The sequence below is a fragment of the Salinivibrio siamensis genome, from assembly GCF_001996005.1.
GTDB lineage: Bacteria > Pseudomonadota > Gammaproteobacteria > Enterobacterales > Vibrionaceae > Salinivibrio > Salinivibrio siamensis.
Genome location: NZ_MUFB01000007.1, coordinates 1 through 57,671 on the forward strand (window position 1 = coordinate 1; position 57,671 = coordinate 57,671).

Consider the following 57,671-nt stretch of genomic DNA (forward strand, 5'->3'; position numbering starts at 1 on the left):
GGGGGTAAAGCGCTTGTTATGTAATTTAATTACGTAACTGATTACAAAGTGGTGACAAAATTATGATCCCCGTAGCAGTGTTATATCATTCTGATAATGGGCATAAAAAAGCGCATTCGAGCTTATACTCTAAACTGTTTAAGTGTTTGTTTTTAATTTATTTTAATGATTTAGTATTCCGTTTTTGTTTTGTTCTTGGTTGATTTTTGCGCGAATGTAAGCCAACGTAATAACACAAGTGCTGCACGAGAGCCCAAGCGCGTGTAGTAATAATAGTGTTGTGATTGGATTACAAATGATAAGCCAGGGAGGCGATATGACGGAAGCGTGCTCAACCTTACGCGAATCGTTGGTGATTAACGAGACAGTCACCGCAGAGCAGGCAGAAATCTTAACCGATGATGCATTGTGCTTTTTAGCCAGTCTCGCTGAGCGTTATGCGGCGCGCGTACCCACACTGTTAGCGGCGCGTGAGGCGCGTCAACAACGCATTGATGCGGGAGAGCTGCCCGACTTTCTTCCGGAGACGCAATCGATCCGCCAAGCGGATTGGTCCATCCGTGGCATTCCCGAGGATTTACAAGATCGGCGGCTAGAAATTACCGGACCGGTAGACCGGAAGATGGTGATCAACGCACTCAACGCCAACGTGAAAGTTTTCATGGCGGACTTTGAAGACTCCTTTGCGCCGGCGTGGCCACAAGTGGTTGAAGGACAGCGTAATTTGCGCGATGCCGTGAATGGTACCATCAGTTATCAGCACCCTGATACAGGCAAACGCTATCAGCTAAATGAGGACCCAGCACGCCTCATTTGCCGTGTGCGTGGCTTGCACCTGACCGAAAAGCACGTGACGTGGCAGGGTAAACCAATTCCAGGGGCCCTGTTCGACTTCGCTCTTTACTTTTTCCATAACTACCGTCGTTTACTCGAGACGGGATCGGGGCCTTATTTCTACCTGCCTAAACTTCAAGCATATCAAGAAGCCGCGTGGTGGAGTGAGGTGTTTTCCTTTGCCGAAGACGAGTTTGGGCTAAGCCGTGGCACCATCAAAGCGACCGTGCTGATTGAAACCTTGCCCGCCGTGTTCGAAATGGATGAGATTTTGTATCACCTTCGTGATCACATCGTCGCCCTTAACTGTGGTCGTTGGGATTATATCTTTAGCTATATCAAAACATTGCGTAATCATCCGGACCGCGTGTTGCCGGACCGCCAAGTGGTGACCATGGATAAGCCTTTCCTTAACGCTTACTCGCGTTTACTGGTCAAAACGTGCCATAAGCGTGGCGCGTTGGCGATGGGTGGCATGGCAGCCTTTATTCCCAGTAAAGACCCGGCTGAAAACCAGCAGGTGCTAGAGAAAATTGAAAAGGATAAAACCTTAGAAGCCAATAATGGCCACGATGGCACCTGGATTGCGCATCCAGGGCTGGCTGACACGGCTCGCGCGATTTTCGACCGTGCACTTGGCGATAAGCCGAATCAACTTACGGTGACCCGCGAGCAAGATGCTGAGATTACTGCTGCAGAGTTGCTGGCGCCTTGCGATGGCGAACGCACAGAGGCGGGAATGCGACATAACATTCGCGTGGCGGTGCAGTACATTGAAGCGTGGATTTCAGGTAACGGTTGTGTGCCTATTTATGGCTTGATGGAGGACGCGGCCACGGCTGAAATCTCACGTGCGTCGATTTGGCAATGGATTAAGCATCAAAAACCACTGAGCAACGGCAAGGTGGTGACCAAGGCGTTGTTCTCTCAGTATCTTGCCGAGGAAATGGCGGTGGTTGAAAAAGAGCTAGGCGCAGAGCGCTTTGCGCAAGGACGGTACCGGCAAGCGGCAACCTTGATGGAAACGCTCACTACCAGTGATGAGCTGGTTAATTTTTTAACCTTACCGGGTTATGAGTATTTGCCGTAATGGGCATGGAAGCACAATAACAAACATGGAATGACAGTAAGGGGCTGGTACAGCCCTGCTAACAAAGAGGAATGGAACATGACTTTGACTCGCCAACAACAAATCGCTGAACTGGAAAAGGATTGGGCGGAAAACCCGCGCTGGAAACAGGTTAAGCGCCCCTACACGGCTGAAGAAGTCGTCAATATGCGTGGCTCGTTTGTGCCGGAGAATACCGTCGCTAAGCGGGGAGCTGCCAAACTATGGGATTTGGTCAATGGCAGTGCCAAAAAAGGCTACGTCAACTGCTTGGGCGCATTGACAGGCGGTCAAGCGGTGCAGCAAGCCAAAGCGGGTATTGAAGCGATTTATCTGTCTGGTTGGCAGGTGGCGGCTGACAACAACACAGCCTCGAGTATGTATCCAGACCAGTCGTTGTATCCGGTTGATTCTGTTCCCGCTGTCGTTAAGCGCATTAATAATGCGTTTCGCCGAGCGGACCAAATTCAGTGGTCGAAAGGGGGCTCGCCGGAAGAGGGCACCGACTATTTCTTACCGATTGTAGCGGATGCCGAAGCAGGCTTTGGTGGTGTGCTTAACGCCTACGAGCTGATGCGTAACATGATTGAAGCTGGCGCTGCCGGTGTTCACTTTGAAGATCAGCTCGCCTCAGTGAAAAAATGTGGCCACATGGGCGGAAAAGTGTTGGTGCCAACCCAAGAGGCGGTACAAAAATTGGTCGCGGCGCGCTTAGCTGCCGATGTGGCGGGCACCGATACGCTGGTCATTGCGCGTACTGATGCCAACGCGGCCGATCTATTGACCTCAGATTGCGACCCATACGACAAGGACTTCATCGTTGGTGAGCGCACAGCCGAAGGGTTTTATCGCGTGCGTCCTGGGATTGAGCAAGCCATTTCTCGAGGCCTAGCTTATGCGCCGTATGCCGATTTGATTTGGTGCGAGACCGCGAAACCGGACTTGGAAGAAGCACGACAGTTTGCTGAAGCCATTCATGCTCAGTATCCAGACCAGCTTTTGGCTTATAACTGTTCACCGTCTTTCAACTGGGAGAAAAACCTGGACGCCGAAACGATAGCGCGTTTCCAACAAGAATTGTCTGATATGGGCTATAAGTACCAGTTCATCACGTTGGCGGGTATTCATAACATGTGGTACAACATGTTCGACTTGGCGCATGCTTATGCGCAAGGTGAGGGCATGCGTCACTACGTTGAAAAGGTTCAGCGTCCAGAGTTCGCTGCCGCTGAGCGTGGCTATACCTTTGTCGCGCACCAGCAAGAAGTGGGTACTGGGTATTTTGATCAGATGACCAATATTATCCAAGGTGGGCAATCATCGGTCACGGCATTAACGGGCTCGACGGAAGAAGATCAATTCTAATCGCACGATACCGGTTATCAACCTGATAAAAGGGAGTCTCACACTCCCTTTTTTATTTATTCTCCCTCTTCAACCGGCTCACTTTCTTCTTGGATTTCCAGCAATGTTGACGCGATGGCGACAAAATCACTGTCGGTGATGATCCCAACCAAACGTTGGTGCTTCACCACCGGTAAGCAGCCTATTTTACGCTCGAGCATGGTTAGCGCTGCAGCCCGTAGTGACGCCCCGGGGTCGACTGTGACCAGTTGCCGCTCGATAAAGTGTGATAGGGGAGTATGGATCTGGTGATCTCCATTGGTCGTTTTGCCTAGTGAAGAGGCTTGTGCTGACAGCACATCTCTTTGTGTGACCAGTCCTAACAAACGCTCATCATCGTCAACGATGGGGAGATGGCGAAAGCGCTCGGCGCGCATTAAACGGTGCGCGTCATCCAGGGTATGGTCAGGGCTAAGCGTGTGTGGATGCCGGGTCATCATATCATCAACAATAAACATGGCACCTCCTTGTCATCAGTACACAGGGATACTTTTACTGTAGTGCAGTTGTACCGGGTTAGGCGTGATATGCATCAAGATAACTACGCGCATCGAGGCAAATGTTGTGTTCATTGGCGCCTGTGTAAACGATGCCTGAATCAAGCATCCAGCTTGCTTGATCTTCACGGTGGGCTACCTATACTAGCGGCCTGCTTTTTATCTAGGCAAATGTCATGCAATTATCCGATTTTCACTTTGAACTCCCCGATGAGTTAATTGCGCGCTATCCGCAACCGGATCGCAGTGCAAGTCGCTTATTGTCACTCGATGGCACAAGCGGTGAGGTGGTACATCGTCAGTTTAAGGATATCCTCGATCTGGTTGAGCCTGGGGATTTGATGGTGTTCAACAACACGCGAGTGATCCCCGCGCGCGTGTATGGCCGCAAAGCGTCGGGGGGTAAAATAGAGGTGCTGGTGGAGCGTGTGCTCGACGAACGTCGTTTCCTCGCCCATGTGCGCGCCTCTAAAGCACCTAAACCCGGCGCCGAATTATTCCTCGGCGATGACGGACAGGTCCCAGCAAAGATGGTGGCACGCCATGATGCTCTGTTCGAAATTCAGCTACACGACGATAAAGGCGTGGTAGATACGCTTAACGACATCGGCCATATGCCGTTGCCGCCATACATCGACCGCCCAGATGAAGAGAGCGATAAAGAACGCTATCAAACCGTGTATAACCAAAAGCCTGGGGCCGTCGCTGCGCCAACGGCGGGGTTACACTTTGACGATGCCATTATGGCAGCTCTTAAAGAAAAAGGCGTCAATATTGCTTTTGTCACCTTGCACGTGGGAGCCGGAACGTTCCAACCGGTTCGGGTCGACAACATTGAAGAGCACACCATGCACGCTGAGTATGCTGAAGTGCCGCAAGAGGTGGTTGATGCGGTCAATCAAACGCGAGCACAAGGCAAGCGGGTGATTGCGGTGGGAACCACCTCGGTGCGTTCACTGGAAAGTGCGGCACAGGCGGCCAAGCAAAAAGGTGAGCCACTGTCCCCGTTTTTTAATGACACGCAGATTTTTATCTATCCGGGGTATGAATGGCAGCTAGTGGATGTATTGGTGACCAATTTTCACTTGCCGGAATCCACCTTGATCATGTTGGTAAGCGCGTTTGCCGGTTACCAGCATACCATGGCCGCTTATCGTGCGGCGGTTGAAGAACGCTATCGCTTTTTCAGCTATGGCGATGCCATGTTTATTACCCGTCAGCACCACTGACGACATGATGAGAACACGGGCTCTTATGTCCGTGTGCGCTATGCTTGCGGCAGGGTAAACCTGTTAGCATAAGACACACGCCAGACTGTTTCTCTGGCACTGAGGAGGATTCGTGGAATACGAACTGAAAAAAACCGACGGACGCGCTCGCCGTGGCCGCTTAATCTTTGAACGCGGCACTGTGGAAACGCCGGCTTTTATGCCGGTGGGTACCTATGGCACCGTCAAAGGGATGACGCCTGAAGAAGTGAAAGGGACTGGGGCGGAGATCCTATTAGGGAACACTTTTCATCTATGGCTACGCCCAGGTCAGGAAATTATGCGACTGCACGGGGATTTGCATGACTTTATGCAGTGGCATGGCCCTATTTTGACCGACTCTGGCGGTTTCCAAGTGTTCAGTTTGGGCGATATCCGTAAAATCACCGAAGAAGGGGTGCACTTTCGCAACCCAGTGAACGGCGATCGCATCTTTATGGACGCGGAAAAATCGATGGAGATCCAATATGACTTGGGATCAGACATCGTGATGATTTTTGATGAGTGTACGCCCTATCCTGCCACGCATGACGAAGCGAAAAAGTCGATGGAGATGTCACTACGCTGGGCAAAACGTAGCCGCAATCACTTTGACAAATTAGGTAACAAAAATGCCTTGTTTGGTATTGTACAAGGCGGCGTGTACGAGGACTTGCGAGATGTCTCTGTAGAAGGTCTTACCGAGATCGGTTTTGATGGGTATGCCGTTGGCGGTCTAGCGGTCGGGGAGCCGAAAGAAGACATGCACCGGATCTTGGAGCACACTTGTCCACAGCTGCCAGAGGATAAACCGCGCTATCTGATGGGCGTGGGGAAACCTGAAGATTTGGTCGAAGGGGGTCGCCGTGGTGTCGACATGTTTGATTGTGTGATGCCGACACGAAACGCACGTAATGGCCACTTGTTTATTACTGGCGGTGTGATCAAGATCCGCAATGCGAAACATAAAAGTGATACCTCGCCTCTGGATCCCGAGTGTGACTGTTACACTTGCCGCCACTACAGCCGTGCTTACCTCTACCATTTAGACCGCTGTAATGAGATCCTAGGCGCGCGACTCAACACCATCCACAACTTACGCTACTATCAGCGCGTGATGGAAGGTTTGCGTAACGCGATTGACGAAGGTAGATTAGATGCCTTTGTAGCGGATTTCTACGCGCGTCGTGGCAAGGAAGTGCCGCCGCTCGATTAATTTCGAATTCAACAACTAGAACGAGGACGTGATTGAATGTTTATCTCACAAGCTCACGCAGCCGCTGAAGCCGCACCACAAGGTGGCGGAATGCAGCTTTTTATCATGCTTGGTCTCTTTGCGGTGATTTTTTACTTTATGATCTACCGCCCGCAATCTAAGCGTGTCAAAGAGCACAAAAACCTTATGGCATCTATGAGCAAAGGGGACGAAGTGCTAACCGGAGGTGGTTTAGTGGGTAAGATCACTCAAATCGCTGAAGACAATGACTTTATTGTGATTGCACTCAACGATAATAACGAAGTGACCATCAAAAAAGACTTCGTGACGGCAGTACTGCCTAAAGGTACTATCCAGTCTCTCTAATTCTCGCAACCATAAAGGATGCATGCTGTGCTAAACCGTTATCCTTTGTGGAAGTACATCATGGTGCTAATAACACTGGTTATTGGCATCGTGTATGCGCTTCCCAATTTATACGGTGAAGATCCAGCAGTACAAATTTCCGGGGCGCGTGGCGCCTCGGTAGATATGACTGCGTTGGACTCCATCAAACAGACCCTCGAATCGAACGACCTTTCCTACCAATCCATTGCGCTCGAAGACGGTACCGTCTTAGCCCGCTTTAAAGACACGGAAGCACAAATCAGTGCCCGTGATGCCTTGATGTCGCGTTTCGACAGTGATGACTATGTGGTTGCCTTAAACTTGGCGCCTGCAACGCCATCGTGGCTGGATACGCTGGGTGCTACCCCGATGAAGCTTGGCCTAGACCTACGTGGTGGGGTGCACTTCCTGATGGAAGTGGACATGGATGCAGCATTAGAAAAGCTGATCACCCAGCAAGAAGACAGCTTCCGCACCGACTTACGTGAAGCGCGTATCCGTTATCGTGGTTTACGAATAGAAGATAACACCCGTGTTGTGGTGAATCTGCGTAATGCCGAAGACACCAATAAAGCGCTAGAACTGCTCTCGAACAACTACCTCGACATGAACTTTTCTGTCGATGAAGATGAAGGGCGATTAGCCGCGGTTTACAAAGAAGAGCGCCTCAAAGAAATTCGTAACTACGCGGTGGCGCAAAACATTACGATTCTGCGCAACCGTGTGAATGAACTGGGTGTGGCCGAGCCTTTGGTGCAACGTCAGGGCGCAAGCCGTATTGTGGTTGAACTCCCCGGTGTGCAAGACACGGCACGCGCGAAAGAAATTCTTGGTGCCACCGCGACCTTGGAATTCCGCGAAGTGGATCAGGACGCTGACCTATCTGCCGCCATGGCAGGCCGAGTGCCACCGGGCAGCGAGTTGATGCGTACTCGAGATGGTCGTCCCGCCGTGCTGAAAAAGCGGGTCATTTTGACGGGCTCGCACATTACTGACGCTAGCTCCTCCCGCGATGAATACAGCCGACCACAAGTTAACATCTCTCTCGACAGCGAGGGCGGTGACAAAATGGCGGACTTCAGTAAGCGTAACATTGGTGAGCTGATGGCCACCGTGTTTGCAGAATACAAAGACAGTGGCGAGCGTGACGAAGACGGCAAAGTGATCTTGGAAAAACACGAAGAAGTGATTAACCAAGCCACGATCCAGTCTGCTTTGGGACGTAATTTCCGCATTACCGGCATTGATTCTGCCGCCGAAGCACATAACTTGGCGCTGCTGCTGCGCGCAGGTGCCTTGATTGCGCCTATCTCGATTGTTGAAGAGCGCACCATTGGTCCATCAATGGGTCAGCAAAACATCAATATGGGTGTGCAAGCCTGTATCTGGGGCTTGGTGGCGGTGATGGTCTTCACCTTGATTTACTATCGTCGCTTTGGTCTGTTTGCTAACTGTGCCTTGCTCGCCAATATCGTCTTGATTATCGGTATTATGTCTTTGATCCCAGGGGCGACCATGACACTGCCTGGTATTGCCGGTATTGTCCTGACGGTGGGGATGGCGGTCGATGCCAACGTGCTGATTTTTGAGCGTATCCGCGAAGAAATCCACGAAGGCCGTAACCCTCAACATGCAATCGACCGTGGTTATTCTAACGCGTTTAGTACCATCGCCGATGCCAATATCACCACGCTGATCACCGCAATCATCTTGTTTGCTGTGGGAACAGGCGCGATAAAAGGCTTCGCGGTGACACTGTCGATCGGTATTTTGACCTCGATGTTTACCGCCATCATTGGTACGCGTGCACTGGTTAATCTGGTGTACGGCGGTAAGCGCGTCAAGAAGCTGTCGATTTAAGGGAGTCCAAGCATGTTTCAAATATTTAAACCGGACATGTCGATCAACTTTATGCGTTGGTCTAAATTGGCCTTCGTGTTGTCCATCGCCATGATTGCCGCGTCTGTCGTCACCCTATCCACTAAGTGGCTTAACTGGGGGCTCGACTTTACCGGTGGTACCTTGATAGAAGTGGGCTTTGAACAGCCCGCTGACTTACCGCAAATTCGTGAGTCACTGGCGGCTGACGGCTTTGGTGACGCCGTGGTACAAAACTTCGGTAGTGCCACTGATGTGATGGTGCGCCTGCGTCCGCGTGATGATATGGAAGGCGAGAACCTCGGTAATGAGGTGCTCAATGCCATCAAAACGGGTACGGGTGACCAGGTAGAAATGCGCCGCATCGAGTTTGTTGGCCCGAATGTGGGTGACGAGCTGACCGAAGCGGGTGGGTTGGCGATCATCATCGCGCTGGTCTGTATCCTGATCTACGTGTCGTTCCGTTTCGAGTGGCGCTTGGCCGCGGGGGCGGTGATGGCACTGGCGCACGATGTGATCATTACCTTGGGTATTTTCTCCTTGTTCCAAGTCGAAGTGGACTTGACCATCGTCGCTGCGTTGCTGACGGTGGTGGGGTACTCGTTGAACGATACCATCGTGGTGTTCGACCGTATTCGTGAAAACTTCCGTAAGCTGCGTAAAGGTGAGTCAGATGAAATCATTAATGCGTCTGTCTCTCAGACCCTGAGTCGAACCACCATTACCTCGGGCACGACTTTGTTTGTGGTGATTGCACTGTTCACCTTGGGTGGAACCATGATCCACGGCTTTGCGATGGCCTTGCTGATTGGTATCACTGTGGGTACCTACTCTTCAATCTACGTGGCGTCTGCTCTGGCATTGAAGCTGGGTATTGCGCGTGAGCACCTGTTGGTGCCAGAAGTGGAAAAAGAAGGGCAAGAGTTTGACGCGATGCCTTGATGCGCTCGCCCCGCGTTTGTTGCGGGGCGAATTGCACACTCGGTGTGCGTCGCAGCCAGTATGGCACTCTGTGTTAAAGAGACAGCCGATGATTTGACGGCATAAAAAAAGCGACGCTCACCGAGCGTCGCTTTTTTATACCCAGAGGGAAGCATTATTTTTTCATCGACTCAGGGGCGTTCTCGCGCACTTTGGCCAGCATGCCTTTTACGACGCGTGGTGCACCGCTTACCACGTTACCGCTACGCATGTAGTCGGTTCCGCCGTTAAAGTCGGTACAAATCGCCCCAGCTTCACGGGCAATCAATTCGCCTGCCGCGATATCCCACGGTTTCAGGCCAAGCTCAAAAAAGCCATCAACACGGCCTGCGGCCACATAGCAAAGATCCAACGCGGCAGAGCCGGTGCGACGGAAATCAGCACAATCAACGAATAACGCGCTCACGACCGCCATAAAGCCTTCAGCGTGTTGCTTTGCTTTGAAGGGGAAGCCCGTCGCTAAGATGGTGCCGTCGAGCTCTTTGGCGCTACCGGTACGAATACGCTTGTTATTGAGTTGTGCGCCAGCACCACGTTGTGCGGTGAATAGCTCATTACGGATAGGGTCGTAAACGCAGCCGATCTCAGTGCGGCCTTTAATACGCACCGCGATAGACACGCTGAAATGGGGAAAGTCGTTAACGAAGTTGGTGGTGCCATCCAGTGGGTCGATGATCCATTGATAGTCGCTATCTTTCCCTTCAGCCACGCCTGACTCTTCGCCAACGATGGTGTGGTCCGGGTAGGACTTTTTGATGATGTCGATGATGATTTGTTCTGCCGCTTTGTCGACATTAGTGACAAAGTCATTACTGCCTTTTTGCGCGGTTTCGATGTTGTCTCTGTTTTCTGCAGATTTGGCGATAAAGTCGCCAGCCTTCCGTGCAGCACGGACGGCGATGTTTAGCATCGGATGCATACGGTTTTCCCAACGGATGTTAAAGAACGAAAGCGGGGCGGAGTATAACAGAGCCAGAGCAAAAGGAAAGTGGGTATTTTTTGACCGTCGCGACGTCCGTGAACTGGCGCGACACGCTTAGCTGAGAAGTATTATCGATTGCACTGTGATAAACTGCGCAGATCTAACAGACACCTGCCCACCCCATCAAGGGTGCACAGCGTAAGAGACGAAAACAACATCATGCTAGATCAAATCCGCGTCGTATTGGTGGGAACTTCCCATTCCGGTAATATTGGCTCAGCCGCTAGGGCAATGAAAGTCATGGGGCTTAGCAATATGACCCTCGTGGCCCCCGAATGTGAAGTGGATGGCCAAGCCATTGCGTTGGCGGCCGGTGCCAGTGATATCGCCAACAATGCGCGGGTCGTCGGGACCTTAGAAGAGGCAGTGGCAGACTGTGGCCTTGTGGTGGGAACCAGTGCAAGAAGCCGGACACTCGAGTGGCCGATGCTCGATGCGCGCGAATGCGGTAAAAAGGCCGTGGAAGAGGCGAGTACTCACCCGGTGGCGATTGTCTTTGGTCGCGAGCGCACTGGCTTGACCAATGAAGAGCTGCAGACCTGCCATTATCATGTGTCGATTCCGTCCAACCCAGACTATAGCTCATTGAACTTGGCGATGGCGGTACAAACCCTGTGCTATGAAATGCGCGTCGCTTGGCTAGACAGTCAAGCCTATCAAGGCCCCACGCTGGAACAAACCTACCCTTTAAATGAAGAGCTTTCACGGTTTTATCAGCACCTAGAAACGGTCCTTAGCAAAACCGGATTTATCCGTACTCAGCATCCCGGGATGGTGATGACCAAGTTACGTCGGCTCTTTAACCGAGCGCGACTTGAGAGCCAAGAGTTAAATATTTTACGGGGGGTGCTGTCATCCATCGAAAAAGTGACCCAACAAGCGGCATCGCGCGAGCAAAATACCGATAATCATCGCGCTCAGTGATCCTTTCAACCGAGCATGCGTAACTTAGGGTGAAAACCTGACAAAAATACTCAGGTAAATACTTGACCAAATTACTCGGGTATGTAACTATCTGAGCATCTATTCACCACAGGTAGCGTGTTATGAGATTGACTTCGAAAGGCCGTTATGCGGTTACCGCCATGCTCGATGTGGCGCTTCATGCCGAGCAGGGTCCTGTACCACTGGCGGACATCTCTGAGCGTCAAGGCATTTCCTTGTCTTATCTTGAGCAACTTTTTTCACGGCTCCGCAAGTCGGGGTTGGTGACAAGTGTACGTGGTCCCGGCGGCGGCTATCGCCTCGGTATTGCGGCAAGTGACATTGCCGTGGGGGCCGTGATTGCTGCCGTTGACGAATCTGTCGACGCGACCAAGTGTCAAGGTAAAGCGGATTGCCAAGGCGGCACCCGTTGTTTAACACATACTCTGTGGCACGACTTAAGTGCCCGAATTAGCGGCTTTTTAAACGACATCACGCTCGGTGAGCTGATGCATGATAACGAAGTGAAGCAAGTAGCAGATCGTCAGGACGCTAAACTGGATGCCTCATTGGCGCCCAGAAACACATTTAGCTCGAAGGTCAAACAAGATAGCGCCACCATAGGCGTAAACGTTCGCTCCTGATGACCAATGTCGGTGTAATTGGAGAAAAACATGAAATTGCCCATTTATTTTGATTATTCAGCCACGTGTCCGGTGGATCCGCGCGTTGCTGAAAAAATGAGTCAGTACCTGACCATGGACGGGTTTTTTGGTAACCCGGCCTCTCGTTCACACCGCTTTGGCTGGCAAGCAGAAGAAGCGGTTGATACAGCGCGTGAGAACATTGCCAATTACTGCAATGCCGACCCACGTGAGATCGTGTTTACCTCTGGCGCGACTGAGTCAGACAACTTGGCTATCAAAGGTATTGCTAATTTCTACTCCAAGAAAGGCAAGCACATTATTACCTGCAAAACAGAGCATAAAGCCGTGCTTGACCCTTGCCGTCAACTGGAGCGTGAAGGCTTTGAGGTGACCTATCTTGAGCCAGAAGAAAACGGCCTGGTCGATCTGAAGAAGCTCGAAGCGGCGATGCGTGACGACACGATTTTAGTGTCAATCATGCACGTGAATAACGAGATTGGCGTGATTCAAGATATCTCTGCGATTGGCGAGCTTTGTCGTGAACGTAAAATTATGTTCCACGTCGATGCGGCGCAGTCAGTCGGTAAAGTGCCACTGGACGTCAAAGAGATGAAAATCGATTTGATCTCGTTCAGCGCACACAAAGCGTACGGCCCTAAAGGCATTGGTGCCTTGTACGTTCGCCGTAAGCCACGCGTACGCATTGAAGCGCAAATGCATGGTGGTGGTCACGAGCGTGGTATGCGTTCAGGCACATTGCCTACTCACCAAATTGTGGGCATGGGTGAAGCGTTCCGTATCGCGAAAGAAGAGCGCGAGAAAGACTTCCAACATGCGCTGGCATTGCGCGAGCGTTTTTATGAAGGCGTGAAAGATTTAGAAGAAGTTTACGTCAATGGCGATTTGGAACAGCGTGTTCCACATAACCTAAACGTGAGCTTTGCCTTTGTTGAAGGCGAGTCATTGCTGATGGCACTGAAAGATCTGGCGGTATCGTCAGGGTCTGCGTGTACCTCAGCAAGCCTTGAACCTTCCTATGTGCTTCGTGCGCTTGGACGCGACGATGAGCTCGCACATAGCTCGCTGCGCTTCTCATTTGGTCGCTTTACGACGGAAGAAGAAGTGGATTATGCGATTGAGAAAGTGCGTGAAGCAGTTAACAAGCTGCGTGAAATGTCACCACTTTGGGACATGTACAAAGACGGTATCGATCTAAGTACCGTTGAATGGGCGCACCACTAACTCGAATAACGCGCCAGCTGGCAACAGTGAGCAATCATATTGAGGAAACGATTATGGCTTACAGCGATAAAGTAATTGACCACTACGAAAACCCACGTAACGTTGGCTCGTTTGAGAAAGGCGACCCATCGGTTGGCAATGGCATGGTTGGTGCCCCTGCATGTGGCGACGTCATGAAACTACAAATCAAGGTGAATGATGAAGGCATCATCGAAGACGCTAAGTTTAAAACATACGGCTGCGGCTCGGCGATTGCCTCGAGCTCACTGGTTACCGAGTGGGTGAAAGGCCGCTCGATTGACGACGCTGCTGCGATCAAAAACTCTGAGATCGCAGAAGAATTAGAGCTACCACCCGTCAAGGTGCACTGCTCTATCTTGGCGGAAGACGCCATTAAAGCGGCGGTCAGTGATTACAAGAAAAAACACCAGCAGTAAAACGAAGGGGTTGTTGATATATGGCTATTACCATGACACAGGCGGCAGCAGATCGCGTCAGAGCGTTTCTCAATAACCGTGGCAAAGGCATTGGCTTGCGCCTGGGCGTGAGAACGTCAGGGTGTTCAGGCATGGCCTATGTACTCGAATTTGCGGATGAGCTGCAAGAAGGCGATCAGGTTTTTGAGTACGATGATGTCAAGGTAATCGTCGATGGTAAGAGCTTGCTCTATCTCGAGGGGACAGAGCTGGATTTTGTTAAAGAAGGCCTGAATGAAGGTTTTCAATTCAACAACCCTAACGTGAGTAGTGAATGTGGTTGTGGCGAAAGCTTCAACGTGTAATCCGTGAGAGCACATGAATCATTTTGAACTTTTCGAGCTACCGTATCAGTTTGAGCTGGACGGTAGCTCGCTTTCTTCAACGTTTCGGGAATTACAACGTCAGTACCATCCCGATAATGTTGCTAGCCAAGACGAGAAAACCCGTCTGCAGGCGGTACAGAAAGCATCGCAAGTGAATGACGCGTTTCAGACGTTAAAAGATCCGGTTCGACGCGCTGAGTATATGCTGACGTTGCAAGGTATTGACTTAAAAGACGAACAGCAAACCATGCAGGATCCTGAGTTCCTGATGCAGCAAATGACGTTGCGTGAGGAGCTCGAGTCGATTACCGATAGTCAAGATGAAGCGGCGCTGTTTGATTTTGGTGAAAAAGCCCAGTCACTCTACGACGCATTGATTCTAGAGGTTAAACAGGCATTGGCTGCGTCACAGTGGCAAGAGGCCGCCGTGATTGTGCGTAAACTCAAGTTCGCAGAAAAGCTTCGCCATGAAGTGGAGCGTGTCGAAGATCAGCTGATGAGTTGATCGCCCTTTCGCCTGTCAACGCAGTAAAGTTTAAGGATTAGACATGGCACTGTTACAAATTTCAGAGCCCGGTCAAAGTGCCGCGCCGCATGAGCACAAGCACGCGGTCGGCATCGATTTGGGTACCACCAACACCTTGGTGGCCACGGTACGAAGCGGTACCGCAACCACCTTGAACGACGAACAAGACCGACCACTGATCCCTTCTGTGGTCCATTACGGTGATGATGCCATTTCCGTGGGCTATGACGCCCTCCCACACGTGCAAACGGATAGCGCCAATACCTTGGTGTCTGTCAAACGCATGATGGGGCGTTCATTAGACGATGTGCAAGCCCGTTATCCGCAACTTCCTTATCAGTTTTCACAAACCGAAAATGGCTTGCCACAAGTGGAAACCCGCCGTGGCGCGATTAACCCAGTGCAGGGCTCGTCCGATATCTTACGCACCGTTCGCGAACGTGCGGAAAAAAGTTTGGGCGACGCGCTTGAAGGTGTGGTGATCACCGTACCCGCCTATTTTGATGACGCACAACGTGCGGGGACTAAAGATGCGGCTAAGCTGGCAGGCCTAAACGTGCTGCGTTTGCTTAACGAGCCTACCGCTGCGGCGATTGCTTATGGCCTTGATTCGGGCCAAGAAGGGGTGATTGCGGTCTATGACCTAGGTGGCGGCACCTTTGATATCTCGATTCTACGCTTGTCTCAGGGCGTGTTTGAGGTCATGGCGACCGGCGGCGATTCCGCATTGGGCGGAGACGACTTTGACCATCTACTCGAGCAATGGATCTGTGAGCAAGCCGGGTTTGATACCCTCAGTGGCGATCAGCGCCGTACCGTGCTGCACGCCGCCACGCAGGCGAAAATTGCCCTTTCTTCTGCTGACAGCGCGTCCATCGATGTGCTGGGGTGGCAAGGCGAGTTGAGCCGTGAAACGTTCGATCAATTGGTTGCTCCACTTATTAAGAAAACCTTGATGTCATGCCGCCGCGCATTAAAAGATGCCGGTGTCAGTGCCGATGAGGTGCTGGAAGTCGTGATGGTGGGCGGTTCTACCCGTGTTCCCGCCGTGCGTGAACAGGTTGGTACGTTTTTCGGTCGCGAGCCACTGACCAGCATCGATCCAGATAAAGTGGTTGCCGTTGGCGCCGCGACACAAGCTGATATTTTGGTGGGCAACAAACCAGACTCTGACATGTTGCTGTTGGACGTGATCCCGCTTTCTCTTGGTATCGAAACCATGGGCGGTTTGGTGGAGAAAATTATCCCACGCAACACCACCATTCCTGTGGCAAAAGCGCAAGAATTCACCACGTTTAAAGATGGCCAAACCGGCATGAAAGTGCATGTGGTACAAGGTGAGCGTGAAATGGTAGACGATTGCCGCTCATTAGCACGTTTTAGCCTCAAAGGCATCCCACCGATGACGGCGGGGGCGGCCCATGTTCGCGTGACCTATCAAGTAGATGCTGATGGCTTGTTGTCCGTGACGGCGATGGAAAAATCCACCGAAGTGGAAGCGTCTATCCAAGTGAAGCCCTCTTATGGCTTGAGTGATGATGAGATTGCCACCATGATCAAATCGTCATTTACCCATGCGGAAGAAGACAAAGATGCCCGCTACTTGGCGGAGCAGCGTGTGGAAGCCGATCGTGTGATCGAAGGCTTGCTGGTTGCCATGCAAGAAGACGGGGATAACCTGCTAAACGCTGATGAGCAGCAAGCTTTGGTGAAAGAAATAGAAGCCTTGATTGCCTTGCGCAACGGTGATGATGGCGCCGCCATTGAAGCCGGGATCAAAGCATTAGACAAAGCCAGCCAGACCTTTGCGGCACGCCGCATGGATCAATCGATTCGTCATGCGTTGGCCGGCCAATCCATTGATGAGGTGTAATCATGCCTAAGATTATTGTTCTGCCGCACCACGAGTTATGCCCAGAAGGTGCGGAATTGGAAGCGAAAGAAGGGGAAACAGTCCTCGACGTGGCGTTGAAAAATGGCATTGGCATTGAACACGCGTGTGAAAAGTCGTGTGCGTGTACCACCTGCCATGTGGTGATCCGTGAAGGGTTCGACTCGTTAGACGAAAGTGATGAGCTAGAAGATGACATGCTCGACAAAGCGTGGGGGCTTGAGCCGGAGTCACGCTTGGGTTGCCAAGCAAAAATTACCGATGAAGATTTGGTGGTTGAGATCCCGCGCTATACCTTGAATCACGCAGCCGAAAACCATTAATCCAAGGCTGTAACGGACGGAGAAGCAAGATGAGCTTAAAATGGACAGACTCGCTCGATATTGCAATCGAGCTTTGTGACGCCTACCCAGATGTCGATCCAACCACGGTTCGTTTTACTGATTTGCATCAGTGGATCACTGAACTGGATGATTTTGACGATGACCCAGAGCGTTCCAATGAGCGCATCCTCGAGGCGATCATCATGTGCTGGATGGATGAGAGAGACTGAGGGCTAGCTCTCGCGAGTGATTGATAATACTTGTGTTATCGTCTCCGGCTCGGCACAGTACCTGTGGCCAATAAAACATACATTCAAAGCGGGCCAATGGGCTCGCTTTTTTCATATCGCTGAGGCGTCCAGGCGTTTGTCTGAGGGCTCAGTGAGACACGCTGTACAGTAAAAGCAGCGAGACAGTACAAGGAGTGCAATATGTCAGATTCATTAAACGTTATCCTGTCGCATCAGCCGGCGGCGCCACAGTGGGGCGATAACGCGCTGGTCTCCTTTGACGCTGACAACGCGGTGATCCATGTGTCGAGCGATGCCAACCCGCGAGACAAGGTGCAACAAGCGGCGCGCAAGCTTGAAGGGCAAGGTGTGCCAGCGCTGACACTCACAGGAGAACACTGGGATCTTGAATTAGTCTGGGCGTTCTACCAAGGGCTTCGTGGCCCCAAAAATAAGGTCGCCTTTACGCAGACCGTGTTGAACGATGCCGATACGCAAGAGTTCGAGCTTCGACAGACCGTGGGTGACTGGGTACGCGATATTATCAACCAAACGGCAGAAGAAGTTGGGCCACATCAGTTAGTAGCGCGTGCGGGGGAGTTTGTTAAGTCCATGGCCCCCGACCAGGTCACTTATAAAATCATTTCCGGTACCGACCTGTTAGAAAAAGGCTGGAATGGCATTTATACCGTCGGTCGTGGCTCGGCGCGCAAACCAACCATGTTACAACTCGACTATAACCCTACAGGCGATCCGGACGCGCCTGTGTATGCCTGTTTGGTGGGGAAAGGGATCACCTTTGATTCTGGGGGCTACAGCATTAAAGGCTCCGACTTTATGACCACCATGAAAGCGGACATGGGCGGCTCAGCGACAGCGACCGGGGCGCTGGCGATGGCGATTGCCAAGGGGCTGAATAAACGCGTTAAACTGGTACTCTGCTGTGCCGAGAACATGATCTCAAGCAGTGCTTACAAGTTGGGTGATATTATCACGTACAAAAATGGCGTGACCGTTGAAGTGCTCAATACCGATGCAGAAGGGCGCTTGGTGCTCGCTGATGGCCTGATGTACGCCAGTGAGCAAAAACCTGAACTTCTGATTGATTGTGCCACGCTCACCGGATCGGCAAAAGCCGCGTTGGGTAATGACTATCATGCGCTGTTTAGTTTCGACGATGAGCTCGCACACCGTACGCTTGACGCGGCACAAAAAGAAGGCGAGGGCATGTGGCCGTTGCCATTGGCCGAGTTCCATCGCCAGCTGCTGCCTTCCTCGTTTGCGGATATTGCCAATGCATCCATGGGGGCGTATATGCCAGGTGCGAGCACCGCGGCGGCGTTCCTTTCCTACTTTGTTGAGGATTATCAAAAAGGCTGGATGCACATCGATTGCTCTGGCACTTACCGCAAAGCCGCCAATGATAAATGGGCCGTGGGCGCGACCGGTATGGGTGTGAAAACCCTAGCGCGTGTATTGCTCGACCAAGCGAAATAGACCTGTGACACCTTGGGTGAAAGGTTAACAAAATTTTGTGTGAGTTAACGCTTCACCCGATTGGTCATAGGGACACGCGAGGAAATTTGCTAGGGTAGGCGCGTTGTTGCCCCTAGCGGGCCAGATTCAGACAGTGAAAGGACAAGCGAATGACCATTGAACGCACTTTTTCTATCGTTAAACCTGATGCCGTAGAGCGTAATTTAATTGGCACGCTTTATCAGCGTATCGAAAGTGCAGGTTTGCGTATCGTGGCGGCGAAAATGCTCCATCTTAGCAAAGAGCAGGCAGAAGGATTTTATGCCGAGCACCAAGGGAAGCCTTTCTTTGAATCCTTGGTTGGGTTCATGACGTCAGGCCCTATCATGGTGCAAGTACTAGAAGGCGAGAGCGCGATCAGCCGCTACCGTGAGTTGATGGGAAAAACCAACCCAGAAGAAGCAGCGTGTGGCACATTGCGCGCTGACTATGCGGAAAGCATGCAATATAACTCAGTGCATGGCTCTGATAGCCCTGCGTCTGCAGAGCGCGAAATCGCGTACTTTTTTACCGCGGATGAAATTCATCCTCGCTGCTAAATCAAGCACCTGCTTTTTAATCTTCAAAAAGAGGCGTCAGCCTCTTTTTTTCTGCCTATCGAAATCAGACAACCACATTGAATAACCCCGCTGTTAGAGAGTGGAAACTGTGATCTAAAGCCTGTACAATTTCGCGCCTTAAGCGCGTCCCGAGGAGATATCTTGGCTATGATCAAGGTAAGACATCGGCACGCGTGAGGCGATGATTCAGTCTTACCACCTAGCTAGTTCTTACGAGGCAACCCCCAATGACGACAGAGAAAGTTAATCTGCTTGATTTTGACAGGCAAGGATTGCGTGCCTACTTCGCTGATGAGCTCGGCGAAAAAGCCTTCCGTGCTGACCAAGTCATGAAGTGGATGTATCACTTTGGTTGCGACGACTTCGATGAAATGAACAACATCAACAAGAAGTTGCGTGAGAAGCTCAAGCGGGTGGCAGAAATTAAAGCCCCAGAAGTCAGTGAAGCGCATTACTCCCAAGATGGCACCATCAAATGGGCAATGCGTGTGGGCGGTCAAGACGTGGAAACCGTATATATCCCCGAAGATGACCGGGCGACACTGTGTGTCTCCTCTCAGGTAGGCTGTGCGCTTGATTGCAAGTTCTGCTCAACCGGGGCACAAGGTTTTAACCGCAACTTGCGTGTGTCTGAGATCATCGGGCAGGTGTGGCGTGCGTCGAAAGAGATCGGCATTGAGAAAGAGACGGGCCGTCGTCCGATCACTAACGTGGTGATGATGGGCATGGGAGAGCCGCTGCTCAACATGAAAAACCTTCTCCCTTCTCTGAATTTGATGCTCGACGACAATGCTTATGGCTTATCTAAGCGCCGAGTCACCGTGTCGACATCGGGCGTGGTCTCTGGCTTGGAGCAAATGATTGGCAAAATCGATGTCGCCTTGGCCATCTCACTGCATGCGCCGAACGATGAGCTGCGTAGCCAAATCATGCCAATTAACGATCGTTGGGATATCGAGGCCTTTTTGGATGCGGTACACCGTTATATTGCAACCTCAAATGCCAACCGCGGCCGTGTGACGGTAGAATATATCTTGCTGGATCATGTCAATGACTACATGGAGCATGCGCGCCAACTCGCAGAGCTATTAAAAGACACCCCAGCGAAGATTAACCTGATCCCATTTAACCCGTATCCTGGATCACCGTTCAACAAACCGAGTAATTCTCGTATTGATAGGTTTATGAAAACCTTGATGGAATACGACTTTACGGTGACGGTACGTAAAACACGAGGCGATGACATTGACGCAGCGTGTGGCCAACTAGCCGGTGACATTGTCGACCGAACTAAGCGTGCCGAGAAGCGACTGGGCGCACAGGAGGTGATCCCTGTTCGACCCGTCTAAATGAGATGGCGATAAGGGGATGGCATGACAAAAACGGTTTGGGTTGTGGGCGTGTTGATGGCGTTGGTTGGCTGTTCAACGCCAAGTTCGCAGCACAGTGAGCCCAAGTTTGATAAGATTCAAGCCGCAGAGGCGCGTATTGCACTGGGATTAGGCTATCTAAACAGTGATCGCTATCAACAAGCGCAGCAAAACTTGCAGCAAGCGCGCCAATATGCACCTAACTACTATCGCACCTCGCTGTCGATGGCGTATTATCAACAACGTGTCGGTGAAAACGACAAAGCGGATCGCTTATATCAACAAGCGTTAGCGCAAGCGTCTGAAAAAGGCGATGTATATAACAATTACGGTGTTTTCTTGTGCGAACAACAGCGGTTTGCCGCGGCAAATGACGCATTTTTGCAAGCAGTCGTACAACCGTATTATCATCGTGTGTCAGACAGTTATGAAAACGCGGCGTTTTGTCAGCTAAAAGCTGGCCACGTAGAACGCGCAAAAGCCTTGTTTAGCAAAGCGGCTGATCACGACCCACTGAATGTCCGTGCGGGGTTACAACTTGCCAAGTTAGAGATAGAGACTGGGCAAGAGGCAGCAGCCGTCGCACGTATCAAGCGGCTCCACCAACGCGTTGGTGTTCAGCCTGCCGGACTGTTATTGCTAGTGAAAGCTTATCAGCAACAAGGCTACACGGAGCGAGCTGCCCATGACGCTCAGCGATTGGCGCAACGGTTTCCAGAATCCAAAGAATATCAATTGTACCTAGCGAATGAATACTGAACAGACGGAAGAACAAGCGCAATCTGATACCCAACCTGCGCCCGGGGAAGTATTAAAGCAAGCGCGAGAGAAAATGGGCTGGAGTGTTCGTGATGTTGCTGACCGACTTCGGTTGCGGGTCAGTGTCATTGAGGATCTTGAACAAAACAACCCAGACATGGATCAATTGGCCACGTTTACACGTGGCTATTTGCGCTCCTATGCCAAGCTGATGCAAATCGACGCCGATCAGCTTTTGGGTAATAGTAATATGGAAGCGAGCAGTGCGGCTACCGTACAAAAAATGCAAAGCTTCTCGCGCAAAACGCGGCGGCAAAAGAGCGAAAGTCGATTAATGTGGCTGTCTTGGGTGATTATTGCCATTGCGGTCGGGATCACTGGCGTGTGGTATTGGCAGAATCAGCAGGCTATGACGTCCGTGCCAACACAATTAGATAGCCAACAAGCGGATGAGCTCGTCACGACCCCATCAGCACAAGATAGCGCGATGGTTGCCGCCGATGCACCGGCAATGGCCGAGCCTGCGATGACAGATTCGGCGGCCTCACAAGGGGCGGAGCCGCAGGTCACTGATGTACAAGATGCCGCGAACGCGCCGGTGTCAGATGAGGTGAGCCCATCAGCATCGACGGCGTCAGAATCGGCCACTGCGGTTGAGTCGGCGCGAACGGACGAGGCGACAACGCAAACAACACCAGAGGCACAACCAACGGCAGCGCCTGAGGATGAAGCCCCCGCAAGCACGGTCAATAACCGTCTGGTGATGACCTTTAGTGGAGATTGCTGGATAGACGTGCGAGACGGCAATGGTGAGCGACTGGCAACCGGGATAAAATCTGAGGGTGAACAAGTGACCTTAACCGGCGACACCCCGTATCAATTAGTATTGGGTGCCCCTAGTGTGGTGAAAATCACCTTTAATGGCGACAACATTGATCTTGATGGCTTCCCAACTGGCCAAGTGGCTCGGTTGCGCCTTCCGCAGTAATCAGAGAACGTCGATATGCACAACGAAACTCCCATCAAACGCCGTCCCTCAACGCGCATCAATGTCGGCAATGTGCCGATTGGTGATGGCGCGCCGATTGCCGTGCAATCTATGACCAACACGCGAACCACAGATGTGGCAGCCACCGTCGCGCAAATCAAAGCGCTAGAAGGGGTGGGTGCAGATATCGTTCGGGTGTCAGTACCCACCATGGACGCGGCGGAAGCGTTTAAAGAGATTAAAGCGCAAACGTCGATCCCTTTGGTGGCAGACATCCACTTTGACTACCGTATTGCATTAAAAGTGGCGGAGTATGGTGTCGATTGTTTGCGTATCAACCCAGGTAATATTGGTAAAGAAGAGCGCATTCGGGCGGTGGTGGATGCCGCACGTGATAAAAACATTCCAATCCGTATTGGTGTGAATGGCGGCTCACTTGAGCGTGATCTGCAAGAAAAATACGGGGAGCCAACGCCCGATGCTTTGGTCGAGTCGGCCATGCGTCATGTCGATATCTTGGACCGTCTTAACTTTGATCAATTTAAAGTCAGCGTCAAAGCGTCAGATGTCTTCTTGGCGGTTGAGTCTTATCGCAAACTTGCGCAGCAGATTGATCAACCTTTACACCTTGGCATTACGGAGGCCGGTGGCGCGCGTGCTGGTGCGGTTAAGTCATCCGTTGGTTTGGGAATGCTATTGGCGGAAGGCATTGGTGATACCTTGCGGGTATCGCTCGCCGCCGATCCGGTAGAAGAAATCAAAGTGGGCTTCGATATTCTCAAATCACTTCGCATTCGCTCGCGCGGCGTCAATTTTATTGCGTGTCCGAGCTGTTCGCGTCAAGAGTTTGATGTGATTGGTACAGTCAATGCGCTCGAGCAGCGCGTGGAAGATATACTGACCCCAATGGATGTCTCCGTAATTGGTTGTGTGGTCAATGGCCCGGGTGAAGCCGAAGCGTCTCACCTCGGTTTGGCTGGGGGTAACAAGCGCAGTGCTTATTACCTCGACGGTAAACGCCAAAAAGAGCGCTTTAATAACGACAACTTGGTGGATGAGTTGGAGGCAAAAATCCGCGCCAAAGCGGCGATGATGGATGAACGCAACCGCATCAAGGTGTCACAAATCGATCAAGAAGGCTAAGCCGTTAGGCGGCCTTCTCCCCTTTTCTATCATGTCGGTAACGGAAGTTAACGTGGCTAAAACAATTCAAGCAATTCGAGGCATGAATGACTGCCTCCCGTCTCAATCTCCTTTATGGCAAAAGCTCGAATCTACGATTAAAAAGGTAGTGAGCGCTTACGGCTATAGCGAAGTTCGCATGCCTATTGTGGAAGCAACGCATTTGTTTAGCCGTGCGATTGGCGAAGTGACAGACGTTGTCGAAAAAGAAATGTACACCTTCGATGATCGCAACGGTGACAGCCTCACTTTGCGTCCTGAAGGGACCGCGGGTTGTGTCCGAGCGGGGATCGAAAACGGTCTGCTGTACAACCAAGAGCACCGCCTGTGGTACACCGGGCCTATGTTCCGTCATGAGCGCCCACAAAAAGGTCGTTATCGCCAGTTTCATCAGTTTGGCGTAGAGGTGTTTGGCCTAAATGGCCCAGACGTGGACGCGGAACTTATCATGATGACCGCACGTATGTGGCGTGAGCTGGGCATTGCTGAGCATGTGCGATTGGAGCTTAACTCAATCGGATCACCACAAGCGCGTGCGAACTATCGTCAAGCGCTGGTGGACTTTTTGATGCAACACGAATCAGTGTTGGATGAAGACAGCAAGCGTCGAATGCAGACCAACCCATTGCGCGTGCTCGATACCAAAAATGCGGACATCCAAGCTGTATTGGTTAATGCGCCTCAGTTGGGTGATTATCTGGATGACGAATCAAAACAGCATTTTGCCCTCTTGTGTGAACTCTTGGACGCGGCAGGTATCGAATACCAAGTTAACCACCGTTTGGTACGTGGCCTCGACTACTACAACCGGACCGTGTTTGAGTGGATCACCGATAGCTTGGGTGCGCAAGGCACGGTGTGCGGTGGTGGCCGTTATGATGGCTTGGTTGAGCAACTCGGGGGGAAAGCGACGCCTGCCGTTGGGTTTGCAATGGGATTAGAGCGTTTGGTTCTGATGCTGGAAAACCTCAACCAAGATGATGTCCGCCCGGCGGTGGATGTGTACATGGTCACGGCGGGTGAAGGCGCGATGATCGCTGGGATGAAACTGGCGGAGCGCTTACGCGAACAGGTGCCCGGACTGCGTGTGATGTCACATTTTGGCGGTGGTAGCTTTAAGAAACAGTTTAAGCGCGCGGATAAAGTCGGCGCCTCTGTGGCGCTCGTGCTAGGCGAGGATGAAGTTGCCAACGGCACAGTGGCGTTAAAAGATTTGAAAGGCGGCGAGCAACAAACACTGAATCAGGATGAGATCGCCGCGTCACTAAAAGCATTGATTTAAGAGGACAGAACGTGGACGTCTACACCACAGAAGAGCAGCAGGTTGAAGCCATTAAGAAGTGGTGGCGAGACAACGGTAAAGCGGTCGTGATCGGCGCCGTTGTCGGTTTGGGGGCGTTATATGGCTGGCGTTATTTTCAGTCACAACAGCTCACCAACCAAGAGCAAGCCTCGCAGCAATACGAACAAGTGCTAAGTGGTATTGAAAGCGGCGATACCGTGTCATTGAGCCAATTAGAAGGCCATGAAGGTTATCGTGCCTTGGCGGCATTGCAGCTGGCACAAAAGCATGTTGCGCAAGGGGAGCTGGAAAGTGCCCGTGAGCAATTGCAAAACGCTCAGCAAGCCGTGAAAGACGAGGCGCTGTACGGGTTGGTGACGACACGCCTAGCGCGCGTTGAAGCGGAGTTAGGCAATTACTCAGCCGCATTGAGCGAACTCGACAAAGTCACCACGCAGAGCTGGACCGCGAAAGTGGAAGAGATCCGCGGCGACGTCTTGCTTCGTCAAGGCGACAAGCAGGCAGCGCGAGACGCGTATGCAGCGTCATTGGCGGCGGCGGAAAGCCCGACCGTTAACATGAAGCTTGATAATCTGAGTCAATAAGGTCGTGGTATGAAAAAACGATTATGGCGCATGGCTGCAATGGCCACGACCATGGCTGTACTGGCTGGCTGTGCCGGTGAAGAAGATGTGGTGCAAATGGCCCCACTGCCTTCTGTGACCAATGAGATATCTTCAACCCAGCATTGGCGAGCACAAGTGGGCGACGGTGTCGGGCAGTATTATTCCGCACTTCAGCCCACAGTGGCCTATGACAAAGTCTTTGCGGCTGATCGACAAGGTTTAGTCGCCGCGTTTGATTTAGAAAGCGGTGAATCTATCTGGCAACAGTCGGTGCAAGACGAGACACCGGCGTTGCTCTCCGGCGGGTTGAGCGCCTCATACGGCAAAGTGTATGTGGGTGGCGAAACGGGTCAAGTGTACGCACTGGATGCGGAAACCGGCGAGCGGGTTTGGCAACATAACGTGAATGGCGAAGTGCTGGCCAAGCCTTTGGTGGAAGCTGGGTTGGTGATCGTTAACACCAGCCGTGGTGAGTTAGTGGCATTGGACGCGGAATCGGGCGAGCCACAGTGGAACAACACCAATGATGTGCCGAACTTGAGCCTACGCGGTGAAAGTGCGCCGGTGACTATTTCCGGCGGCGTATTCTGGGGGATGGCCAATGGACGCCTAGGCGCGGCAATGATCGAAACCGGACGGTCTATTTGGCAAATTCCTATCTCGACACCAAAAGGGGCGACTGAAATCGACCGCTTAGTGGATGTGGATGCGACCCCAGTGATCGATGGCGACCGTTTGTATGCAGTAGGCTATAATGGCCAATTAGTCTCTATTGATTTGCGCTCCGGAAAAGCGGCGTGGAAGCGGGATTTTTCCTCTGCTAAAGACTTCCTCGTAGCAGGCAATAGTATTTATCTTATTGATGATAAAGACAATATTGTTGCGTTAGATGCACGCAACGGCCTAGAGAAGTGGCGCAACACACAGTTGGCGTACCGTATCTTAACGGCACCCGCGGCAAGCGGCGGCTATCTGGTGGTCGGCGACAGCCAAGGCTACTTGCATTGGCTTGACCCGCAAACGGGCGATTTTGTCGCGCAGCAATCACTGGAAGGTAACGGGATCGCTGTTGCCCCGGTGCAAACGGATGATGGCTATATCGTGATCACCCGTGATGGTCAACTGAGAAAGCTGAGTATCGAGTAAGCGAAGCCACCCAGTTCTATATTTAGGCTCCTGGCTGCAAAGACAGTCGGGAGCCTTGTTTATTAATAAAGCGAATGAAAAGAAGAGGTCTACATGATTCCTGTTATAGCCCTAGTGGGGCGCCCGAATGTGGGGAAATCGACGCTCTTTAACCGTCTTACCCGCACACGCGATGCATTAGTAGCGGATTTTCCGGGACTGACCAGGGATCGAAAATACGGCAAAGCATTGCTGGATGATCACGAGTTTATCGTGATCGACACCGGCGGCATTGACGGCACCGAAGAAGGTGTAGAAACCAAGATGGCGGAGCAGTCGCTAGCGGCGATTGAAGAAGCCGATGTCGTGCTGTTTATGGTGGATGGTCGAGCCGGTCTTACGCCAGCGGACAAAGACATTGCTCAGCATATTCGTACCCGTGAAAAAACCACCTTCTTGGTGGTGAACAAAGTGGATGGTATTGACCCAGACACGGCAACCGCGGACTTTTGGYAGCTGGGCATGGACAACATGTTCCAAATTGCCGCCGCGCATGGTCGAGGTGTTAGCGGCCTGATTAATCGTGCGTTGACGCCTTTGGTTGAGCAAGTGTCCGCGGACGAGGACGACGAGCAAGCAGGCTTGGTCGATTTGACCGATGAAGCGGATACGCTCGACAGTGGCGAAGACGCGGTTAAAACCGAAGAGCAGGCTGAAAGCGAGTATGAATACTTACAGTCGCTGCCGATTAAAATCGGTATTATCGGCCGTCCCAATGTGGGTAAATCAACCCTGACTAACCGTATGCTGGGCGAAGAGCGCGTGGTGGTTTATGACATGCCAGGCACGACCCGCGACTCGATTTACATTCCCATGGAGCGTGATGGTCGCGAATACGTGATGATTGATACCGCCGGGGTTCGACGTCGTAAACGGGTGACCGATAAAGTGGAAAAATTTTCGGTGATCCAAACCCTCAAGGCGATTGAAGATGCCAACGTCGTATTGTTGGTGATCGACGCACGAGAGAACATCTCGGACCAAGACTTAAGCTTACTTGGTTTTGCGCTGAATGCGGGCCGCTCGATTGTTTTGGCGGTCAACAAGTGGGATGGCTTAGATAGCGAAGTGAAAGAGCGCGTGAAGTCTGAGCTTGACCGCCGCTTAGGGTTTGTCGACTTTGCCCGTGTGCATTTTATTTCTGCTTTGCACGGCACCGGGGTAGGCCACTTGTTCGAGTCGATTCAAGAGGCGTATCAATCAGCGACAAAACGCGTCGGAACCGCGATGCTCACCCGTATTCTGAAAATGGCGCAAGATGACCATCAACCACCGATGATCCGGGGACGTCGGGTGAAGCTCAAATATGCGCACGCAGGCGGTTACAATCCACCGATTGTGGTCGTTCACGGCAGCCTTGTTAAAGAGTTACCTGATTCGTACAAACGTTATTTGATGAATTACTACCGTCGAACCCTGGATATTATGGGCACGCCGATCAAGATCCAGTTCCAAAACAGCGAAAACCCCTATGAGGGGAAAAAAGAAAAGCTGACATTATCTCAATCCCGTCAGCGTAAACGCTTAATGGATATGGTGAAAAATCGTAATAAGAAGTAATACAAAGCCCAGCAGCGATGCTGGGCTTTTTTTTGATCGCGATGTGGTGGGTTCGATCTCTCTTAGGATCGGTTACTGAATAAAAGTGATCTGACTCACATTAATGAGCGCGATTATCTGTTGTCTTAGATCCTAGTGTGTCACGCTGCCGCTCAGGTTTTGAGCGGTGATAAAATCGACACCCCTTCCCACGTCATAATTTTAGATTGTTCTGGATCCAGGCTTTAATAAAACGCATTTCAGGTTTTTATCCTTTTAAAAATCCAAATGCAGAATATGTAACTTATGCTTTCGGGAAGTGTATTGATAAATATTCTTTTCAGGGTAGGAAGCTGATCAAGGGGAATAAACCCCAAGATCGCGCGATCGCTTACTGATCGGTCAGATGTGTGTTGTGCAGAGTTTAATCAGAAGATTGATGCGGGTGTCGCTGCCGAACCACGCTGGTGACATCGCCGTTGCTGAGCTGAGTGTGTAAGGTATCGCCCTCTTCTAGCTGGTTGATGTTAGTGACGATGTGCCCATCACTATCACGGCTAATTGAATAGCCGCGAGAAAGGGTGGCAAGTGGGCTGACCGCATCTAAGGTGGCGACCAAGGTGGCGAGTCGCTGTTGCGCATGTGACAGGTGTGAGTCCATCGCGTGGGTGAGGCGTTGATGGTATTGCGCCAATTGAGCCTGATGTTGCTGAATACGACGGTCAGGCGTCATGCGCTGCAATCGATTATCTAGCGTGTTCAGTTGGCTGCTGTACCGTGAAAACTGCTTAGTGAGTGCCTGATGCATCCGTCTTTGCAGCTCATCAATATGCTGACTTTGCTGTTGTAGACGACGGCGAGGGTGCTGATGAGACAAACGGTGTTCGTGCTGCGTCAGTGCCCGTTGCTGGCGATACAGGAGGGTGCCAATCGCGTTTTTGAGCGCTTGCTCGCGCTGCTGATATTGCTGCAAGCGATAACTGAGGTCACGGCTCACTAATTCTGCGGCGGCTGATGGCGTCGGCGCGCGCACGTCGGCAACAAAGTCAGCAATGGTAACATCCACTTCATGGCCCACGGCACTGACGATAGGGATCTGACTGGCGGCGATAGTACGGGCGACGATTTCTTCATTAAAGCACCATAAATCTTCGAGTGAGCCACCGCCACGGCCAACAATCAGCACATCACATTCGTTGCGGCTGTTGGCACGTCCAATGGCTTGGGCAATAGAGACCGCTGCCTCTTGTCCTTGTACCAGCGTTGGATAGATAACCACTGGCAGGCTCGGATCGCGCCGTTTCAACACATTTAGAATATCGTGCAAGGCAGCGCCTGTTTTGGAGGTGATTATGCCAACGCGTTTGGGTTGGTCGGGCAAGGCCTGTTTGGCGCTTTGTGCGAATAAGCCTTCAGCGGCTAACGCTTGTTTGCGTTGCTCAAACGCCTGTTGCAGTCGTCCATCGCCTTCGGGCTGCATGCTTTCTAAGATCAGTTGATAGTCGCCGCGAGGCTCGTACATAGAGACACGCGCACGCACCAACACTTGATCGCCGTTTTTAGGTTTGAACATCACGCGGCGGTTGTTACCACGGAACATCGCACATTTAACTTGGCTTTGGTTATCTTTCAACGATAAATACCAGTGACCGGATGTCGCAGCGGTAAAATTAGAGATTTCACCCGTGAGCCAGACGATACCGATGTTTTTCTCCAAGCAAAGACGCACTTCGGCATTTAAGCGAGAGACGGAAAGAATGTTTCGGTTGTTAGCGGTCACGATCACGGATCCTTTCAATAAGCCTGAGGGCATACTACCTGCCGCACCCCAGTATGCCAAATAGACCTTGAGCAATCGGTTGCGAAAAAGTCGCGTTGATATCTGGTGATAAATCAACCGACTAAAAATCCGTTGCCCACCAAACAGCGATTCTTAATAAAAATCGATAGCCAAACGTTTGCGCTGCCCGTATAATGCTGCGGCAATATTTTGTTCCCCTTCACAAATTTTGGTGTGAGATATTGCAATGCTGAGAATCGCGAAAGAAGCGCTAACCTTTGACGATGTACTCCTCGTCCCTGCCCACTCAAATGTTCTTCCTAACCATGCCGATCTGCGTACAAAACTGACACGCTCGATCAGCTTAAACATTCCTGTTCTATCCGCCGCGATGGACACGGTAACCGAAGCCCGTTTGGCGATTGCCTTGGCGCAAGAAGGTGGTCTTGGCTTTATCCATAAGAACATGACTATCGAGCAACAAGCCGAACAAGTACGCTTGGTCAAAATCTATGAAGCAGGCATGGTCACCAATCCAGTGACTGTAACCCCAGAAATGACCATTGCTGACGTGAAGGCACTGACTGAGCGTAACGGCTTTGCCGGTTACCCTGTTGTCAATGCACAAAAAGAGCTGGTGGGGATCATCACAGGCCGTGACGTGCGTTTTGTGTCTGACTTAAGCAAGCGCGTCGAAGACGTGATGACACCAAAATCTCGCCTCGCTACTGTGCAAGAAGGCGCAGAGCGTGAGCAGGTACAACAGCTCATGCAACAGCACCGCGTCGAGAAGATTTTGGTGGTCAACCCAAGTCATCATCTTACCGGTATGATCACCGCCAAAGATTTCCAAAAAGCGGAAAGCAAGCCTAATGCCTGTAAAGACGAACAAGGTCGTTTGCGTGTCGGCGGCGCGGTTGGTGCCGGTGCGGGCAACGAAGAACGCATTGCCGCCTTGGTTGAAGCGGGCGTGGATGTGCTGCTGATTGACTCATCACATGGCCACTCTGAAGGGGTTCTGCAACGTATTCGTGATGCACGTGCCGCGTATCCGAACCTGCAGATTGTGGGCGGCAATGTCGCCACCGCTGAAGGCGCACGCGCCCTGATTGAAGCCGGTGTCGATGCCGTCAAGGTTGGAATTGGCCCAGGCTCGATTTGTACCACGCGTATCGTTACCGGCGTGGGTGTCCCGCAGATCACTGCGATCAGTGATGCAGCCGCTGTAGCGCAAGAGTACGGCATTCCCGTGATTGCCGATGGCGGTATCCGCTTCTCAGGGGATTTGTGTAAAGCGATTGCCGCGGGCGCGTCGTGCGTGATGGTGGGCTCAATGCTCGCTGGTACCGAAGAGTCTCCAGGGGAAGTCGAACTTTACCAAGGCCGTGCATATAAATCATATCGCGGTATGGGCTCGGTGGGCGCGATGTCAAAAGGCTCGTCTGACCGTTATTTCCAAAGCGACAACGCCGCAGACAAGCTGGTACCTGAAGGGATTGAAGGGCGTGTCGATTACAAAGGCATGATGAAAGAGATCATTCATCAGCAAATGGGTGGCCTGCGCTCCAGCATGGGCCTAACCGGCTCTGCCACCATTGAAGAGATGCGTACCCAAGCGCAGTTTGTTCGCGTCACTGGCGCGGGCATGAAAGAGTCACACGCGCATGATGTCACCATTACTAAAGAAGCGCCGAACTACCGTCTCGGCTAAAGACATCACCACCGCGATGCATTTGAGAGGGGAGCGCGGCTCCCCTTTGTTCCACTTAATTGAGAAAGCCAGATAATGACCCAGAACATTCATGCTCAACGTATTTTGATCCTTGATTTTGGCTCCCAGTACACCCAACTGATTGCGCGCCGTGTCCGTGAAATCGGTGTGTATTGTGAGCTTTGGAGCTGGGATGTGGATGAGCAAGACATTCGTGATTTTGCGCCCAACGGCATCATCCTATCCGGTGGCCCAGAGAGCGTGGCAGAGGAGAACTCGCCGCGTGCACCGCAGTATGTCTTTAATGCCGGCGTGCCTGTGTTGGGGGTTTGTTATGGTATGCAGACGATGGCCGAGCAGCTCGGTGGTAAGGTGGCCGGCTCTGAGCACCGTGAGTTTGGCTACGCGCAAGTAAAACGCGTTGGGCAAAGTGCACTGTTTGATGGCATTGAAGATGCCATCGCCGATGACGGGCATGCGCTCCTCGATGTATGGATGAGCCATGGTGATAAAGTGGTCGCCATTCCAGAAGATTTTGTCAAAGTGGCCGAGACGGACACTTGCCCCTTCGCGGCCATGGCCAATGAAGACAAACGTTTTTATGGCGTGCAATTCCATCCAGAAGTCACTCACACGCGCCAAGGCCAACGTATGTTGGAGCAGTTTGTGATGCAAATCTGCCAATGCGAGCGCTTGTGGACACCAGCCACCATTATTGACGATGCGATTGAGCGTATTCGTGAGCAAGTCGGGGATGATGAAGTGATCCTTGGCCTGTCTGGCGGCGTCGACTCTTCTGTGGTCGCCATGCTGGTTCACCGCGCAATTGGCGATAAGCTTACGTGTGTATTCGTCGATAACGGCCTATTGCGTCTTAATGAAGGTGAGCAAGTACTGGAAATGTTCGGTGACCACTTTGGGTTGAACATCGTCCATGTCAATGCCGAAGACCGTTTCCTCGATGCCCTTAAAGGCGAAGCGGATCCGGAAGCCAAGCGTAAAATCATTGGTCGCGTGTTTGTCGAGGTATTCGATGAGCAAGCGAGCAAAATGAAAAATGCCAAGTGGCTGGCACAAGGCACTATCTACCCGGATGTGATTGAGTCAGCAGCCTCGAAAACCGGTAAAGCGCATGTGATCAAATCACACCACAACGTCGGTGGTTTGCCGGAAGAGATGGAAATGGGGCTGGTTGAGCCACTCAAAGAGTTGTTCAAAGACGAAGTGCGAAAAATTGGCCTTGAGCTAGGCTTACCGTACCACATGCTTTATCGCCACCCCTTCCCAGGGCCAGGCCTCGGCGTGCGCGTGCTGGGCGAGATTCAAAAAGAATATTGCGATCTGCTTCGTCGCGCCGATGCGATCTTTATCGAAGAGCTACGCAACGCCGATCTCTACGAGAAAGTCTCGCAAGCCTTTGCGGTATTCCTACCTGTTCGTTCGGTAGGCGTGATGGGCGATGGCCGTAAATACGACTGGATCATTGCCCTGCGTGCCGTGGAAACCATCGACTTTATGACCGCGCACTGGGCACATCTGCCATACGATTTCCTGGGTAAGGTATCAAACCGCATCATCAACGAAGTCGACGGCATCTCCCGCGTGGTTTACGACGTCTCCGGCAAACCGCCAGCGACAATTGAGTGGGAATAAGACTCGCTAGGTAGCGCATTAAGCCTTGCCAACTAACAACAATGCCAGTCAGTTTTCTGACTGGCATTTTTTGTCGCACAATACCATAACGTTTATTACTCAAGTAACGCTGTTACTCGTATCTAACTCAGCGATAACGTCTTTACGCAGCATTCACTGGGGGCTGAATATGTATCATCGTGGTTTTTATCTATGGCGATATGTTACACAGTCTATGTTAACCGGTGCCTGCTTAATTCAAGCTCGCCGCCTATCTTGCGGAATGCACTGTTCACGGCTATTATTTGTTCATGATTCATGAACGGTATTTGAGTGTGAACGATAACGCGATACTACTAAAGCTAGCTTTGGATAATCTGCCTGCGCAGATTCAAGGGGAGTACTCTTTCGATCCTAAGCCGGATGGTGAGCCTTACACCGATGCTGAGGTGACTCTGACAGTGCACGGCGAACGCTATTTGTTTAGCACTGAAATAAAGCGTATCCATCGTAAAGATAGCCTATCAGCATTGCTAGGCGCTGCTCGCTCAGACAATCTGTTGGTGTGTAACAGACTGACGACTCATCTCGCCGATTTTTGCACCAAGAACGCGATCAATTTTATTGATGAGGCCGGTAATGCTCGCGTGAGCTTTAACGGGCTAAACCTATGGGTTGAGGGCAAAAATCTTACTGAAAACCACCTTGCAATTCCACAGCCGGCAAAGCCAGGGTTAGGTTTTATGAAGCTTCTGTTTGCTTTGTTGGCTCAAGAAGATGTGTTACATCTGCCGTTTCGAGCCATAGCCGAGATGGCAAATATCTCATTAGGTATGGTGAGTAAGGGATTTAAATACTTAGAAGCCGAGAAGCTTGTCAGTCTTGGTCGTACCCGTCGCATTCTGGATAAAGAGGCCCTTTATCAGATCTGGATTGAACACTATCGTACCGTGCTAAGGCCAAAGCTCGGAGGGCTAAAATTAGTTGCGCCGAATGATTGGCGAGACATCCCTTTAACATCCATGGATTGCTGGGGAGGAGAAGTCGCTGCCGATGAACTAACACGCTATTTGCAGCCTTATGAGTTACAGCTCTTTACCTTTGAGCCACTGCAAAAAAAGCTTGCGCTGCTCAAAGCAAAGCCAGACGCTTCGGGCAGGCTCTGGTTGGTGCCTGCATTCTGGGGAAAGGCGCTGGATATTAATATCAATGCCAAGGCATTGCTGGCTGTCGCTGAGCTACTTGCAAGCAGAGATAGCCGAAACAAGGAGGTTGCCGAACTTATCAATGAGCAATATCTACACCTTAAAACACTCCCTGAACCCCGGGTTTGAGCCTGTACTGACACTGATCACCCGCACAACTCAGCAAACTGGCGTACCATTTTTTGTTGCTGGGGCAACGGCAAGAGATCTCTTTTTGTATCATGTGTTTGGCCGTGATCCCGGCCGTCAGACTCGGGATATTGATACTGGCATTCTGATACCGGATTGGGACGCGTTCGCCAGTGTAAAGCAGGCTTTGCTGGATGCCGGATTAAGCGCAACCAATAAAGCGCATCGGCTTAAAGATCCTGACAGTGGTTTGCCAATTGATATTATTCCCTTTGGTGCCATCGCCGATGAAGCAGGTGAAATACAATGGCCACCGGAGCATGCTGTCACCATGACGGTAGCTGGGTTTCATGAAGCTTACGATGCCGCCTTATTAGTAGAGTTAGGGCAAGGCGATACCATCAAAGTTGCGTCTTTGGCTGGGCTGACTTTGCTAAAACTGATTGCCTGGCAGGAGCGAGGGAACGAGAGCAGCAAAGACGCATCTGACTTTCTAACCATTCTTCTTGAGTATCAGCATATTCAGGCGGATCGTTTGTGGGAGCCTTATATCCCAGCAGAGCGCTTAGAGTATGATACCGAGCGGCAAGGGGCCTTCTTGCTAGGATACGATTTGAAAATGATCTTATCTGAGCCTGCTACCAACCCTGAGACCATCACCCGGATTACCGTATTGGCGGCGGATACGGATGGATTGGTCAGGGCTCAGTTCAGAAGTCAGAACCTTTGTAGTTATGAGAGGGTAGAGCAGCTGCAAAATGACTTTTGGGCAGGGCTAGCGTTGTAAGAACAGTTTCAAAAAACAAAGTCCGCGTAATGGCGGACTTTTTTATTGGTATTCGCGGATGACGGCGCTCTTGACTCAGTCCTTATAACTGTCCGAACTTGCCTGCTTGCAGATCGTTGAACGCTTGCAAAATCTCTTGCTTGGTATTCATTACAAAAGGGCCATGACCGACGATGGGATCGGTGATGGGCTCGCCACTGAGTAGCAAAATTACGCTATCTTGTGAGGCGTGCAATGCGACCTCGCGGCCTTGGCGGCTAAGCAGTGCCATATCGGCGTCGCCAATTGGGTCGGCGCCGTTAATACTGACATTGCCCTCCAGCACTACCACCGCGGTGGTCCAGTCTTGGGGGAGCGTAAGCTGCGTCTTCCCGTCAGCGTGTAGCCGTATATCCCAAACCTGCATAGGGCTGAAGGTTTTGGCCGGCCCTTGATGCCCCTCAAACTCACCGGCTATGAGCCGTAATGTGCCCGCCTTATCGGCCAGGGCAACATCGGGAATATCGGCTTTGCGAATGCCTTGATAATTCGGGTCGGTCATTTTGTCTTTTTTGGGGAGGTTAACCCACAGTTGCGCCATTTGCAGCTCGCCGCCAGTGTGGCTGAACGCACTGGAATGAAACTCCTCGTGCATAATGCCGCTGCCTGCGGTCATCCACTGCACATCCCCGGGGCCAATCACGCCGCCTTTACCGGTGGAGTCACGATGCGCCACCTCACCTTGATACACAATGGTCACGGTTTCAAAGCCGCGATGGGGATGCTCACCCACGCCTCGCTTCACGCCATCCGCCGGAAAGTGCATTGGGCCAGCATAGTCCAGCAGTAAAAAGGGGCTCATCTCCGCCGCTTGATTGTGGTAGGAAAACAGCGAGCGGGCGGGGAAACCATTGCCGACCCAGTGCGGTGCAGGGGCTTTTATGACACGCGAAATGGATTTCATGGTGATCTCCTCGAGTGGGTTTACCTCCATCATATATTTGATGACATAGATTGCTAGGGGTTAAAACACGACTTCCACGCCATATAGGTTTTTTGTTTCTAAATGTTTCAGTGTCCTCAGTAAGCATCCGTTTTTTGTGCTGCTTTTCTAACTATAAATCAATTTAACATTTGGTTAACTGGCTTGCTTATGGCTAACTATGCTGTTTTTTGCTTTACTGGCGATGGTTTGTCATTTTAATGTCACTAAAGCCTGGTGGATCAGGTAAGCAAAGACACAACATCGAAAAATGGAGTAAACAGTGAGCCAACACATAAGCGACTCAACCGATGCTGGCCAGCCGCGCGGCATGGATCGGTTTTTGAACATGATAGAGCGGGCAGGGAACCGAATTCCGGATCCCGCGCTATTGTTTTTTTGGGGGCTGATCACCGTGTGGGTATTATCAGCCATTCTCTCTCAGGTTTCTTTTGATTCAGTCCACCCTTTGACCGGTGACGCTGTCCAAGTTAAAAACCTGCTCACCGGTAGTGCGCTCGCCCACTTTTTAGCCAATATGGTTGACACCTTTACTGGATTTGCGCCGCTGGGGATTGTTTTGGTGGCGATGCTCGGTGTGGGGGTGGCTGACCAGTCCGGCTTTATTACCACCGGCCTTAAGAAAATGCTGAGTGTAACGCCAAAGCAAGCGCTTACACCGATGCTGATTCTGGTGGCGATCGTTTCCCATACCGCTGCAGATGCAGGCTATGTGCTGGTGATCCCGCTGGGCGGGATTATTTTCCACGCCGCGGGTCGTCATCCGTTGGCCGGTATTGCTGCCGCCTTTGCCGGGGTATCCGGCGGCTTCTCCGCGAACTTTATTCCGTCAGGGATTGATCCTTTGCTGGCCGGTTTTACTGAATCTGCCGCGCATGTGTTGGACGATAGCTATCAGGTAAACCCGCTTGCGAACCTCTATTTCACTGGTCTGTCATCGATTTTGATTGTGGCGCTGGGCTGGTTTGTGACTGAGAAAATAGTCGAGCCACGTCTAAATCGCACGCCGATTGATGAGGACGCAGAAGACGCACCAGATTTAGGCTCTTTTACGGCAATTGAAGGGAAGGCGTTTAATCGAGCTGGGCTGGCGATGCTGCTAGGAATTGCCGCGCTGGTGGCGGCCTCATGGCCGGAAACGTCACCGCTCCGCTCACCGGCGGGCGAGCTGACCGCCTTTGATGCACCGATTATGCAATCGATCGTGCCACTGATTTTTGTGCTGTTTATTATTCCAGGTATTGTTTATGGCAAAACCGCGGGTACCTTTRAAACTAGCCAAGACGTGATCAAATCCATGTCTGACACCATGGCGACCATGGGCGCTTATATGGTGATGGCGTTTTTCTGCGCGCAATTCTTGGCCGCATTTACCCAATCAAACATTGGTACTTTGTTGGCGCTCAACGGCGCGGAGCTGTTGCAGTCAATGAACCTGCCAGGTGAGATGACGATTGTGGGGATGATTTTGCTGACGGCAATGGTGAACTTATTGATTGGTTCCGCGTCGGCGAAATGGGGGCTGATTGGGCCGATTCTCGTGCCGATGTTAATGGTCGTGGGCATTTCCCCTGAATTGTCGCAAGCGGCTTATCGTGTGGGTGATTCTGTGTCGAACATTATCTCGCCATTGATGGTGTTCTTCCCGTTGGTGGTGGTGTACTGCCAGCGTTACGTGAAAACCACGGGGATTGGTACCGTGGCCTCAATGATGATCCCTTATTCTCTGACCATGCTGGTGGGCTGGACCTTATTCTTACTCGCCTACTGGGCGCTAGGATTGCCTCTGGGCATTCAAGCCAGTTACCAATACTTGGTGCAGTAATACGCGGTTGCGCGTTGAGTGTCTTAAGCCGGCCTTCGAGCCGGCTTATTTGTATCGTATACTGAGGGCGTATTAGGTTGTTAGTCACAGAGGTTGGGATGAAAGATCCACACGCGTCGGATAGCGAGCACGACGTTTATATGCGCCACGCGATCCAGCTAGCAGACAAAGCGGAGCAAGAGGGTGAAGTGCCTGTTGGCGCTGTCGTGGTGTATCAAGGTGAGGTAGTGGGCACGGGGTGGAACCGAACCATTACCCAGCATGATGCGACGGCCCATGCCGAAGTGATGGCATTACGCCAAGCTGGCCAAGTGCTGGGTAATTATCGTTTATTAGACGCGGATCTTTATGTGACATTAGAGCCTTGTCCCATGTGTGCGGCGGCGATGGTGCATGGCCGTGTCAGAAAGGTTTTCTTTGGCGCGCCTGATCCCAAAACCGGGGCCGCTGGCTCGATAATGAACTTACTCAGCTATGATGGTGTTAATCATCATGTGCAAAGTGAGGGAGGGGTGTTAGAAGCGGAATGCCGTGCGCAACTGCAAGCCTTTTTCCGCCGTCGTCGCGCCGAAAAAAAGGCCGCTAAAAAAGCAGCCTGTCAATCTCAATCTTGCTTACCTGACTCAGGCAAGGTGTCCTAAAACGCGTCATCAAAGGCCGCAAATTCACGAATCGCAAAGGCACGTTGTCGCCAAAGTACCTTCTTGTGCATATTTTGGCGCATACGCTTACGCCGGTTAGCGGATGAAATGTTGTTTTTGCGAAAGCTTTGTTTCACCAGCCGTTTTCTTGGAACCATGCTGTCCTCATTGCGGTTGCGTGTCTGATTGCGGTGTCGAGTTATCCTCTGACTGTGATGACGCCGGGTCAGGCGCTTGCTCGGTTGTTTGCTCGGGGGCATTTTCCGACGGCTCGTCAGGGGCGACGATCGTCTGCAGACCACCGAGATCTTCAACTTGTTGGCTGTCGAGTGACTCTATGTGCGCTTTCTCATAGCCTAGAATACTTTGGTAATAGCGGCGAATATTTTCGACGTAGCTAAGCGCTTCGTAGCCACGCGCGTAGCCGTAGCGTGTTTGGGTGTAATACTGGCGCTTGGCTAACAGTGGCAGACGCTGTTTTACATCACTCCAAGAGTTAGGATCGGCGCCTTGCGCCTCCGTCAGTCGGCGCGCATCCATCATATGGCCAAAACCAATATTGTAAGACGCGAGAGCAAACCAAATGCGCTCGTGTGGATTAACACTGTCTGGTACACGGTCAAGTACACGTTGCAGGTAGAGCGAACCGCCTTTAATGCTTTGTTCTGGGTCGAGGCGATTGCGCACGCCCACGGATTTGGCCGTCGGCAGGGTAAGCATCATCATGCCGCGCACCCCAGTGGGCGAGATCGCCCGTGGGTTCCAATGTGACTCTTGATACGATAGGGCCGCCAGTAAGCGCCAATCAAAATCGTTCGCGTGCTTTTTGAAAAGCGGCTCCCACTTAGGCAACTTGCTCTCCAATGCCCGTAAAAAGGCGCGAGTATCGACGTAATCGAATTGGTCGACGTGACCAAAATACTTCTCTTCTAAAATAGCTAATTCGCCAGTTTGGTTTATCTCACCAAAGAAGTTGACCATTAAGGCATAGGCACTGCTGTCGCCTTGTTTTTTCATAAACCAGGCCACGGGTTCGTCCTCACTGAGGGCCATGGCGACGGCAATATCTGGGTGGGTGCGTTGCATCAAGGCAATATCGACCGAGTCGGCAATGGTAAAGTCAATCTCACCGTCTGCGACTTGTTTAAGCAGCTCATCATCGTCGGCGTCCTGCACGACTTTCCAGCTGAGATCAGGGTGATCTTGTTTTAACGCTTGCAAGGTGAGGTCGTGGCTAGAGTCTTCCACCACCGCCATGATGGCATCTTCACGATTAAAATCATCAACATCCCGCGGGCGCCAATGCCCTTTTTTATAGACCACTTGTTGGCTGACAAAGTAGTAGGCAGGGCCAGGGCGAAACTGGGCTAAACGTTGGTCGGTAATAGTGAGGCCTGCCGCAATCAGATCCACATCGCCGCGTTCAAGGGCTGGAAAGAGGCCGGAAAGCGTATAAGTGGGCACCATTTCTAGCTTGACCCCGAGCTTGTCAGCAAACCGAGCGGCGAGCTCGTAATCTAGTCCGGTAGGGCCGTCGGGGCCGATGTAGTATGAGAGTTCGTTGTTGAGTGTCCCGACTCTTAAGACACCACGGTCTCGAATTTTTTCTAGAACGGTACGATCGTCGAACGTCCAATCACAGCCTGTGACGGTGAGGCTAAGCACAAGCACCGTTAGGCTAATCATCCATGATCGCAAAGAAAAGTCACGCTGTGTCAAAGGCTGTCGCTCACTGTTGCATGCCAGCATCAAACGGCTAGCGATGATCGATAGACGCGCCATTCTACGTGAATAGACGTCAGACCGATAGAGGGAAAATTTTTTGCGCAAACGGTTGCGTCAGGTGTGTTGTCGGTGACAGTTTTCCCCTATAATGGCGGCCGCTTAGGCAAAACGCCAGTCTTAAAGCGCGTGTGGCGTGGCGACACCTCCGAGCAACGTGGTAGTCAGCGTTAACGATAACGGAGAGAGCAACCATTGCGGCAATGCCGGTGGTGATACCCAAGTTATGGTGCCAAGATGCGATAACTTGGGTATACCCCTTTCATTTACCGCTAACGAGAGACGTACGCACATGGATATTTTGCGTGGTTCCCCCGCACTGTCTGAGTTTCGTGTCAACAAATTACTGGCGAGCTGCCAAGCACACCAGTTACCTGTCACGGCACTGTATGCTGAGTTTATTCATTTCGCCGACTTGTATCATCCTTTGGATAGCGCGAGTCGCGAAAAGCTCGAAAAGCTGCTGACTTACGGACCAACCTTATCGCCGCACGCGCCGGAAGGCATATTGTTTCTCGTGACGCCTCGCCCCGGCACCTTGTCGCCGTGGTCATCCAAGGCAACCGATATTGCCCATAACTGCGGCTTGGATGCGGTCAAACGCTTGGAGCGCGGGACGGCGTACTATATTCAGTTATCTGCGCCTTTGACCAATGAGCAACACGCGACCTTAGTCGGATTGTTGCACGATCGGATGATGGAAGCGGTGTTCAGTGAACTTGAGGCCGCCGCGGTGTTGTTTGAGCAAGCGGAACCTGCGCCGATGCATAGCGTAGACATTCTCTCCGGTGGCCGAGCCGCCTTAGTCGAGGCCAACCAAGCCTTAGGGTTGGCACTGGCAGAAGACGAAATTGACTATCTGGTCGAGAACTTCACCCAGCTGGGGCGTAACCCAAACGACATCGAACTGATGATGTTTGCGCAAGCTAACTCAGAGCATTGCCGACACAAAATCTTTAACGCCGACTGGACTATCGATGGTGAAAAGCAGCCTAAATCGCTGTTTAAGATGATCAAAAACACCTATGAGCAAACCCCAGATAACGTGCTGTCGGCGTATAAAGACAATGCAGCCGTGATGACTGGCTCAAACGTTGGACGCTTTTTCCCCACTCCAGAGTGTCACACTTATCAATATCATCATGAGCCGGCTCATATTTTGATGAAGGTGGAAACCCACAACCACCCCACCGCAATTTCACCCTGGCCAGGCGCGGCGACCGGCTCAGGCGGTGAAATTCGTGACGAGGGAGCAACTGGTGTCGGGGGCAAACCCAAAGCAGGATTGGTCGGTTTTTCTGTCTCTAACCTTAAAATTCCGGGCTTTATTCAGCCGTGGGAGCGCGATTATGGCAAGCCTGAGCGCATTGCCACTGCGCTCGATATTATGCTGGAAGGCCCGTTGGGCGGCGCGGCGTTTAACAACGAATTTGGTCGCCCTAACTTGCTTGGCTACTTCCGTACCTATGAGCAATGGGTGACCTCGCATGCCGGTGAGGAAGTGCGTGGCTATCACAAACCCATCATGATCGCCGGTGGAATGGGTAACATCCGCGACGGCCATGTGCAAAAAGGCGAGATTGACGTGGGCGCCAAACTGATTGTGTTAGGTGGTCCGGCGATGAACATCGGCCTTGGCGGCGGAGCGGCATCGTCGATGGCATCCGGTCAATCGGCGGAAGACTTAGACTTTGCCTCGGTACAGCGTGAGAACCCAGAAATGGAGCGTCGCTGCCAAGAAGTGATTGATCGTTGCTGGCAACTTGGCGACAACAACCCGATTGCCTTTATCCACGATGTGGGCGCGGGTGGCTTGTCCAATGCCATGCCAGAGCTGGTCGATGATGGCGGCCGCGGTGGACGCTTTAATTTGCGTGACATTCCTAATGACGAGCCGGGAATGAGTCCGCTTGCCATTTGGTGTAACGAGTCACAAGAGCGTTATGTCTTGGCGGTCAAACCCGAAAATATGGCGCTTTTCGAAGCCTTGTGCGAGCGTGAACGGGCGCCATACGCAGTGATTGGTGAGGCGACCGATGCGCGTCACCTGTCGCTTGAAGATAGTCACTTCGACAATACCCCCATCGACATGCCGATGGACATCTTGCTGGGTAAAGCGCCCAAAATGCACCGGGATGTGACGCGTCAGCAAGTGATAGGTGTTGCGCTTAACACCCAAGGCATTGAGCTGGATGAAGCCTGTGAGCGTGTTTTACGCTTGCCGGCGGTGGCGGAGAAAACCTTCTTGATCACTATCGGTGACCGTTCGGTGACCGGATTGGTTGCGCGTGACCAAATGGTCGGCCCTTGGCAGGTACCCGTCGCTAACTGTGCGGTCACGGCGGCCAGCTATGACAGTTATCACGGCGAGGCGATGGCGATGGGTGAGCGTACCCCAGCTGCCTTGCTTGACTTTGCTGCTTCTGCCCGTATGACGGTCGGCGAAGCACTTACCAATATTGCCTGTGCCGATATTGGTAGCCTGACCAACATTAAACTGTCTGCGAACTGGATGTCCGCGGCAGGTCATCCGGGCGAAGACGCCGGCTTGTACGAAGCGGTCAAGGCCGTGGGTGAGGAGCTGTGTCCTGAGCTGTCACTGACCATTCCAGTGGGTAAAGACTCAATGTCGATGAAAACCCAGTGGCAGCAAGACGGTGAAAACAAAACCGTGACCGCGCCGATGTCGCTGATCATCACCGCCTTTGGGCGCGTGGAGGATGTGCGTCGTACTGTAACCCCACAATTGCGTACCGACAAAGGTGATAGCCACTTGATCGTAATTGACCTCGGTGAGGGCGCGCAGCGTCTGGGCGCAACCGCGTTGGCTCAGGTTTATCATCAATTGGGCGATAAGCCTGCCGATGTCACCAGCAGCGCCCGCCTAAAAGGCTTTTTCCATGCGATGCAAACCTTGGTGGCAGAGCAAAAGCTGCTGGCGTATCACGACCGAGCCGACGGCGGACTGTTCGTCACCTTGGCAGAAATGGCGTTTGCCGGTCATACCGGTATTGACGTGGATATCGCCCGCTTAGGCGATGATTCCTTGTCGGTACTGTTTAACGAAGAGCTGGGAGCGGTGATCCAAGTGGCGGCGCAAGATCTCGAGCGCGTCAATGCGGTGTTGGATGAACATCAATTAACCGCATGCAGTCACTTGATTGGCGGCTTAAGCGATAGCGATGAGATTATCTTGCGTCATGGTGAGGCGCCTATCTATCAAGCCAGTCGCCAGCACCTGCGTCAGATTTGGGCTGAAACCACCTACCAAATGCAAGCGCGTCGCGATAATCCGGACTGTGCTCGCCAAGAATTTGACGCTAAGCAGGCGGTCGATCCCGGTTTACACGCTAGCCTGAGCTTTGATGTGCACGAAGACATCGCTGCGCCGTATATCGCCACCGGTCAACAACCGACCATGGCTATTTTGCGTGAGCAAGGCGTGAACTCGCATGTGGAAATGGCCGCCGCCTTCGATCGCGCTGGATTTAATGCCGTGGACGTTCACATGAGTGACATTCTTTCCGGGCGTGTCAGTTTGGACGGCTTCCAAGGGCTGGTGGCCTGTGGCGGCTTCTCTTACGGTGACGTGTTGGGCGCCGGTGAAGGTTGGGCAAAATCAATTTTGTTTAACAGCCGCGCGCGCGATCAATTTAGTGCCTTCTTTACGCGTGAAGACACCTTAGCACTTGGTGTGTGTAATGGCTGCCAGATGCTATCGAACCTACATGAACTGATCCCAGGCGCTGCACACTGGCCACGATTTGTTCGTAACGAGTCGGAGCGCTTTGAAGCCCGCTTTAGCATGGTGGAAGTGCAATCCAGCCCCTCCGCCTTCTTTGCCGGGATGGCAGGGTCACGGATGCCTATTGCGGTATCGCATGGTGAGGGGCGCGTTGAGGTGCGTGATGCTAAGCATCTGGCGGCCATTGAAGCGTCAGGCACGGTGGCGCTGCGTTACACCGATAATCACGGCCAGCCAACACAAGCGTATCCTGCCAACCCGAATGGCTCACCGAATGGCATTACCGCGCTGACCACAGAGTCGGGTCGCGTCACCATTATGATGCCGCACCCTGAGCGGGTATTCCGTACAGTCGCCAACTCTTGGCACCCAGATGATTGGGGCGAAGACAGTGCGTGGATGCGTATGTTCCGCAATGCGCGGGTGACCTTGGGGTAACCCTTAAATGTGATACAAGCCGCCATCGTTTGGCGGCTTTTTCGTGTTATGCGTGAATCGATGGATGATTTTTTATCCTGCTGCGATACAATTTGAGCTAAACACTTGATCCATCAGGACCGGCCAGCGGCCAACGAGAGGGATAACGGAATGAAAAAAATTGAAGCCATCATCAAGCCATTTAAACTCGATGACGTACGCGAGGCGCTCGCCGACGTGGGGATTACGGGGATGACCGTCTCAGAGGTAAAAGGCTTTGGTCGTCAAAAAGGCCACACTGAGCTTTATCGCGGCGCCGAATACATGGTCGATTTTTTACCCAAAGTGAAGCTTGAAGTGATCGTCAGTAACGATGTGGCTGAGCAGTGTGTGGATACCATTATTGATACCGCACAAACCGGTAAAATCGGAGATGGCAAAATCTTTGTCTTTGATGTTGAGCGCGTGGTGCGCATCCGTACCGGTGAAGAAGACGAAGAAGCGATTTAATCACGCGCTATAAGCGAATACGATCAGTAGTAAAAAGCCAAGCATCATGCTTGGCTTTGTTGTTTTGCGCCGTGCTGTCGGATTGATTAGCGTTGAGAGGGCGCTCAAGCCCCGGGGTTAGCAGGATGCGCCTGATAGCGCCCGGGCTTATGATTCATCGCCAAGACTAAGTTGAGCACAATCGCGCCAACCACCGACCACATCAAGAGGTTGAGGTCGATGAGGAAGAAAGATAACGCGAGGATGGTGCAGTCGATGCCCATTTGTAGCTTTCCTGCCGAGATCCCAAACTTGTCCTGACAATAGAGCACCAAGACGTTAAAGCCGCCCAAGCTGGCGTTGTGACGGAAGATCATCAACATGCCGACGCCCATTAGCAACCCACCAATGACGGCACAGTACGCAGGTGCCAGCCAGGTAATTTCAAAGAAATAGGCAATATGGTCAGCCATCACCGATACCGCGCCCCCCGCAAGTAAGCTGCGCAGTGCGAAGCGTGGGCTCATGCGAAACCATGCCATCAAATAAAACGGACAATTACACAGAAAGTACAGGGTGCCGAAGGACAAGTCTGTAAATTGGCTGACCAACAGAGCCAGCCCTGTGGTCCCGCCCGTTAAAAGTCCGGCTTGTTGCAAGAAAAACACCCCTTGGGCGACTAAGAACGCGCCAGAGGCAATAGCAATAATGTCTTCTTTAAAGCTGTGTTGATACTGACTCACACGGCTTCTCCCTACTTATTAGCGTGACAACAACAAAAACGTGATAACAACAAAAAGCCCGCCAAAACCCAAAGGGCTGGCGGTAAAAAGTTAATGGGATAATCGGGCGCGGATTTTATCGCCAATTAGGACGAAGAGAAAGGCGGGGAGGTAAATCACTTGAATGTAGAATGTCAGCATTATGATACTCAGCTGTAAAACCTTTACACCGACTATGTTCGTTGACGCCCGACCATTACGATTGCCATGCGCAATAAAAAATTGTGACGCAGGCTACCTGATAGGTTGGATTTTTTGTAGAATGGCAAACGCAGTCATAGCGGTAACGAAAACGTTTGCGTAGTGCTGGTGTGGCGAACGATTTTCCTTGGCTTAATCGCTTTGATTTGTCATCTTAAGGCGACTAAGCCAAGGCGTGATCTAAGCCATCGCCCCTGCGCCGGTTTTTGCTAGGTGAGCTGAAAAAGCCCTAGCGTTTGCTTTATGGGTAATTGCCCGCCAATGTTAAGTCAGGAGAGACAAATGCTAAAGCGTGACATGAAGATTGCGGATTACGATCCCGCCCTGTTCGCCGCCATTGAAGAAGAAACGGCACGTCAGGAAGAACACATTGAGCTGATCGCATCAGAAAACTACACCAGCCCACGCGTCATGGAAGCGCAAGGCTCTCAACTGACCAACAAGTACGCGGAAGGCTATCCCGGCAAGCGCTATTACGGTGGGTGTGAGTATGTCGACAAAGCCGAAGCGCTGGCGATTGAGCGCGCGTGTGAACTGTTTGGTTGTGAGTATGCGAATGTGCAGCCTCACTCAGGTTCACAAGCAAATAGCGCGGTATATATGGCCCTGCTCAACCCTGGAGATACGGTTCTGGGAATGAGCTTGGCGCATGGTGGTCACCTGACTCATGGCTCGCCGGTCAACTTTTCTGGTAAGCATTACCATGTCATCCCTTACGGTATCGATGAAGCGGGTAAAATTGACTATGAGCAAATGGAACAGCTTGCGCTGGAGCACAAGCCCAAAATGCTCATCGGTGGCTTTTCTGCTTATTCACAAGTGGTGGATTGGAAGCGCATGCGTGAAATCGCCGATAAAGTGGGCGCATGGCTGTTGGTCGATATGGCGCACGTCGCGGGTTTAATTGCGGCAGGCGTATATCCAGATCCATTGCCACACGCGCATGTGGTGACGACCACTACCCACAAAACGCTTGCGGGCCCTCGCGGTGGTTTGATCCTGTCGAATGCGGGTGAAGACCTTTATAAAAAGCTCAACTCCGCCGTGTTCCCAGGTGGCCAGGGTGGCCCTTTGATGCATGTGATTGCGGGTAAAGCGGTGGCGTTTAAAGAGGCGATGGAGCCTGAGTTTAAGGCTTACCAAGCGCGTGTGATTGATAATGCTCGCGCGATGGTCAAAGGCTTCCAAGCGCGTGGCTACAAAATAGTATCAGGCTCAACCGATAATCATTTGTTGCTGGTTGATCTTATCGATAAAGACATTACCGGAAAAGAAGCAGACGCAGCACTGGGCGCGGCTAATATCACTGTGAACAAAAACAGTGTGCCGAACGATCCACGCAGCCCGTTTGTCACCTCTGGTATTCGTGTGGGCACCCCAGCCATTACACGTCGTGGCTTTACTGAGCAAGATGCTGAGCAGCTTGCGCATTGGATGTGTGATGTCTTGGATAATATCGATAATGAGCAAGTGATTGCCGAGACCAAAGAAAAAGTCCAAGCGATTTGCCGTCGCCTGCCTGTGTATGCCTAATTAATGACACGGAAATGAATAGGTTATAAGGCGCCTTCGGGCGTCTTTTTTGTTTTTATCGACACGATGTGCCTCACTGGCTTTGTTTAGCACACAAAACCACCATAAAGTCCTCTTCGATAGGCTTTTTCATCGCTACAAATCGGTTACACTAGCAAGACGATATTGAGGAGGCGACACTCATGCACTGTCCATTCTGTGGTGCTACCGACACCAAAGTGATCGATTCTCGTCTTGTGGCTGATGGTCACCAAGTTCGCCGTCGCCGCCAGTGTTTGGCGTGCGCAGAGCGTTATACCACGTTCGAAACGGCGGAATTAGTGATGCCACGGGTGATTAAGACCAACGGTAACCGAGAGCCGTTTGACGAAGAGAAACTGCGTGGCGGCATTCAACGCGCATTAGAAAAGCGTCCAGTGAGCGCGGATGATATTGAAAAAGCGATCAACAGTATAAAGTCACGTTTGCGTGCCACCGGAGAGCGCGAAATTGGCTCTGCCATGGTAGGGAACTTGGTCATGGAAGCGCTCAAGGAGCTCGATAAAGTGGCTTATATTCGCTTTGCCTCTGTGTATCACAGTTTTGAAGACATTCGTGAATTTGGCGAAGAAATCGCACGGTTGCAAAAATGAGTCAAAGCGATCGGGATACAACCATGATGATGCGCGCGTTAGCGCTCGCGGCCCAAGGCTGTTATACCACCACGCCCAATCCTAATGTCGGTTGTGTGATTGCACAGGGCGACGAAGTGGTCGGTGAAGGGTTTCATATTGCCCCCGGCGGCCCGCACGCTGAAGTACATGCATTAAAGGCTGCGGGAGCACGCGCACAAGGGGCGACAGCTTACGTCACCTTAGAGCCTTGTTCTCACTATGGTCGCACGCCGCCGTGTTGCGATGCGTTGATTGCTGCCAACGTTAGCCGCGTCGTGTGCGCGATGCAAGACCCAAACCCGCAAGTAGCTGGACGTGGTATCGCACGGTTACAAGAAGCCGGCATTGAGGTGGTTGTGGGCGTGATGGCCGAGCGCGCCAACGCGCTGAACCCCGGTTTTATCAAACGTATGCAAACTAAAATGCCCTATGTGCAGCTCAAACTGGCAGGGAGCCTCGATGGGCGCACCGCCTTGGCGAATGGGCACAGTAAATGGATCACTGGGGAACCCGCGCGCGCCGATGTGCAAGCATTTCGCGCGCAAGCGAGTGCGATTCTATCGACCAGTGCCACGGTGATTGCGGATAACCCGAGCCTCAATATCCGTGACAACCAACTTCCTCGTGCTGTCCTCGACCATTATCCTCAATCGACGCGACGCCAACCGACACGTGTGATCTTGGATAAACACAACCAAACCGTGCCGGAAGCGAGTGTCTATCAACTTGAGGGCAACGTGATCCGTATTGTTGATACGCCGAGTAATAAAGCGTGGCCAGATAACGTGCAAGAATGGGTGATGCCCGATGCATCGCTCACCACTATCCTTCGCGCATTGGCGGAACATGATATTGACAAAGTATGGGTGGAAGCAGGCGCGAGGCTGGCAAGCCAGCTGCTGAGTGAATCCTTGGTGGATGAGCTGATTGTCTACCAAGCGCCGGTATTATTAGGGGTCGATAGCCGTCCTTTGGTCGCATTAGGCGGATTAGAGTCGATGGATGACGCGCCACGTTTCCACTTTAACCAGGTAAAGACTGTCGGTGACGATGTCCGCTTACGGGCGAGCCTCTCTGAGCATGCCGTAATTACGCAAGAGTATTAAGAACAATGTTTACTGGAATTATTGAAGCGATAGGGCGCGTACAAACCCTGAGTCGTCGGGGACAAGACGTTACTCTGACGATCGACAGCGGTGCGCTTGATCTCTCGGACGTCAACCTGGGTGACAGCATTGCCACCAACGGGGTGTGCTTGACTGTCGTCGCATTGACCGCAACGGGCTATAGCGCGGATGTCTCCTCTGAGACTTTGGCGCGTTCATCGCTGGGCGCCTTGTCGGTAGGAGATAGCGTTAACCTTGAAAAAGCCATGCTACCTACCACCCGTTTTGGCGGCCATATGGTTTCGGGGCATGTTGATGGCTTGGGAGAAGTAACCTCCGTTAGCCAAACTGGCCGCGCCTGGGAGTACTGGATTGCACTACCGACTGAACTCGCCAAGTATGTGGCATTGAAAGGCTCTATCACGGTGGATGGTATCAGTTTGACGGTGAACGAGGTGAACGGCAGTGCGTTTAAACTCACCATCGTGCCGCACACGGCTGAGCAAACCACTATTCAGCACTTTGCGCCTGGGCGTAAGGTAAACATCGAAGTCGATGTCATTGCCCGTTACCTTGAGCGATTGATGCTCGGTGACAAGGCCGCTGAACCGACACAATCAACGGGTGTCAGTCTAGACACATTGGCCCGTTCCGGCTTTTTGAAATAAGGATCCCAAGATGGCAATTAGTAGCGCTCAAGAAATCATTGACGATATCCGCCAAGGCAAAATGGTGGTGTTGATGGATGACGAAGATCGCGAGAATGAAGGTGATTTGATCATCGCGGCAGAAGCAGTGACCCCAGAAGCGATCAACTTTATGGCCACGCATGGCCGAGGGTTGATTTGTTTGACGCTGACCCAGCAGCGCTGCCAGCAACTTGGGTTGCCTTTGATGGTGTCGGACAATAATGCGCAATTTTCCACCGCGTTTACCGTGTCGATTGAAGCGGCAGAGGGTGTTACCACCGGGATATCGGCGGCTGACCGCGCACGCACCGTGCAAGCCGCGGTTACCCCCTACGCTAAAGCGGCTGACTTGGTGCAGCCGGGCCACGTCTTCCCCTTGATGGCGCAAGAAGGAGGGGTGCTCACCCGTGCTGGCCACACCGAAGCGGGGTGCGATCTGGCCCGTTTAGGTGGCTATAGTCCTGCCTCCGTGATCGTTGAGATCTTAAATGAAGACGGCACCATGGCGCGTCGCCCAGACTTGGAAGTATTCTGTGACAAACACGGCATCAAGCTGGGCACCATTGCCGATTTGATTGAATACCGTAATCTCAACGAGACGACCATTGAACGGGTGGCGTCTTGTAAATTGCCGACGGAATTTGGTGAGTTTGATTTAGTCACCTACCGCGACACCATTGATAACCAAATCCATTATGCGATGTGTAAAGGCGAGGTGACCGCCGATCCCACCCTGGTGCGTGTGCATCTGCAAGACACTTTTACCGATGTGCTCCAATCTGATCGGACGGCTGAGCGCAGCTGGAGTCTGACCCGCGCGATGCAAAGGGTTAGCGATGAAGGCGGGGTGTTGGTGATTCTGGGTAAAGAAGAAACCAGCGATGCCATTATCAACAAAGTGAAAGCGTTTGAAGCGCAAGATAAAGGTGAAAAACCCGCCGGCGCTAAATGGCAGGGGACCTCTCGCCGAGTGGGCATTGGGTCGCAAATATTGGCGGATCTTGGTGTCAAGCAAATGCGCCTGCTGTCGTCGTCGACCAAGCGTTATCATGCCTTGTCAGGCTTTGGCCTGAACGTGGTGGAATACGTCACCGAATAAGATAGACAAACGGGGCGCGCGATTAGCACCATCATCGACTGGCACGGAACATGGTGCCATCGGATAAAAATGTGGTAGAATCGCGCGGTTTCTCATTCCGGAAAGCAAGTCACAGGAAGGCTCATGAACGTAATCGAAGGGGCATTTGCCGCGCCCAACGCGCAGGTTGCTATTGTTATCTCTCGCTTTAATAGCTTTATCAACGAGAGTTTGCTGGATGGTGCGGTTGACGCACTGAAGCGCCAAGGCCAAGTCAACGACGATAATATCACCGTGGTGCGTTGCCCAGGTGCCTACGAGTTGCCTGTGGTGACCCAAAAGCTCGCCAAGAGCGGTCGCTATGACGCGATTGTGGCACTCGGATCGGTGATCCGTGGTGGCACACCGCATTTTGACTATGTCGCCGGAGAATGTAATAAAGGGTTAGCACAAGTTGCACTGGAGTTTGAAACCCCAGTCGCATTTGGTGTGCTGACGGTAGACACCATTGAGCAAGCGATCGAACGCGCAGGTACCAAGGCTGGTAACAAAGGGGCAGAGGCTGCACTGAGCGCGCTTGAAATGGTGAATGTTCTGTCCCAAATTGAATCCTAAATGGGGGTTAAAGTGAAACCAGCCGCACGACGTAATGCACGTCAGTTTGCATTGCAAGCCATCTATTCATGGCAGCTAGCGCAAGGCAATGTCGCTGATATTGAAGCCGCGTTTCTTGCCGCAGATAAATACGAAGAAGAAGACGAGCATCAGAAAACAGAGCCGCTTCTACGTGAACCAGAAACGGATGTTGCTTATTTTCGTAATCTGTTTAGCGGTGTAGCGCTTAGCCATCAAGAGCTTGATAGTAAGATGCGCCCGTACCTATCCCGTCCTTTGCAGGATTTAGATGATATGGAGCACGCCTTACTACGCCTTGCAATGTATGAGCTGATGAAGTGCGACGATGTCCCCTACAAAGTGGTTATCAATGAGGCCGTGGAACTGGCCAAACGCTTTGGCGCAGAAGACAGCCATAAGTTTGTTAATGGCGTCTTGGATAAAGCGTACCCTCGGCTGCGCTAATCCCTTCCTGACTAGGCCAGCACTGCTGGCCTTTTTATTATTCTTATCCAACACATACGAGTTATGACACGCAACGAATTTGATTTGATTCGCGACTACTTCGCTCGTCAGCCGGTCAAGCGTCGTGATGTCGCTTTAGGTATTGGTGATGACTGTGCGTTGGTCGAGGTCCCTGAAGGCTGTCAGCTAGTGGTGACCACAGATACGCTGGTGGAGGGCACCCATTTTCTTCCGACTGCGAGTGCCTCTGATGTGGCGCATAAAGCGTTAGCCTCTAACTTAAGCGATCTGGCTGCAATGGGCGCAATGCCAGCGTGGTGTTCTCTGGCGCTCACATTACCAGAGCCCGATGATGCTTGGGTGGCAGGGTTTTGCCAAGGCTTTACGGCCCTTGCCGAGCATTTTCAAGTCCAACTCATTGGCGGCGATACCACACGTGGGCCCAAAAGCATCACCATTACCTTACATGGTCATGTTCCTAAAGGGCAGGCGCTGACTCGTGCGGGCGCCAAGCCGGGAGACTGGCTTTTTGTGACCGGCACACTGGGTGAGAGCCAAGCGGGGCTCGATTATATTCTCGGCAAGCCAGTGGTTGATAAGGCTCGCGCAACCACATTGATCAATCGTCATTATCGGGCTCAGCCACGAGTGACCGCTGGACAGGCATTGCGAGGTATCGCGTCAGCGGCGATTGATATTTCTGATGGTTTACACGCAGACTTAACCCACATCCTCACCGCTAGTGGTGTCGGTGCAAAAGTTGATGTGACGCAACTGCCGCTTTCTGAGTCTTTGTTAGCGGAGGTCGGCGATACTGAGCAGGCACAAAAACTCGCCCTCACCAGTGGCGAGGAGTACGAGCTTTGTTTTACGGTACCGGAAATGTATCGGGGGATGCTAGATACAACGCTTAAGCACAGCGGAGTCAATGTGCAATGCATCGGGCAAATAACCGGCAACCACCGCCTTGAACTTGTGGCAGACAGTCAGCCTCTCGATTGGGTGCTGTCTGGATGGGATCATTTTAAGGAGCCACGTCGTGACAGATCCTAAGCATCGTTTATCCTTGACCAATCCATATCATCTATTGGCACTTGGCTTTGGCAGTGGCTTATCACCGATAGTGCCGGGGACCGTCGGTACCTTGTTTGCGGTGCCATTCTACCTGGTGCTGGTGAACGTTGGGGGGACGCTTGCACTGTGGTTGGCGATTATTGTCGGTAGCCTAGCGGGCATTGCTATCTGTGGTCGGGCATCGAAAGACATGCAAGTGCATGATCATGGAGCGATTGTTTGGGATGAGTTTGTTGGTTTTTGGCTGACAATGGCGTTGGTGCCTACCACCGACTGGCAAACCGTTTTAGCAGGCTTTGTGTTATTCCGCCTCTTCGATATGGTTAAGCCATGGCCGATAAGCTGGCTGGATAAACATGTTCACGGTGGCTTAGGGATCATGCTGGATGATATTGTCGCTGGTGTGATGGCGATGGCCAGCCTCTGGCTACTGGCAACCTATACACAGGCCTTGACTTGGTTTTAGCCATACAGAAAGGAATGGCGCTCCCACAGGGACTCGAACCCCGATCGATCGCTTAGGAGGCGACTGCTCTATCCTGTTGAGCTATGAGAGCGTGTCGACATTATACGTAAAAACAGGCGCGATTTAAGCGCCTGTTTTCATTTAATTTACCCCTTTGGTCACTATGTCGCCGATTTGTATGCTGCCGCTGAGATTATTGGGCTGAACCACGGCTTCCGCGCTGCTTTCATAAACGCGTGCAACGGTCAGTGTGATGCCGCTTTTTCGGCGTTGAGTACGTACGATACCTAAATCATCGGTGAACGAGGCAATGTGCCACAGGTTCAGTTGATCGCCTTGTTTAACCCCATTGATACGCCCGACATTTATTTGTGCAATATTGTCTTTGAGGGCGACGATTTCTGGCTTACTGGCGCGACAAGACAGTGATGACTCCAAGTCTAACAATATATTTCGACTCATTCGGCGTGCCATTTGCCCATAAGGAGATTGCCAAAAGCGCGCGGTCTGGGTATCGACTTGGCTATGGCGTTCAAACGGCCATTGGGCAACATCGCGATAGCGGCGTTGAAATATGACTTCACCACTCTCACTGTCCATTGCCTGGACATTGACCGCCAATTGGCGGTTATTTTGTGCCTCACCAAAGCCACTGGCGTCCGTCGTGGCAGACAGATCAGTGATTGCGCCGGTGATCACAAACTGAGCGTCTTTGTCTTCAGCTAACATGGCCACCGTGCGGGGCGCATTAGGAGAGACATCAACATTGGCGATACCACGCCCGACAAAGCTCTGTGCGTGTTGTTTTATCTCACGGTTGAGGAGTACCGAAAAGTCATCGCCAAATTGATAAATGCCCCCTAACGCGGCTTGTTGGGGTGAAACAATCGGAAAACGTGTTAACACCATGCCTTTTTTATACTGGGTTTTGTGGCAAGCGTTTGCCGATGGATAGATATCTAAGCGCAGATTGACAACATAATTGCCGCCTTGAGTGCCTTCTTCTAACACTTGTACCTCGCGTACCGCATTGCCGCTAAACTGATAACCAGTTTTAGCTTGCGAGTAAAAACGCTTGAGTTGCTGCAAGCTGCCTACATCGGCACCGGCAAAGCGCATGGCATCAAAGGTCGCGGCTTCAAGTGCCCGAACACGGGCGGCTTGCTGGCTTTCGAGTATGGGGGAACTGGCCGATACTTCATACCACGCCGCGTGTGTCCAAGGAGCGACACTCAGGCTGACAATGAGCGTTAACCGCGCCAAAAGGGTTTTCATAGTCAAGATCTCACTTAGTGGGTATGGAAATTGCTTTCAATCTATTAGAGCGTAGGGTTAAGCCCTACCAAAAAGATGACGCAAAGACGCTGATGCAAGTTGTGTACCTAAATAGAGCCAGCAATCAAAGGTAAAGGTTTCATCAAATCAACCGATACCCTTAATGACACACTTGTCTCACATCGATGACTGAGCGCGGAGCATGATACGATGAAAAAGTGGATAGTGGCGATAGTAGCGCTATTGGTAACAGGCTGTGCTTACACGCCAATTTATAACGGCAAAGAGCCGTATTCGGGCAGTGAGTTTTTCCTTAAGCAGCGGCCACGTCACACGCTTGATTACTTTCTAAACAGTATGGCCGATGAGCTGTTAGCCACCAATGCGTATTTGACAGCGCGAACGCCCTTGGCGGTCACCTCGTTTGTTGATTTGCAAAAAATGGATGAGACCAACTGGTTAGGTAATACCGTAACCGAGGGACTGATTTATCAAATGCAGCGCCGCGGCTTTACRGTGATTGACTTTAAATCGACGGGCGCGATTCGGGTGACGGAAGATGGTGATTTTACCATTAGCCGAGACTGGAAAGAACTTAACCCTGAACAACAAATCGATTATGTATTGACGGGGACTATGTTGCGTCAAGGCGGCGGGGTATTAGTTAATGCCCGGGTAATCGGTATGGAATCTCGCGTGGTGGTTGCTTCGGCGCAAGGCTTCTTGCCGGCCGATCGTATTGGGCGTGATATTGATAGTTTATACAAGGTTCGCAAACGCGATGGCGTGATTATTCGAGACGATCAAAACCGCGTGAAGCGAGAGACAGTGGTGCTAAAACCTTAGTACAGGAAAGAGTAAGGTAGATAAATGTTTACGAAACACGGATTTGTCATCGCAATCTTGCTGATGCTGTCAGCCTGTCAGCCATTAACTAAGATGAAAGAAGAAAACATCATCTCGGCGGTGGGAATGGCATCAATTAGTGCACAACAAGGCGCAACCCAAGAAGAAAAAGAAACCCGGGCCATGCGCGCCTCTAAAGTGGATGCGTACAAAGAATTGAGTGAACAAGTATATGGCTTGCGGGTTAGCAGCCGTGCACGCGTTGATGATCAAAGTTTAGGCCGCGACACGACCCAGGGCGCGGTGGATGGTATTATTCGCGGCGCAGAAGTGGTGGCCAGTTATAAAGTGGGTGACAGTTACGTCACTGAACTCGAACTCGATCTCGATACCATGCAGAAAATGAAACGCTATGGCGAATCGCAGCCTGTACCGAATAACAATAATATTATTTTCTAGCCACTAGGGCGTCTTGCTTTGATCAAATGAGAAGGATGACGCCAACATCTTGGCACTTAAGCAGGCAGGGTGTAAAAACGACGTATGCCTTTAGACGGAGAGCGAGCACTATGCTCGCTTTTTTTGTGCTTGAGTCAGGCACCATCGTGGCGCGATAGCGCGTTAGGCCATCTTAGGGAGCAAGCCAGAGTCGACAAAAAACAGGCAGACGATTGTGCGCCGATAAGATAGGCAAGAAAAGCGAGACAAATAGGTGGCCGGTGTGGTGGCTTGGAGCGTGGTCGTTGTTCGTAGGAAAGACGTTATGCTTTAACGTTAGTGCCTAGGGTTTTTCTCCCCGACGCATTGCCGTCTTGATTATAGGTCAATTCTGACTTACCACCGCTTTCTTGGAACAGGTTGCGCAGGCGATGAATACTCAGACTCGCGCGCTGAAGCGCGATGCCATTGGTTTCATTTTGCTGTTTGCAGGCTGAGAGGGTGGCTTGAATGGCATTCACGTGTTCACTTAACGTTTCATCATGGTTAAGTAAATCGCGTTCTGGGTGACGACTAATTTGCGCATCATTACGTTGAATTTCGTTGATAAGCGACTGTTTTTGCTTGGCTATTGCTTCGATATCTTCAGAGGAGCGGCTGGCAATGACACCGGCTTCTTGCTCGAGCACGCTTTGTAGCGCTTGGACTCGCTCGAGTTGCTGTTCAACCAAGGTTGTTAAAGGCGCAGTAGGGGTCATAACCACTCCAATCAGCTTAGCTGTCGTTGAGATCGTTCTCGAAACGCGTCATGTTTGCGGCGAGCTTATCAGGATCTACTTTGTAAGAGCCGTTTGATATCGCTTGCTTGATTTGATCAACCTTGGCGCTATCAAAGTAGGGCTCAGATGCCATTTTCTGATTCATTTTATCGATCACTTGGCTTTGTTGGCTGAGTGAAACAGCGTCGTCTTGGGGTTTTACCCCTTGCTGTTCACGGACTGAGCCGCTTTGCGTTTCTTGTGTTTTGGTCTGGTTACTCGTATTACGAGTTGTGGTCAGGGGTTGCTGATTACCACGTAGTTGGTCAATACTCGCCATAACATCGCCTTACTGTCAGTCGCTTTTTGAGTCCGTTGCTCAGCATATCGGCACACCTTGCTGTTACTTTAGCATTGTGAC

Annotated in this window: 55 protein-coding genes and 1 tRNA gene; 45 read left to right on the forward strand and 11 right to left on the reverse strand. The window is 51.8% G+C overall.

Annotated elements, in window-relative coordinates; genetic code table 11:
- Positions 1 to 316 precede the first annotated feature (316 nt).
- Together aceB and aceA are read left to right on the forward strand one after the other, a co-directional pair.
- On the forward strand, positions 317 to 1,924 hold the full coding sequence (gene aceB / locus BZG73_RS05000; RefSeq protein WP_077667754.1) for a malate synthase A: 1,608 nt from the start codon (positions 317 to 319) through the stop codon (positions 1,922 to 1,924).
- Positions 1,925 to 2,002: 78 nt separating this feature from the next.
- Positions 2,003 to 3,307, forward strand: coding sequence for an isocitrate lyase (aceA, locus tag BZG73_RS05005; protein ID WP_046075020.1), 1,305 nt, complete (start codon positions 2,003 to 2,005; stop codon positions 3,305 to 3,307).
- Positions 3,308 to 3,363: 56 nt separating this feature from the next.
- Here aceA and BZG73_RS05010 read toward each other — a convergent pair whose 3' ends face one another.
- Positions 3,364 to 3,804, reverse strand: coding sequence for a CBS domain-containing protein (locus BZG73_RS05010; RefSeq protein ID WP_046075019.1), 441 nt, complete (start codon positions 3,802 to 3,804; stop codon positions 3,364 to 3,366).
- 215 nt (positions 3,805 to 4,019) lie between these two features.
- Between BZG73_RS05010 and queA the strand changes: the two genes are divergently transcribed.
- From queA to secF, 5 genes are all read left to right on the forward strand, one after another.
- Positions 4,020 to 5,072 carry a tRNA preQ1(34) S-adenosylmethionine ribosyltransferase-isomerase QueA gene (gene queA, locus BZG73_RS05015; protein WP_077579560.1) on the forward strand — a complete coding sequence of 351 codons (1,053 nt, stop codon included), beginning with the start codon at positions 4,020 to 4,022 and terminating at the stop codon, positions 5,070 to 5,072.
- A gap of 112 nt (positions 5,073 to 5,184) precedes the next feature.
- A complete protein-coding gene (gene tgt, locus BZG73_RS05020) occupies positions 5,185 to 6,306 on the forward strand; it encodes a tRNA guanosine(34) transglycosylase Tgt (protein WP_077667755.1) in 1,122 nt (373 codons plus the stop codon).
- Between the two features lie 36 nt (positions 6,307 to 6,342).
- Positions 6,343 to 6,672 carry a preprotein translocase subunit YajC gene (gene yajC, locus BZG73_RS05025; RefSeq protein WP_046075016.1) on the forward strand — a complete coding sequence of 110 codons (330 nt, stop codon included), beginning with the start codon at positions 6,343 to 6,345 and terminating at the stop codon, positions 6,670 to 6,672.
- Positions 6,673 to 6,699: 27 nt separating this feature from the next.
- Positions 6,700 to 8,553 (forward strand): protein translocase subunit SecD, encoded by a 1,854-nt coding sequence (secD, locus tag BZG73_RS05030; RefSeq protein ID WP_046075015.1) that lies wholly within the window; start codon positions 6,700 to 6,702, stop codon positions 8,551 to 8,553.
- A gap of 12 nt (positions 8,554 to 8,565) precedes the next feature.
- Complete coding sequence (gene secF / locus BZG73_RS05035) at positions 8,566 to 9,513, forward strand: protein translocase subunit SecF (protein WP_046075014.1); 948 nt, start codon at positions 8,566 to 8,568, stop codon at positions 9,511 to 9,513.
- A gap of 154 nt (positions 9,514 to 9,667) precedes the next feature.
- Here the strand turns inward: secF and suhB are convergent, their stop codons facing one another.
- Positions 9,668 to 10,471, reverse strand: coding sequence for an inositol-1-monophosphatase (suhB, locus tag BZG73_RS05040; RefSeq protein ID WP_046075013.1), 804 nt, complete (start codon positions 10,469 to 10,471; stop codon positions 9,668 to 9,670).
- Positions 10,472 to 10,693: 222 nt separating this feature from the next.
- Here suhB and trmJ point away from each other — a divergent pair, with 222 nt between their 5' ends.
- From trmJ to der, 19 genes are all read left to right on the forward strand, one after another.
- The gene (trmJ, locus tag BZG73_RS05045) at positions 10,694 to 11,458 is read left to right on the forward strand and encodes a tRNA (cytosine(32)/uridine(32)-2'-O)-methyltransferase TrmJ (protein ID WP_046075012.1); all 765 of its coding nucleotides are present in this window, start codon (positions 10,694 to 10,696) and stop codon (positions 11,456 to 11,458) included.
- A gap of 122 nt (positions 11,459 to 11,580) precedes the next feature.
- The gene (iscR, locus tag BZG73_RS05050) at positions 11,581 to 12,102 is read left to right on the forward strand and encodes a Fe-S cluster assembly transcriptional regulator IscR (RefSeq protein ID WP_077579558.1); all 522 of its coding nucleotides are present in this window, start codon (positions 11,581 to 11,583) and stop codon (positions 12,100 to 12,102) included.
- A gap of 30 nt (positions 12,103 to 12,132) precedes the next feature.
- Positions 12,133 to 13,347: an IscS subfamily cysteine desulfurase gene (locus tag BZG73_RS05055; RefSeq protein ID WP_046075010.1), complete on the forward strand. Its 1,215-nt coding sequence runs from the start codon at positions 12,133 to 12,135 to the stop codon at positions 13,345 to 13,347.
- Positions 13,348 to 13,400: 53 nt separating this feature from the next.
- The gene (iscU, locus tag BZG73_RS05060; RefSeq protein WP_046075009.1) at positions 13,401 to 13,784 is read left to right on the forward strand and encodes a Fe-S cluster assembly scaffold IscU; all 384 of its coding nucleotides are present in this window, start codon (positions 13,401 to 13,403) and stop codon (positions 13,782 to 13,784) included.
- A gap of 20 nt (positions 13,785 to 13,804) precedes the next feature.
- A complete protein-coding gene (gene iscA, locus BZG73_RS05065; RefSeq protein ID WP_046075008.1) occupies positions 13,805 to 14,128 on the forward strand; it encodes an iron-sulfur cluster assembly protein IscA in 324 nt (107 codons plus the stop codon).
- Between the two features lie 13 nt (positions 14,129 to 14,141).
- Positions 14,142 to 14,654, forward strand: a complete 513-nt coding sequence (gene hscB, locus BZG73_RS05070) for a co-chaperone HscB (protein ID WP_046075007.1) — start codon at positions 14,142 to 14,144, stop codon at positions 14,652 to 14,654.
- A 43-nt stretch (positions 14,655 to 14,697) separates the two neighbouring features.
- Entirely contained in the window at positions 14,698 to 16,548 is a 1,851-nt protein-coding gene (gene hscA, locus BZG73_RS05075) for a Fe-S protein assembly chaperone HscA (RefSeq protein WP_077667756.1), read from the forward strand.
- A 2-nt stretch (positions 16,549 to 16,550) separates the two neighbouring features.
- Positions 16,551 to 16,889 (forward strand): ISC system 2Fe-2S type ferredoxin, encoded by a 339-nt coding sequence (gene fdx, locus BZG73_RS05080; RefSeq protein WP_046075005.1) that lies wholly within the window; start codon positions 16,551 to 16,553, stop codon positions 16,887 to 16,889.
- Between the two features lie 29 nt (positions 16,890 to 16,918).
- Positions 16,919 to 17,119 (forward strand): Fe-S cluster assembly protein IscX, encoded by a 201-nt coding sequence (gene iscX / locus BZG73_RS05085; RefSeq protein ID WP_046075004.1) that lies wholly within the window; start codon positions 16,919 to 16,921, stop codon positions 17,117 to 17,119.
- Between the two features lie 201 nt (positions 17,120 to 17,320).
- Positions 17,321 to 18,616, forward strand: coding sequence for an aminopeptidase PepB (gene pepB, locus BZG73_RS05090; RefSeq protein WP_077606520.1), 1,296 nt, complete (start codon positions 17,321 to 17,323; stop codon positions 18,614 to 18,616).
- 149 nt (positions 18,617 to 18,765) lie between these two features.
- On the forward strand, positions 18,766 to 19,194 hold the full coding sequence (gene ndk, locus BZG73_RS05095) for a nucleoside-diphosphate kinase (RefSeq protein WP_077579555.1): 429 nt from the start codon (positions 18,766 to 18,768) through the stop codon (positions 19,192 to 19,194).
- Positions 19,195 to 19,442: 248 nt separating this feature from the next.
- On the forward strand, positions 19,443 to 20,564 hold the full coding sequence (locus BZG73_RS05100) for a bifunctional tRNA (adenosine(37)-C2)-methyltransferase TrmG/ribosomal RNA large subunit methyltransferase RlmN (RefSeq protein WP_046075001.1): 1,122 nt from the start codon (positions 19,443 to 19,445) through the stop codon (positions 20,562 to 20,564).
- 24 nt (positions 20,565 to 20,588) lie between these two features.
- Positions 20,589 to 21,344 (forward strand): type IV pilus biogenesis/stability protein PilW, encoded by a 756-nt coding sequence (gene pilW, locus BZG73_RS05105; RefSeq protein ID WP_077606522.1) that lies wholly within the window; start codon positions 20,589 to 20,591, stop codon positions 21,342 to 21,344.
- Complete coding sequence (rodZ, locus tag BZG73_RS05110) at positions 21,334 to 22,332, forward strand: cytoskeleton protein RodZ (RefSeq protein WP_077667757.1); 999 nt, start codon at positions 21,334 to 21,336, stop codon at positions 22,330 to 22,332. Before pilW ends, rodZ begins: the two co-directional genes overlap by 11 nt.
- Positions 22,333 to 22,347: 15 nt before the next feature.
- Positions 22,348 to 23,475, forward strand: coding sequence for a flavodoxin-dependent (E)-4-hydroxy-3-methylbut-2-enyl-diphosphate synthase (ispG, locus tag BZG73_RS05115; protein ID WP_077579552.1), 1,128 nt, complete (start codon positions 22,348 to 22,350; stop codon positions 23,473 to 23,475).
- A 52-nt stretch (positions 23,476 to 23,527) separates the two neighbouring features.
- Entirely contained in the window at positions 23,528 to 24,796 is a 1,269-nt protein-coding gene (hisS, locus tag BZG73_RS05120) for a histidine--tRNA ligase (RefSeq protein WP_046075050.1), read from the forward strand.
- A gap of 11 nt (positions 24,797 to 24,807) precedes the next feature.
- Positions 24,808 to 25,401, forward strand: coding sequence for a YfgM family protein (locus BZG73_RS05125; protein WP_077667758.1), 594 nt, complete (start codon positions 24,808 to 24,810; stop codon positions 25,399 to 25,401).
- 9 nt (positions 25,402 to 25,410) lie between these two features.
- Positions 25,411 to 26,568: an outer membrane protein assembly factor BamB gene (gene bamB / locus BZG73_RS05130; RefSeq protein ID WP_077667759.1), complete on the forward strand. Its 1,158-nt coding sequence runs from the start codon at positions 25,411 to 25,413 to the stop codon at positions 26,566 to 26,568.
- Positions 26,569 to 26,661: 93 nt separating this feature from the next.
- Complete coding sequence (der, locus tag BZG73_RS05135) at positions 26,662 to 28,167, forward strand: ribosome biogenesis GTPase Der (RefSeq protein ID WP_077667760.1); 1,506 nt, start codon at positions 26,662 to 26,664, stop codon at positions 28,165 to 28,167.
- A 403-nt stretch (positions 28,168 to 28,570) separates the two neighbouring features.
- Here der and xseA read toward each other — a convergent pair whose 3' ends face one another.
- Positions 28,571 to 29,959 carry an exodeoxyribonuclease VII large subunit gene (gene xseA, locus BZG73_RS05140; RefSeq protein ID WP_101494467.1) on the reverse strand — a complete coding sequence of 463 codons (1,389 nt, stop codon included), beginning with the start codon at positions 29,957 to 29,959 and terminating at the stop codon, positions 28,571 to 28,573.
- A gap of 214 nt (positions 29,960 to 30,173) precedes the next feature.
- Between xseA and guaB the strand changes: the two genes are divergently transcribed.
- The 4 genes from guaB to BZG73_RS05160 all read left to right on the forward strand — a co-directional run bounded on the left by guaB (position 30,174) and on the right by BZG73_RS05160 (position 35,390).
- On the forward strand, positions 30,174 to 31,637 hold the full coding sequence (guaB, locus tag BZG73_RS05145) for an IMP dehydrogenase (RefSeq protein WP_046074993.1): 1,464 nt from the start codon (positions 30,174 to 30,176) through the stop codon (positions 31,635 to 31,637).
- A gap of 75 nt (positions 31,638 to 31,712) precedes the next feature.
- Positions 31,713 to 33,290 (forward strand): glutamine-hydrolyzing GMP synthase, encoded by a 1,578-nt coding sequence (gene guaA, locus BZG73_RS05150; RefSeq protein WP_046074992.1) that lies wholly within the window; start codon positions 31,713 to 31,715, stop codon positions 33,288 to 33,290.
- Positions 33,291 to 33,604: 314 nt separating this feature from the next.
- The gene (locus BZG73_RS05155; protein WP_077606557.1) at positions 33,605 to 34,603 is read left to right on the forward strand and encodes a type IV toxin-antitoxin system AbiEi family antitoxin; all 999 of its coding nucleotides are present in this window, start codon (positions 33,605 to 33,607) and stop codon (positions 34,601 to 34,603) included.
- The gene (locus tag BZG73_RS05160; protein WP_077667762.1) at positions 34,557 to 35,390 is read left to right on the forward strand and encodes a nucleotidyl transferase AbiEii/AbiGii toxin family protein; all 834 of its coding nucleotides are present in this window, start codon (positions 34,557 to 34,559) and stop codon (positions 35,388 to 35,390) included. The genes BZG73_RS05155 and BZG73_RS05160 overlap by 47 nt, the downstream gene beginning before the upstream one ends.
- An 82-nt stretch (positions 35,391 to 35,472) precedes the next feature.
- On the opposite strand, the gene BZG73_RS05165 is transcribed toward BZG73_RS05160, so the two are convergent.
- Complete coding sequence (locus tag BZG73_RS05165) at positions 35,473 to 36,333, reverse strand: pirin family protein (RefSeq protein ID WP_077667763.1); 861 nt, start codon at positions 36,331 to 36,333, stop codon at positions 35,473 to 35,475.
- 349 nt (positions 36,334 to 36,682) lie between these two features.
- Between BZG73_RS05165 and BZG73_RS05170 the strand changes: the two genes are divergently transcribed.
- Entirely contained in the window at positions 36,683 to 38,197 is a 1,515-nt protein-coding gene (locus tag BZG73_RS05170; RefSeq protein ID WP_077667793.1) for an AbgT family transporter, read from the forward strand.
- 98 nt (positions 38,198 to 38,295) lie between these two features.
- Positions 38,296 to 38,838 (forward strand): tRNA adenosine(34) deaminase TadA, encoded by a 543-nt coding sequence (gene tadA, locus BZG73_RS05175; RefSeq protein WP_077667764.1) that lies wholly within the window; start codon positions 38,296 to 38,298, stop codon positions 38,836 to 38,838.
- Here the strand turns inward: tadA and BZG73_RS16055 are convergent.
- Positions 38,835 to 38,996, reverse strand: a complete 162-nt coding sequence (locus BZG73_RS16055; protein ID WP_167369481.1) for a hypothetical protein — start codon at positions 38,994 to 38,996, stop codon at positions 38,835 to 38,837. The two genes, tadA and BZG73_RS16055, sit on opposite strands and share 4 nt — an antisense overlap.
- Before the next feature lie 7 nt (positions 38,997 to 39,003).
- Positions 39,004 to 40,524 (reverse strand): membrane-bound lytic murein transglycosylase MltF, encoded by a 1,521-nt coding sequence (gene mltF, locus BZG73_RS05180; RefSeq protein ID WP_227486536.1) that lies wholly within the window; start codon positions 40,522 to 40,524, stop codon positions 39,004 to 39,006.
- Positions 40,525 to 40,912: 388 nt separating this feature from the next.
- On the opposite strand from mltF, the gene purL reads away from it, so the two are divergent.
- Positions 40,913 to 44,803 carry a phosphoribosylformylglycinamidine synthase gene (purL, locus tag BZG73_RS05185; RefSeq protein WP_077667765.1) on the forward strand — a complete coding sequence of 1,297 codons (3,891 nt, stop codon included), beginning with the start codon at positions 40,913 to 40,915 and terminating at the stop codon, positions 44,801 to 44,803.
- A 150-nt stretch (positions 44,804 to 44,953) separates the two neighbouring features.
- Positions 44,954 to 45,292, forward strand: coding sequence for a nitrogen regulatory protein P-II (glnB, locus tag BZG73_RS05190; protein WP_046074987.1), 339 nt, complete (start codon positions 44,954 to 44,956; stop codon positions 45,290 to 45,292).
- Positions 45,293 to 45,396: 104 nt separating this feature from the next.
- Here the strand turns inward: glnB and BZG73_RS05195 are convergent, their stop codons facing one another.
- Positions 45,397 to 46,014 carry a YitT family protein gene (locus tag BZG73_RS05195; RefSeq protein WP_046074986.1) on the reverse strand — a complete coding sequence of 206 codons (618 nt, stop codon included), beginning with the start codon at positions 46,012 to 46,014 and terminating at the stop codon, positions 45,397 to 45,399.
- A 522-nt stretch (positions 46,015 to 46,536) separates the two neighbouring features.
- Here BZG73_RS05195 and glyA point away from each other — a divergent pair.
- From glyA to pgpA, 9 genes are all read left to right on the forward strand, one after another.
- Entirely contained in the window at positions 46,537 to 47,787 is a 1,251-nt protein-coding gene (glyA, locus tag BZG73_RS05200) for a serine hydroxymethyltransferase (protein ID WP_046074985.1), read from the forward strand.
- A 182-nt stretch (positions 47,788 to 47,969) separates the two neighbouring features.
- On the forward strand, positions 47,970 to 48,419 hold the full coding sequence (gene nrdR / locus BZG73_RS05205) for a transcriptional regulator NrdR (protein WP_046074984.1): 450 nt from the start codon (positions 47,970 to 47,972) through the stop codon (positions 48,417 to 48,419).
- Complete coding sequence (ribD, locus tag BZG73_RS05210) at positions 48,416 to 49,546, forward strand: bifunctional diaminohydroxyphosphoribosylaminopyrimidine deaminase/5-amino-6-(5-phosphoribosylamino)uracil reductase RibD (RefSeq protein ID WP_077667766.1); 1,131 nt, start codon at positions 48,416 to 48,418, stop codon at positions 49,544 to 49,546. Before nrdR ends, ribD begins: the two co-directional genes overlap by 4 nt.
- Before the next feature lie 5 nt (positions 49,547 to 49,551).
- On the forward strand, positions 49,552 to 50,214 hold the full coding sequence (locus tag BZG73_RS05215; RefSeq protein ID WP_077667767.1) for a riboflavin synthase: 663 nt from the start codon (positions 49,552 to 49,554) through the stop codon (positions 50,212 to 50,214).
- 10 nt (positions 50,215 to 50,224) lie between these two features.
- Positions 50,225 to 51,334, forward strand: a complete 1,110-nt coding sequence (gene ribBA / locus BZG73_RS05220; RefSeq protein ID WP_077667768.1) for a bifunctional 3,4-dihydroxy-2-butanone-4-phosphate synthase/GTP cyclohydrolase II — start codon at positions 50,225 to 50,227, stop codon at positions 51,332 to 51,334.
- A 123-nt stretch (positions 51,335 to 51,457) separates the two neighbouring features.
- A complete protein-coding gene (gene ribH / locus BZG73_RS05225) occupies positions 51,458 to 51,928 on the forward strand; it encodes a 6,7-dimethyl-8-ribityllumazine synthase (protein ID WP_046074980.1) in 471 nt (156 codons plus the stop codon).
- Positions 51,929 to 52,393, forward strand: a complete 465-nt coding sequence (nusB, locus tag BZG73_RS05230; protein ID WP_046074979.1) for a transcription antitermination factor NusB — start codon at positions 51,929 to 51,931, stop codon at positions 52,391 to 52,393.
- 63 nt (positions 52,394 to 52,456) lie between these two features.
- Positions 52,457 to 53,446, forward strand: coding sequence for a thiamine-phosphate kinase (gene thiL, locus BZG73_RS05235; protein WP_046074978.1), 990 nt, complete (start codon positions 52,457 to 52,459; stop codon positions 53,444 to 53,446).
- Positions 53,433 to 53,933, forward strand: coding sequence for a phosphatidylglycerophosphatase A (gene pgpA / locus BZG73_RS05240; protein ID WP_046074977.1), 501 nt, complete (start codon positions 53,433 to 53,435; stop codon positions 53,931 to 53,933). The genes thiL and pgpA overlap by 14 nt, the downstream gene beginning before the upstream one ends.
- Positions 53,934 to 53,948: 15 nt before the next feature.
- Here the strand turns inward: pgpA and BZG73_RS05245 are convergent.
- Positions 53,949 to 54,024: transfer RNA gene (locus BZG73_RS05245), tRNA-Arg, on the reverse strand.
- Positions 54,025 to 54,074: 50 nt separating this feature from the next.
- A complete protein-coding gene (locus BZG73_RS05250) occupies positions 54,075 to 55,208 on the reverse strand; it encodes a flagella assembly protein FlgT (RefSeq protein WP_077667769.1) in 1,134 nt (377 codons plus the stop codon).
- A 210-nt stretch (positions 55,209 to 55,418) separates the two neighbouring features.
- Between BZG73_RS05250 and BZG73_RS05255 the strand changes: the two genes are divergently transcribed.
- Positions 55,419 to 56,054 (forward strand): FlgO family outer membrane protein, encoded by a 636-nt coding sequence (locus tag BZG73_RS05255; RefSeq protein ID WP_046074975.1) that lies wholly within the window; start codon positions 55,419 to 55,421, stop codon positions 56,052 to 56,054.
- 24 nt (positions 56,055 to 56,078) lie between these two features.
- Entirely contained in the window at positions 56,079 to 56,513 is a 435-nt protein-coding gene (locus BZG73_RS05260; protein WP_046074974.1) for an LPP20 family lipoprotein, read from the forward strand.
- Positions 56,514 to 56,815: 302 nt separating this feature from the next.
- On the opposite strand, the gene BZG73_RS05265 is transcribed toward BZG73_RS05260, so the two are convergent.
- Positions 56,816 to 57,250, reverse strand: a complete 435-nt coding sequence (locus tag BZG73_RS05265; protein WP_046074973.1) for a flagella synthesis protein FlgN — start codon at positions 57,248 to 57,250, stop codon at positions 56,816 to 56,818.
- A gap of 16 nt (positions 57,251 to 57,266) precedes the next feature.
- On the reverse strand, positions 57,267 to 57,590 hold the full coding sequence (gene flgM / locus BZG73_RS05270; protein ID WP_077667770.1) for a flagellar biosynthesis anti-sigma factor FlgM: 324 nt from the start codon (positions 57,588 to 57,590) through the stop codon (positions 57,267 to 57,269).
- Between the last annotated feature and the right edge of the window lie 81 nt (positions 57,591 to 57,671).

What these genes read in the sequence shown, in the direction of transcription:
- aceB (WP_077667754.1), top strand. Translation starts at nt 317, where the DNA reads ATGACGGAAGCGTGCTCAACCTTACGCGAATCGTTGGTGATTAACGAG.
- aceA (WP_046075020.1), top strand. Translation starts at nt 2,003, where the DNA reads ATGACTTTGACTCGCCAACAACAAATCGCTGAACTGGAAAAGGATTGG.
- BZG73_RS05010 (WP_046075019.1), bottom strand. Translation starts at nt 3,804, where the DNA reads ATGTTTATTGTTGATGATATGATGACCCGGCATCCACACACGCTTAGC.
- queA (WP_077579560.1), top strand. Translation starts at nt 4,020, where the DNA reads ATGCAATTATCCGATTTTCACTTTGAACTCCCCGATGAGTTAATTGCG.
- yajC (WP_046075016.1), top strand. Translation starts at nt 6,343, where the DNA reads ATGTTTATCTCACAAGCTCACGCAGCCGCTGAAGCCGCACCACAAGGT.
- secF (WP_046075014.1), top strand. Translation starts at nt 8,566, where the DNA reads ATGTTTCAAATATTTAAACCGGACATGTCGATCAACTTTATGCGTTGG.
- suhB (WP_046075013.1), bottom strand. Translation starts at nt 10,471, where the DNA reads ATGCATCCGATGCTAAACATCGCCGTCCGTGCTGCACGGAAGGCTGGC.
- trmJ (WP_046075012.1), top strand. Translation starts at nt 10,694, where the DNA reads ATGCTAGATCAAATCCGCGTCGTATTGGTGGGAACTTCCCATTCCGGT.
- iscR (WP_077579558.1), top strand. Translation starts at nt 11,581, where the DNA reads ATGAGATTGACTTCGAAAGGCCGTTATGCGGTTACCGCCATGCTCGAT.
- BZG73_RS05055 (WP_046075010.1), top strand. Translation starts at nt 12,133, where the DNA reads ATGAAATTGCCCATTTATTTTGATTATTCAGCCACGTGTCCGGTGGAT.
- iscU (WP_046075009.1), top strand. Translation starts at nt 13,401, where the DNA reads ATGGCTTACAGCGATAAAGTAATTGACCACTACGAAAACCCACGTAAC.
- iscA (WP_046075008.1), top strand. Translation starts at nt 13,805, where the DNA reads ATGGCTATTACCATGACACAGGCGGCAGCAGATCGCGTCAGAGCGTTT.
- hscB (WP_046075007.1), top strand. Translation starts at nt 14,142, where the DNA reads ATGAATCATTTTGAACTTTTCGAGCTACCGTATCAGTTTGAGCTGGAC.
- hscA (WP_077667756.1), top strand. Translation starts at nt 14,698, where the DNA reads ATGGCACTGTTACAAATTTCAGAGCCCGGTCAAAGTGCCGCGCCGCAT.
- fdx (WP_046075005.1), top strand. Translation starts at nt 16,551, where the DNA reads ATGCCTAAGATTATTGTTCTGCCGCACCACGAGTTATGCCCAGAAGGT.
- iscX (WP_046075004.1), top strand. Translation starts at nt 16,919, where the DNA reads ATGAGCTTAAAATGGACAGACTCGCTCGATATTGCAATCGAGCTTTGT.
- pepB (WP_077606520.1), top strand. Translation starts at nt 17,321, where the DNA reads ATGTCAGATTCATTAAACGTTATCCTGTCGCATCAGCCGGCGGCGCCA.
- ndk (WP_077579555.1), top strand. Translation starts at nt 18,766, where the DNA reads ATGACCATTGAACGCACTTTTTCTATCGTTAAACCTGATGCCGTAGAG.
- BZG73_RS05100 (WP_046075001.1), top strand. Translation starts at nt 19,443, where the DNA reads ATGACGACAGAGAAAGTTAATCTGCTTGATTTTGACAGGCAAGGATTG.
- pilW (WP_077606522.1), top strand. Translation starts at nt 20,589, where the DNA reads ATGACAAAAACGGTTTGGGTTGTGGGCGTGTTGATGGCGTTGGTTGGC.
- rodZ (WP_077667757.1), top strand. Translation starts at nt 21,334, where the DNA reads ATGAATACTGAACAGACGGAAGAACAAGCGCAATCTGATACCCAACCT.
- ispG (WP_077579552.1), top strand. Translation starts at nt 22,348, where the DNA reads ATGCACAACGAAACTCCCATCAAACGCCGTCCCTCAACGCGCATCAAT.
- bamB (WP_077667759.1), top strand. Translation starts at nt 25,411, where the DNA reads ATGAAAAAACGATTATGGCGCATGGCTGCAATGGCCACGACCATGGCT.
- xseA (WP_101494467.1), bottom strand. Translation starts at nt 29,959, where the DNA reads ATGCCCTCAGGCTTATTGAAAGGATCCGTGATCGTGACCGCTAACAAC.
- guaB (WP_046074993.1), top strand. Translation starts at nt 30,174, where the DNA reads ATGCTGAGAATCGCGAAAGAAGCGCTAACCTTTGACGATGTACTCCTC.
- guaA (WP_046074992.1), top strand. Translation starts at nt 31,713, where the DNA reads ATGACCCAGAACATTCATGCTCAACGTATTTTGATCCTTGATTTTGGC.
- BZG73_RS05160 (WP_077667762.1), top strand. Translation starts at nt 34,557, where the DNA reads ATGAGCAATATCTACACCTTAAAACACTCCCTGAACCCCGGGTTTGAG.
- BZG73_RS05165 (WP_077667763.1), bottom strand. Translation starts at nt 36,333, where the DNA reads ATGAAATCCATTTCGCGTGTCATAAAAGCCCCTGCACCGCACTGGGTC.
- tadA (WP_077667764.1), top strand. Translation starts at nt 38,296, where the DNA reads ATGAAAGATCCACACGCGTCGGATAGCGAGCACGACGTTTATATGCGC.
- BZG73_RS16055 (WP_167369481.1), bottom strand. Translation starts at nt 38,996, where the DNA reads ATGGTTCCAAGAAAACGGCTGGTGAAACAAAGCTTTCGCAAAAACAAC.
- mltF (WP_227486536.1), bottom strand. Translation starts at nt 40,524, where the DNA reads ATGATTAGCCTAACGGTGCTTGTGCTTAGCCTCACCGTCACAGGCTGT.
- purL (WP_077667765.1), top strand. Translation starts at nt 40,913, where the DNA reads ATGGATATTTTGCGTGGTTCCCCCGCACTGTCTGAGTTTCGTGTCAAC.
- glnB (WP_046074987.1), top strand. Translation starts at nt 44,954, where the DNA reads ATGAAAAAAATTGAAGCCATCATCAAGCCATTTAAACTCGATGACGTA.
- glyA (WP_046074985.1), top strand. Translation starts at nt 46,537, where the DNA reads ATGCTAAAGCGTGACATGAAGATTGCGGATTACGATCCCGCCCTGTTC.
- nrdR (WP_046074984.1), top strand. Translation starts at nt 47,970, where the DNA reads ATGCACTGTCCATTCTGTGGTGCTACCGACACCAAAGTGATCGATTCT.
- ribD (WP_077667766.1), top strand. Translation starts at nt 48,416, where the DNA reads ATGAGTCAAAGCGATCGGGATACAACCATGATGATGCGCGCGTTAGCG.
- BZG73_RS05215 (WP_077667767.1), top strand. Translation starts at nt 49,552, where the DNA reads ATGTTTACTGGAATTATTGAAGCGATAGGGCGCGTACAAACCCTGAGT.
- ribBA (WP_077667768.1), top strand. Translation starts at nt 50,225, where the DNA reads ATGGCAATTAGTAGCGCTCAAGAAATCATTGACGATATCCGCCAAGGC.
- ribH (WP_046074980.1), top strand. Translation starts at nt 51,458, where the DNA reads ATGAACGTAATCGAAGGGGCATTTGCCGCGCCCAACGCGCAGGTTGCT.
- nusB (WP_046074979.1), top strand. Translation starts at nt 51,929, where the DNA reads ATGGGGGTTAAAGTGAAACCAGCCGCACGACGTAATGCACGTCAGTTT.
- thiL (WP_046074978.1), top strand. Translation starts at nt 52,457, where the DNA reads ATGACACGCAACGAATTTGATTTGATTCGCGACTACTTCGCTCGTCAG.
- BZG73_RS05250 (WP_077667769.1), bottom strand. Translation starts at nt 55,208, where the DNA reads ATGAAAACCCTTTTGGCGCGGTTAACGCTCATTGTCAGCCTGAGTGTC.
- BZG73_RS05260 (WP_046074974.1), top strand. Translation starts at nt 56,079, where the DNA reads ATGTTTACGAAACACGGATTTGTCATCGCAATCTTGCTGATGCTGTCA.
- BZG73_RS05265 (WP_046074973.1), bottom strand. Translation starts at nt 57,250, where the DNA reads ATGACCCCTACTGCGCCTTTAACAACCTTGGTTGAACAGCAACTCGAG.
- flgM (WP_077667770.1), bottom strand. Translation starts at nt 57,590, where the DNA reads ATGGCGAGTATTGACCAACTACGTGGTAATCAGCAACCCCTGACCACA.